Below are 57,671 nucleotides of genomic sequence, written 5' to 3' on the forward strand. Positions count from 1 at the left end.
TCAGTCCTTTAACCAACGGGAATGAAGTGTCTCTTTTGATTAACGGAGAGGAAAAATTCCCAGAGTTGTTAAAAGCCTTACGTGGCGCTAAGCACCACATCCATTTAGAATATTATATTTTTTATAATGATGATATAGGTAGGGAGGTAGCCGGCGTCTTGCTTCAAAAAGCTAAAGAAGGAGTTGAGGTACGTTTTATATACGATGACTTTGGAAGCCGATCAATCAGAAAGGATCTAGTTCCTCGATTAAGAGAGGGGGGAGTAAAAACGTTTCCGTTTTATGAGATTAAATTGATAGCTTTTGCTAATAGATTAAATTATCGCAATCATCGAAAAATTGCCATTATCGATGGTACTGTAGCTTTCGTTGGTGGCATCAATGTGAGGAATCGTTATATAAACAACGGAAAGACTAATTTATATTGGCGAGATACACATTTAAAGATTCATGGTCCAGCAGTTTGGTATTTGCAGTATTTGTTTTTGGGAGATTGGAATTTTTGTGCCAGTGATAGTGTAAGACCAGATGATCGATTGTTCCGACCTGTTGATGCTTTTAAAGCTAACCAGAACAAGCTTGTTCAGATAGCAGGAAGTGGTCCAGATTCTAAAACGCCAAGTATTCTGTATGCGTTGTTTCAAGCCATAAACCTTGCAGAAGAAGAAATCTTGATAACAACGCCTTATTTTATTCCCAATCAAAGTGTTAAAGACGCTTTGATTGTAGCAGCTATGAGTGGTGTAAGTGTTAAATTCTTGGTTCCCCATGAATCTGATTCAAAGTTTGTAAATGCGGCATCCCGATCATATTACAGTGCACTAATGGAAGCCGGTGTTGAGATTTATCAATATACCAAAGGATTTGTTCACGCAAAAACTGTAGTTGTAGATAGCCATATTGCGATAGTAGGTACAGCCAATATGGATATAAGAAGTTTTGAACTGAATTTTGAGGTTAATGCAATTGTTTATGATGAAGCTTTAGCTGGTAAACTTCGGTATACTTTTTATAAAGATATTGAAGATGCACGATTGCTTGATTTAGAATTGTGGGAACAACGATCTACACATAAAAAGATTCTAGAGAATTTGGCTCGGTTAATGTCTCCCATGCTATAAATACTCTGGGATAATTAATAATTTTAACTTTATCAATCCATTAACATTATGTATACCAAGCGTAAATATGGTTTTTTTATGACATTTAATTGGTCTAAAAGACCTTTTTTTATAGGGCTTGTTTATGCTCTAATATTGTTTTATACTGTTTTTTTATTTAAGTTGAATTTTGAAATTCCTTGGCAGCCCATTGGGGTTATTGGGATTGCTGTAGCATTTTATCTTGGGTTTAAAAACAACAGTTCTTACGATCGTGCCTGGGAAGCTCGTAAAATATGGGGGAGTATTGTAAATAATAGCAGAACCTTTGGAGCGGCCACAGTTGCATTTGTGCAAGGCGATGATGCTCACAAAATTCAAAAAGAGCTTATTTACAGACATATTGCCTGGTTAACGGCATTGCGCCATCAGTTGCGGTTGAGTAGGGAATGGGAACATATTGAAAACCGACTTCAGGGATTATATGCACCCAAGGTTTGTGAGGACTATACCAATAGATTGGAAGATGAGCTTGAATCTTTCTTAAGTAACAAAGAGCTTAGGATTATGGAAGGAAGTAGTAATATGGCCACTCAAATTTTAAGGATACAGTCGGAGCGATTACAGGAGCTAAAGAACTTGAGATATTTTGAAGATTTTAGGCATATGGAATTTCATCATTTGGTTCAAAGTTTTTATGAAGATCAGGGAAAGAGTGAACGTATTAAAAACTTTCCTTTCCCTAGACAATATGCTTCAACGGCATACTGGCTTTGTTTTATCTTTTGTCTTTTTGTTCCGTTTGGACTTTTAGATATTTTTAAACTGGAAAACTATTGGGTTTATTGGTTAGGACCTGTTCTTTCAGCTGTAATTATTTGGGTGTTTTTTTTAATGGAAAAGATAGGTGATTATTCAGAAAACCCCTTTGAAGGCACCTATAATGATGTTCCCATTACCGCTATCGCTAGGGGAATTGAAATCGATATACGTGAAATGATTAACGATACAGATATACCTAAACCAGTTGAACCTGAAAATGGCTTTTTAATGTAATAACAGGTGAAATCTGTATAAGTATCATTAACTATTTAGCAATAACTTTTTTTTCTGCTCAGCCAAAACTCCTTTAAGGAGTTCAAAGAGATCCTTCTTTAAAGGTTTATAGTTGTCCCAATGGATTCTTATTGAATTTAAAAGCTCTTTATGTTCGTTAGTATACACTGTAGCACGATTGGTGTTATCAGATTTTTGGATAAGCCTATCCAAACTATTTTCGTGCTTTGAAATCTCATTTATCAGTTCTTTGTTTTTAGTTTGAATTTGGGATAACCGACCAATTAGAACTTTAGTTTTTTCAAAAATAGATTGGTCAATGAGGTTGATGGTATAAGTCTTTATCATGTCATCAAAGAAGAGACATTCATCGTCAATAAAATTTAATTCCGATAACCAACGTATGGAATCAGCATGTAAATCCTTAATGTTAGGCCATTCCAAAGACTCTGTGTTTGATGAAGGTGAATTCATGGTAATCCTATGATTAAATCCACGCCTGTATACTTTGATTAACAGACGTGGAGATTAGTAATTGAGTTAACGATTTTTTTCAATAAAGACTGGTTTTATGTTACTTGGAACATGAGTTATAAATTAATCAAAATAAAGTATTTGGGAAATGAGAACCGTCACTATTCTATGTGGGAAAAATATGCTGGTATTTACCAAATGAGTCTTACTGTTTCGTACAGTTTAGGGGTTTTAACTTTCCATTGAAATGTATTATTAAGCTTAACACAAAAAGCCTGTTGGGCATTTGGTTCACCATGCACAAGAAAAACTTCTTCTGGAACATTTTTGATATCATTTAGCCAATGTAAAAGTTCTTGTTGATCTGCATGGGCTGAAAGACTTTCTAAACTGTGAATTTTGGCTTTTACAGGATAATATTTTCCGAAAAATTTTATTTCATGGGTACCTTCCTTTAATGCACGCCCTCGAGTACCTTCTGCCTGAAACCCTACTAGTAAAACTCTTGTTGTAGGTTTGTCTATAAACTGTTGTAGATAAGTAAGAACACGTCCGCCAGTAACCATGCCGCTCCCCGCTATTACTATTTTACTGCCAGGATTATCTATTGTTTCCCAAGTTTCAGCATACGATTGTACCATGTTTAGATGATTGCACATGGCATAATATTCATGCATGTCCATTTTATGCCAATCGGGAAACTGTTGGAACACATCAAAAACATTGTTTCCCATTGGACTGTCAACATAAATGGGAATGTTTGGTATTTTTCTCTTTTTGTAGAGTTGCCACAGTAAAAAGCTTATATATTGAATCCGTTCAACTGCAAAACTGGGAATTATTAAAAGTCCATTATCTTTGATGGTTTGATTGATAAGGTCGATAAATTTTGCTTCCACATCTTCTTTATCATGTAGTCTATCACCATAGGTGCTTTCAATAAACAGGTAATCTGCCCATTCAGGATGTTTTGGATCTCTCAAAAGCAAATCGTTGGGTCGGCCAACATCACCAGAAAAAACAAACCGTTTGCCTGAAATATCTAATTCAATAAAAGTCGCACCAATAATATGTCCGTTGTATTGAAACCGAGCAGAAACAGTATCTGATAATGATATCCATTCGCCTTCATTTACAGACTTAAATCGCCTAATAGTAGATTCGGCTTCTGTAAGATTAAAAAATGGGAGTGCAGGTTGATGTAGAGTAAAACCTTCTTCGTTAGCTTTTTCGGCTTCCTCTTCATGTATTTTAGCACTGTCCTTAAGGATAATTTCAGCAACTGCTAGAGTAGGGAGAGTTCCTAAAACGTTACCTTTAAAACCTTGTTTCACCAAACGAGGTAAATAACCAACATGATCCAGATGTCCGTGCGTTAGCAGAACAAATTCAATGGAGCTTACATCGATAGGAAGCGGATTCCAGTTTAGCAACCTTAATTCTTTTAAGCCTTGAAAAACACCGCTGTCTATCATCAGGTTAACGTCTGGTGTTTTCAAAAAAAACTTTGATCCGGTGACTTCACCAGCGGCTCCCAAAAAAGTAATATTTACCGACGAAGTTTTCATGTTATTAATCATTACATAAAAATTCAACTTCATTAAGTACTTTTTCTTTTCTTATATCAGATAGTCCCATATGATCAAGGTAAAATGGTTCTTTTACTAGTTGTCTGCAAAGAACAATGCCGCGGTTTAATAAAAAAGATTTTTCCTTGGATGATAAAAGAGATGAAACGGTAATAGGATAAAGTTTTAAATCGTCTATTCTATCTTTTAATGCGTGATCTTTTGGGTAATCCCAACTTAATAGGAACATGCCTGAGCATTTTCCAAAATTTAAGGCGTCTTCTGTAAATCTTGTATTGGTAACTACCCATGGAGGGTTTAATGCATTATTAGTTCTTGAAGACCAATTTGCTTTTATATCATTATAACGGGAAAGTATGTATAGCGGAACTTTTATATTACAGGTTTGTCCTCGGTCGCTATGAAACTTACACTCAACAAGAGTGGTGTGTTTATTGCTTGTGGCGACTACATCTACTTCATGTTTTACACATTTTCCCTGTAAAGTTTTACTAACATATGTATCGTATCCACTATGTTTCAACAAAGCACTTATAAAGTGCTCAAAAGGAAACCCAGTTGGACCTAAGTCGTAAATAGCACGTTTAAGTTTATACCTAGAAGCACAGGGAGTTTCAAATTCCCTTAGAAGGGAATAAGCCCTGTTGTAAATGGCTTCGGTAGTGATGTCCGGGTATATTTCCTTTTCTATTACTTTTAAAATAGAATTGATAGTGTGTAAGGAGGCACCAGATTTCTTAAGTGAATTCTTAAGTTTGTTTCTGGAAAACTCAACTTTTTCCCCAGAAGCTTTAACGATATCAGGTTGAAACTTTGCCATGATATTAGCAGGCAGAAAGTACTATTAAACGTTTTGATTGTAATAATTCCTAACCCAAGCCTTAACTTGATTGGTTGTCATGCTATCGGCCTTTTTGACCTCTTTTACCTTTGAAGAAATAGCTTTATGGTGTTCCTGAAGGTCTTTATAGAGTTTAGAATTGGTTTCGGCAGGTCCAAAAATTACAATAGACTCACAGTCTTTAAGGTGTTCGGCAACAGTATTGAAATACGCTCTAAGCTGGTGTTTTTCACGTTCCAAATATTTACTGTCCTGAACAACATCTTGTGGGCCCCATTGACCGCGACCAGAGCCACCGGAAACGTGGAATGTGTCTACGTTAGATTCGATTGTTTCTAACTCTTCGTTTGTTTCATTAAGGGTTACTATATGTGCTTTTTCCTTGTCTATCCAAATGCCTGTTTTCATGTTTAATATGTTTTAGTTAATAATATCGTGCATTACCAAAATAGGGACTTTAGACTGGTAGGTTATTCCTTTAACCAAAGGTTTGCTTAAAATACTTCCAAAAAACATGTGCTTTTTGTTGATGAAGGCGATCATATCGCTGTTCCTGCTTTCAACAAAACAATTTATAGCAGTTTGAATGTTGATGTTTGATAGGGAATGGAATGAATGATCTATTGCCTCAAAATATTCCTGTAATAGTTTTTTGTTATTAAGTTGTTCGTTGTCTAAATGATCTTCTTTAGACACGTGCAATACCCTTATTGAAGCGTGGTTGATTTTGGCAATTTCAATAAGGTGTTGCAGTTCTTGTAACTTGATATTGATTTTATAATTGGTAGGGAAAACAATTTCTTTGGGAAGTTTTAGGGAAGCATCTTCTGGAATTACCAATATTGGACATTGCCGTACTTTTTCCATGACATAAACCGCATTGCTGCCAAAAAATGAACCTTTGGAGCCCGTTGCTCCTTTAGTTCCCATAATTACCAATTGAATGTCATGTTTTTCGGCTTCAGCTTTAATAGCTTCTACAGGACTATTAAATAAGGTTATGGTTTCAAAGTGATGTTTTGGATTTTTTTGGTCTCTAAAGTTTATCATATCCATCAATTTACCCATCTCGTTCTCAGCTTCCAATTTTGCAGCCTCAAAATTAGCTTCTCCGGGCTCAGGTACCATTAAGCTATTAAGATTATAACCTGAAGCTGTGAAGGCGTTTAGAACATAAAATGTACAAGGATCATTTTTGAACAATTCCATGGCATAGCACATGGCGTGCCATGCATTTTTTGAAAAATCTGTGGGTAAGAGAATTTTCTTCATGGATAAGATGTATTAAGTTATTAAGATACGTTTTTTTTGTGTTCACTAGAATGATAAAAATCACTTTAACAATCTGCTTGTTAGTATATTAAGTGTTTTTTAAGTAGTTTTTTTATTTGCTTTCGTGAAGTACTAAAAATGGGATAGTGGTATGATAGCTAATGCGTTCGACAACAGGTTGAAATAGCAGTTTTTGAAAGTAATTGAGATTCTTGGCAACCATTACAATTATATCGATGTTTCTGCTCTCTACAAAACATTCAACGGCTTCCTCTACATGAGGGTTGGTAAGAAAGTAGAAGTTATGCGGCAAATCGTCAAAAATGTCCCCAAGTAAAGCTTTACTTCTCAATTGCTCATTGTTTAACTCAGTTTTTGATTTGGAGATATGAAGTACACTTAACGAAGCATGATATGTCTTAACCATATTGCTAATAGTTTGAAGGATACTTAAGTTATATTGTACTGAAAAATCCGTAGGGAAAGCAATTTCATCTAAAGGCTTAAAAGAGGCTTGCTCGGGAACTATAAGCGTATCACAGGGTACTTTGGTAATAACATTCGCAGTATTACTGCCAACAATCAATTTTTTGAGTCCAGAAGCACCTTTGGTACCCATAACAATCATACTAATATTGTTCCTTTTTGTATAACTGCGCAATACATCGACCAAAGAGCCTTGTTCATTGGCTGTAACAAATTGGTGTTTGCTGCTCAAAGGGTTTGCCTTTATTTTAGGAAGCAATTCATGTAGTGTATGCTTGGTGCTTCCTGATATGCTTTTTTCAACTAAATTATGAGATGGATAGTAGGCCATATTGCCTCCTGAAAAGCCATATTGATGGTCTACATGCAACAAATGAAACGTACAAGAGGTAAATTGAAAATAACCCAATGCATATTCAAGAGCATTCCATGCGTTATCGGAAAAATCTGTAGGAAGCAGTATATTCATTACACATAATTACTAGTGTAACAAATTTAGAATGCGTTAATGTTTCAATAAATGATTATTATCAGTAAAAGGTTTAATAAACGTTTTGGAGTTTTTCCAAGTCTATAATTTTTATGTTTCTCCCTTCAATTTCGATAATCCCCTCTTTTTTAAGATTGGATAAGGATCTAATAAGGGTTTCGGTGGCAATACCGGCAACGCTAGCTAAATCGTTTCTTGAGATTTTAATAGGAGCGTTTGGAGAGACGTTGAGCTTTTCTGAAAATTTAAGTAATGTCTTAGCCGTTTTCTTTCCTACTGAACCATAGGCCATTTGAAGCAATTGCTCTTTTACCGATTTTAAATCTTCAGTAAGCAATTCAATAAGGTTTAGCGTTAAATTAGGATTGTCTTCCAGTATGGTGTTAAGTTCAGTTTTTGTAATGCCAGCTAATTCGGTTTGGCTTAGTGCTGTAGCATAATCTTGATAGGGGATATTTTCGGTAAAGGAAGTATAGCCAAACAACATATCGGCATTGTAAAGCGCCGTGATTAACTCTTTGCCATCTATGTCGAATGAATGTGTTTTTACTGCTCCTTTTATTATAAGGTAAATATAATTGGAATGGTCTCCTTTACTGTAAATAACATCTCTATTATTAAAAATGAATGTTTGCCCATTGTCGTAAAAATAATTTTTAAGATCATTAAGATCATTAATTAGATTATCTGCGTTTTTGGCTACATTGGTATTGTTTTGTTCTTTAAATATCTGTGACCTGGCAATACGACTTTCTATGGCACTAATAAGTTCCTCTTCACTAAATGGCTTAGTGATATAGTCATCTGCACCAAGGGACATACCTTTCCTAATATCTTGGCGTTCTGTTTTTGCCGATAAAAACAAAAAAGGAATAAATTTGGTTTGTTCACCTTCACCAAGAGCTTTCAATACACTGTAACCATCAAGCTCAGGCATCATAATATCACATACAATAATGTCTGGTAAAAGGTTTTTTGCATAGTCCAGCCCTAGTTTTCCATTGGGAGCTGTAATTACATTATAGTTTGCTAGCTCTAAAAGTTCAGCTGTATTTTCTCTAATGGCTATATCGTCCTCTATTAATAGAATGGTTTTCATGATTTGGCTTTATTTGGTATAGAAATATAAAAGGTAGATCCCTCATTTTCCTTGCTAACAAAGCTTATAGATCCCCCTAATTTTATAAGATGGGTTTTTACAATGTTTAGCCCAATTCCTGTCCCTTGAGTAATCAGAGCATTTTCAGCCCTAAAATACCGTTTAAATATATTCTTTTGATCTGCTCTTGGTATTCCAATGCCTTGATCCTTAACCTGAATATTTGTGTAGTTATTATCCTGGTTGACTATCACGTCTATGGTAGAGCGTTCAGACGAGTACTTTATAGCATTGTGTACTAGGTTGGACAATGCTAATTCCAGGATTTTTTCATCTTGGTAAACTGAAATCTCATCGATGTTTTGGGGATAATTAATGTTTTGTCCTTCCTTGAGAAGCAAATTGGAATTGTACACTACTTCGTTTATTACCTTACTCAATTTAAATTCACTATAGTTATAGCTAACCTTACCGCTCTCTAATCGTTCTATTGAAAGAAAGTCATTGAGAATATTGTTAAGGTAATGCACCTTATTGGTGATGGTGGTAATATGTTTATCCCGTTTTAATTGTTGTTCTGTTAACTTGTATTTGCCCAACAGCATGACCGAGGTTAAAATACCACTTAAAGGGGTTTTAAATTCATGTGACACCATTGATAGGAACTTTGTTTTGAGTTCTCCGAGCTCTTTTTCCTGTTTTAATGCCGTTTTTAATTTGTTTTCTGCACGTACCCTTTTTTGGTTTTCGGTTTTTAGTTTTACGTTTACTTCTTGAAGTTGGTTAATAGAATCGCGAAGCTCGTGAGTGCGATGAGCAACCTTCTCTTCTAATTCAGTATTTAACTTTTGTATTTCTAATTCTTGGGCTTTTCTTTTTGAAATATCTATAACCAATGCCATAACATAAGTTTCTCCTTTAAAGTGAATAGGGTTCAATCCTGTTTCAATAGGGAAAACTTGACCGTCTTTGTTTACGCCATAAATATCACGACCTTGACCCATTTGCCTTTTTTCGGATTGACCAACAAATGTCTCAAAATGCGAGTGGTGCTTATGATGGTATTTTGAAGGAATTAAAAGGTTTAAGTCTTGATTAATAAGTTCATCTTTGTCATAACCAAACATACGCTGGGTTGATTCATTTATAGCAACGATTTTTTGATTTCTATCTACTACCACAACGCCTTCTGATACTGCCTCAAATAGAAGGTTAAATAAATTTTCTTTTTGGTTGAACATTGAAAAGACTATTGATTTTAAGAATCGACTAAAAGTACAAAAATAACCTTACCCAATCAAAGAAGAAGATATCATTTACCATAGGTTAGATAATCAGTTTAATGAATATTGTTTAACTTTATAAAAACTTAAAAAGTGTCATGATGACATTAAGAAAAAACATAGCATTTTATCAAAATTTGGCCCGTTTGTTTTACGCAATTGCTTCTATAGATAACAATGTGCGGGACACTGAATACAATACCCTGAAGCAATTGGTAAGGGATAAATGGTTGGATTTGGAAAAAATATCAGATCCTTTTGGTAGTGATACAGCTTATCAAATAGAAATTGTTTTTGATTGGTTGGATGCTAACGATGATAAAGATGCTCAAGGTTGTTATAATACCTTTGTTGAGTTTAAGCAAAATAATAAAGAGCTTTTTACACCTGAAATAAATAAATTGATACTAAGTACAGCAGAATCGATTGCTGATTCTTTTTCAGGCAAAAATAAAGCAGAGCAACAGCTACTCGAAAAGTTAAAGAACGAGATGAGGTAGACGAGGCTTTGATATTTGTTCATATCTAAGAGCTGAATAGTTCTCGGTCAAAATATATAGCCCCAATTTATTTTTATGTGATTAAAACATTCAAATTATGGGAGAGATAGCAACATCAAACCGACAAATTACCTTGTATTACAATTCCAATTCCGGTCGAGCTAAACAAACTTTGGCTTATGCAAAGACTAAAGGATTAGCTGTTTACGAGGTTGATGTGTTAAAAACTACACTTACAGGAACGCAAATTGCAGAATTGGCAGATCGACTTAAGCTCGAAATTAAGGATTTGGTCAATCAGGAACACCCATCTTATACCCATCAATTTGAGCATCATGATTTTTCTGATGGAGACTGGATAACTTTTATTAGAAAACATCCCGATGTGTTGAAACAGCCCATTGCTATTAGGGGGGATAAAACAATTCTAGTAGAAACACCTACTGATATCATCAAAATTTAATGCCTCAATGGACCACTTTTGGAGATGTTACCTTTTATGACAATTGGTATTTGTGTGGTAATGATTAATGGTTTAAGCCACAACAACAACAATAACAACAACAAAAGATAACAGAATAGAAGTAGTTTGAAATAATAGAAATATGAAAAAAATAGTAGTGCCAACAGATTTTTCAGAGAATGCATTTAAGGCTGTAGTTTATGCAAAAAAACTGTTCGAAAACGAACCCTGTACGTTTTATTTGCTCCATGCTTATGAGGTAAGCCCCTCACATCTTAGTAGTACGGTGAATAAAGCTAAAGGAACTCGACTGTTTAGAGCAATAGAAGAACAGGCTACAAGTGAAATGGATAGGTTGTTCAAGAAGATGGTTAGTGAAAACAAAAATGAATTACATGTTTTCGAGAAGAAAATATTCGCTGAATCATTAGTAAATGCTATTGGTAGAACCGTTATTGATAAAAATGTGGATTACATTTTTATGGGAACCAAAGGAGCTTCCGGGATGAAAGAGATTTTTATAGGTAGTAATACTGTAAACATTGTTAAAAGCATCAACTTTTGCCCTGTTGTAGCAGTGCCTCAAGGGTACGACTTTAAAGTGCCCGAGGTAATCTTGTTCCCGACTGATTTTAGACGAGCTTTTGAAGATGTGGAAATTAAGCCTCTAAAAGGCATTGCAAAATTATGGAATTCAAAAGTGAAGGTTTTATATGTTACAAACGAACTCTCTTTGAGTGAGGAGCAACAGAAAAATAAGAATGTATTAGAGAAATTATTGGGAGACTTTGATTTGAGTGAAGAAAGAATAGACAAGCATGGCAGTATTGCAGCAGCGATAAACCATTTTTCACAAAATCAGGATATAGGTATGGTTACAATGATAAATACTCAACATAGTTTTACAGAGAACTTATTACGTGAAAAAGTGGTAAAGCACGTTGCTTTTAAAGTAGAAAAACCACTTTTGATCATACCTGAAATCAAATAAATAAAAATGTGCTTTGATTTTAATGTTTGATTAAGTTGTTGTGATTTGATAGATGTCATTTTATGATTTTTTTATTGTCCGTATCTTATTGGTCATTATTAGTGAAAATATTTACAGACATGAAAGATCAATTTAAAGACAAAGTGGCTCTGGTTACCGGAGGTAGTTTTGGAATTGGAAGAGCTACGGCTATTGCTTTTGCAAACAAGGGCGCAAAGGTGGCTATTGTGGACTGGATTGAGGATGATGAAACCCTCAGTATTATAAATGAAGCTGGTGGCGATACTATCTTTATCAAATGCGATGTGTCTAAAGAAGATGATGTGAGGAACATGGTGGAAACAGTATGGAAAACCTTTGGGCGTTTGGACTATGCTTTTAACAATGCAGGAGTAGAAGGTGAGCAAGCCATCACAGCCGATTGTACGGTTGAAAACTGGGATCGCACCATAAACATTAACCTAAGGGGAGTATGGCTTTGTATGAAATATGAAATCCCTTTGCTATTAAAACAGCATAAGGGTTCTATTGTAAACAACTCATCTGTAGCCGGATTAGTTGGATTTCAGGGCCTACCGGCTTATGTAGCATCAAAACACGCGATTGTGGGGTTGACTAAAACAACAGCTTTAGAATATGCTAAAGAAGGTATTCGGGTCAATGCAGTTTGCCCTGGAGTGATTAAAACCCCTATGATAGATCGCTTTACGGGTAAGGAAAAAACGGTAGAAAAACAGTTTGTAGATATGGAGCCCATAGGCCGTATGGGATTACCTGAAGAGGTAGCCGAAGCCGTTTGTTTTTTATGTTCGGATGCAGCTTCGTTTATTACGGGCAATGCCATGGCCGTAGATGGAGGTTGGATATCCCAATAAGTCGTATATTTATAGTAATGGAATAAGCTTGAAGGTCAAGTGAAATAATAGTCATAAAAATAGCTAGCCATGCATGATATGAATTGGGATAACTGGGTCATGAATTGGTTTTGGCTATTATTTTGGTGTGCTATTTTTATTTATGCCAGTTGGATAGTCTATAAATTAATAATGGGAAAGCATATCGATAAAATGAATAAATCACCATTGCATGACCTCAAGAAAAGATTGTCCAGAGGTGAAATTACTAAAGTTGAATACGAAGAAGCCAAAAAAGCACTTGACAAGGATGGCTAAGTTAGTAGCTATATACTATAGGACAGTGTATTTACAGCTTTTATTTTGATTTTGTTTTTTCTGATAGTAAAGTTTCCGCATTATTGATGTTTTCTATGCCTTTAATTAAAGCATCGGGATTGAATGAAATACTATCTATACTCGATTCTACCAAAAAAGAGGTAAATTCAGGGAAATCGCTGGGAGCCTGACCGCAGAGCCCAATTCTTGTATGCGAAGTATTGGCTTTTTCTATGGCAAGGGAAATCATTTTTTTGGCAGCGGCATCGTTTTCATTAAAAAGTCCCGACATCAATTCAGAATCCCTGTCCACACCTAGAGTAAGTTGTGTAAGGTCGTTCGATCCAATTGAAAAACCATCGAATATTTTCGCAAATTCTTCAGCAAGGATAACGTTACTGGGTATTTCTACCATAGAATAGATTTCAAGTTTATTGACTCCCTGAATTAATCCATTTTGCTTCATCATGTCGACTACCTTGCGTCCTTCATCAAGCGTTCTGCAAAATGGTACCATCACCTTTAAATTGATAAAGCCCATATCATTTCTAACCTTTTTAATGGCTTCACACTCTAGGGCAAACCCTTCTTTATAGGAGTTGTTGTAATATCGTGATGCTCCTCTAAATCCCAGCATCGGGTTATCTTCACTAGGCTCAAATTGATATCCTCCAATGAGGTTGGCATATTCATTAGTTTTAAAGTCACTCAGCCTAACAATAACATCTTTGGGGTAAAAAGCAGCGGCAATAGTGGCGATGCCTTGTGATAGTCTATCTATAAAATAATCTTCTTTACGCTCATAGAATCGGGTGAGCTTCTCTATATAAGCTTTTGTAGCTTCATCTTTTAGGGTGTTAAATGCTACAAGCGCCATAGGATGAATCTTAATAAGATGGGTGATAATGAATTCCATGCGCAATAATCCAACACCGTCATTTGGGAAAAACGAGAGTTCAAAGGCTTTGTCGGGATCGGCAAGAATGAGCATAGCTTTTGTTTTGGGCATTTTTATTTTGGCAAAATCAATTTGTTGAGTTTCAAACTTTAAACTCCCATCGTAAACATGACCGGTACTACCGTCAGCGCAGGATACAGTAATATTCTGAAAATCGGTAAGAACTTCTGTTGCATCACTACAGCCAACAATGGCAGGTACGCCCAATTCCCTTGCCACAATAGCGGCGTGGCTTGTTCTGCCTCCTTTATTGGTGATTATGGCATTTACTTTTTTCAGTAGTGGATCCCAATCTGGGGTAATGGAATCGGTGACGATAATATCGCCTGGATTTAGTTTGTCGCCCTCTTTAGGAGAATAGAGTCGTTTTGCTATCCCTGTAACTATTTTATGGCCAATGGCACTTCCTTGAGTGATTGGTTTGCCTTTTTCTGCTAATTTGTATGTGGTATGAAATGTTTTAGTTTGTTCTTTGTGAATGGTTTCAGGGCGTGCCTGAATGATGTAAAGTTGTTGGGTTAAGCCATCTTTTGCCCATTCTATGTCCATGGGTTTGCCATAATGGTTTTCAATTAAAATAGCCCATTTTGATAATTGATGAACTTCATTATCTGATAGTACAAACTCCTGTTGTTTGTCTTTTGGTGTATTGATATTTATTGTGGCAGCTTGTTCGTTCGATGTGGCATAGATCAAGGTTTTCTCCTTACTGCCCATTTTTTTCTGAATAATAGCATAAAACCCTTGCTCAAGTGTTGGTTTAAAAACATAAAATTCATCGGGGTTAACCGTGCCCTGAACCATGTTTTCCCCTAATCCCCAAACACCGGAAAGGAGCACGACATTGTTAAAACCAGACTCAGGGTCAATGGTAAATCCAACTCCCGAACAGGCTTTGTCGGCACGTACCATTTTTTGAATTCCTACAGAAAGGGCAACCAATTCATGCTTAAAACCTTTATCCTCTCGATATTTGATAGCCCTATCGGTATAAAGGGATGCAAAGCATTTTTTTACGGCTTGCAGCAGACTTTCATTTCCCTTAACATTTAAATACGTATCGTGAAGCCCAGCGAAACTGGCATCGGGCAAATCCTCTGCAGTGGCACTGCTGCGCACGGCAACCTCAATAGAATCCTTGCCTCTTACCTTAGCGTAGGTATCCACTAAAACCTTCGAAAAAGCATCCGAAAACTGTCCGCCCATAATAAGGTTTCTAGCCTTATTGCCTACGTCATTTAGGTTGGAGTAGGAGTTTTTATCAAGTTCTTTAAGTATGCTTTTCAGCTTTTTTGTTAGGTTATTTTCTTTTAGGAACATCCTAAAAGCATAAGCTGTGGTTGCAAAACCATCTGGAACGGTAATGCCTTCTTCGGTTAATTCGTTGTAGAGTTCGCCCAAGGATGCATTTTTTCCTCCTACAGTTTGAATATCTCTTATTCCAATCTCACTGAACGTCTTAATAAGTGCTTCCATAGTATTTTATCCGAAATTTTGCCTCATCCTAATGTAATAATGATTTGTTGGATGTAAAATGATGTATATCATTTATAAGATATTGTATTTCAGTTTGTCTTATAGGAGTTAATCAATGCAGTATTAAAATGTGTAAATTTTAAAGTGATAGAAATTTCGGGCAATTCCACCAAAAGTTGGGAGGATGCTGCTCAACAAGTCGTTGATGAGGTATTTAAAACTGTAAAGGACATATAATTTGTTTATGTTAAGGATCTACAGGCTAGAGTAGAGAACGATAAAATTGTTGAGTATAGGCTGAATACTAAGGTAAGCTTTGGTATTCATCAAAAATCATTACAATCGATTTAGGTAATGCTTTGGTACTTTAATATGTTTATGGCTTCGACATCTGTTACAGGGGAGAAATCTTCGTAATAGTTTCCCACAGCATGAAAATCTGAAGGAACTTCCAAACAGATAATTGAATGGATGGAAGGAGAATTGTTGAGTTTTTTTATTGCTTGGACAGAAGATACTGGAATGGCTATAATAATCTGTTTTGGCTCTTCTTTTGCTATTAGGGCTATGGTTGCCAAGATCGTGTTGCCTGTAGCGATACCGTCGTCTACAACAATTGCAATTTTGTCCTTTATTTTTATTGGCGTTCTAGCGCGATAGTATTCCTTCTGTCTTTTTTTTAGGGTTTCTCGAATGCGGTAGGCTTCCTTTTGTATATATCTTTCTGGAATATCTGTAGCACTTTCACCTAAAACGAGGCTATTTAGACTTACGGCACCAATAGCATATTCTCGGTTATAGGGATGTCCTATTTTTTTTGTGAGCACAACTTCCAAAGGAAGATTGAGTTGTTTAGCTATAATTGCCCCTATGGGGAGTCCTCCTCGCGGTATTGCCAAAACCACAGCGTTGGCATCTTTGAAAGCGCTTAATCGATCTGCCAGTAACATACCTGCTTCATCTCTATTTTTAAACATAATTCTCTATTTTGTTAAATACTCTCTGAACCAGGCTACAGACAAATTGGTAACCTGTTCTAATTTGCCCAGTTCAACAAACAAATGAGTAGCCATGGGTACTATTAATAGTTTTTTTATATTGTTCATCTTTTCTAACGCCTTTCGGTTTAGTGCAATTACCACCTCGTCCCATCCTCCAACGATTAGCAGTGTGGGAGCTGTAACTAGGGCTAATTCTTCATCTCCAGACAAATCTGGTCGACCACCACGGGAAATAACAGCTCTAATTTTACTACCCAGCCCTGCTGCAGCACGCAAGGCACATGCCGCTCCGGTACTAGCACCGAAATATCCAATGGGCAAGCTAGTCGAGAAGTCTTGGTTTTGTATCCATTGGGTTACCTTAATGAGTCTTTCGGTAAGGAGGTTAATGTTAAATCTATTCTCATAAACGGTATCCTCTTCTTCAGTTAAAAGATCGAAAAGCAATGTTGCAAAGTTGTTATTGTTTAACGCATTAGCCACAAAGGTATTTCTAGGGCTTAATCGGCTGCTTCCACTGCCATGAGAAAAAATAACCATGCCTCGGGCCATGTCTGGAAGCGATAGAATTCCTTTTAGAAATCGACCTTCTATTGGAATATTTATCTCGTTTGATAAGAACGTTTTCATTCTTTAGTTTGTTTGTCTTTTTGATAAATGTCTTCCAATTTTATTGGTTGTCCTTTGTCGCCCTTAATATTTAAGTCGTACCTAATCTGTATTTTAGTTCCAATAGGAGCGTAATAATATATTATCCATGCATCAGCTTCTTTAACACCAATGCAGCCATTAGAGTATGCCTTTTCAAGGGTGTTGGGGTTGGTTGTAGGGTGAATCATCTGTCCGTAGCGCTCGCCGTTCAGTTCGGTTTCAATCCATGGAATTTGTGGCATTAATGTGGTTTTTCCATCATCCCTTTTAGTGTAATAATAGCGTCTGTCATCAACAGGGTTATAGAAATCGGGGTTTCTCACATGGCGGACAATAGTTCCCGTGCCGGTTTTGGTCTGTAAGCTGGTTAACTTATCGTTCATAGCCAGATATTTCTCTGTGTTCTTGCCCACACGTATAGGGAATGTATAGATAAGACTATCACCTTCATAAATACGTAATTTGAATTCCGGTATGTTGATATCTATTAGTGTTTTTTCGAAAGTATCAACAATCTTTTTCGAGAGTAAGGCATTCGGAATTAAAATGGAATCGTTTGGTTTGAGAATAACCATTTTTCGTTGATTGTATACAAACGAATCTTTTGCCATCATTCTGTAGTAATCGGTATTGGCTAGAGTGGTGATGATAGATGGGTTAGCCCTTACAATAATGTGCTCAGAAAGCTGATAATTTATTAAAGGGGTGTATTGGTTTACCAATGAATCTATATAAGTAAAATAATTTTCTATTAGGACAGGTTTATCGACATGAACCCATTTTTCGGGAACAGAATCGATATAGGAAACCTTTTGAATTGTGATTTGTTCTGAAGTAGCTGTTTCAAAGGAGAAGCTGTAACAATGTAGAAGACTAATCAAGAGTAATACGAGCATTGGCAGACAAATGCTATGAGTGTTCATATCTCATCATTTTTTTAAAGTTAGTGTTTTATCTTATTGTTTAAAATGATGAAAATCAGTGATAACTATCTTATTATTCTCCCATCTTCCATATCGATAATTCTATCTGTTTGTTTGGCAAAATCCATATCGTGCGTTACGATTAATAAACTCAGTCCTTGTTCCTCTTTAAGCCGTTTGAAGATATTTAATACGTTTTCTGAATTGTAACTGTCCAAATTCCCAGTAGGTTCATCACCCATCAATATTACAGGATCATTTATTAGGGCACGGGCAATGGCAACACGTTGCTTTTCACCACCCGAAATGCGATTGGCTGTTTTTTGTGCCAAATGGTCTATGTGAAGCATTTTTAACTTTTCCATAGCGGTATGCTCTATTTCTGCATTTGTTTTTGCAGCTAGTTTTCTAGCGGGTAGCATAACATTTTGCAATACCGTAAACTCAGAAAGCAAATAATGAAACTGAAATACAAAGCCAATATTTTTGTTCCTGATTTTTGATAGTTCGTTTGGGTGCTTGCCTGTAATCAATTCTTCATTTAGGTAGAGTTGTCCTTCATAATCTGTATCCATGGTAGAAAGGATGTAAAGCAAGGTAGATTTTCCTGACCCGGATTTCCCCATAATCGAAGCAAATTCTCCTTTTTTTACCTTGAATGTAATATCACGGAGCACATGAAAAGGCACTGGCTTTTTAAAGTGTTTATTAATATGTTCTGTTCGCAGTACTAAATCCATAAGTATTTGTTAAGTGCCTCGAATAATTGTTACCGGATCTATACGTTTCGCCCTTTGGGAAGGGAAATAACCGGCAATAAAAGTGGATAATAGAGCAAATATGATGGCGATACCATAGTACCATGGATTGTAATTAATAGGGTAGGTAGTTATGGTAGGTAATGCTTCGGTTTTAAACGGAATCTGATCTATAATTCTGGATAGAAAAAAACCAATGGCTAGCCCTAAAATACCACCTATAACACCAATAATTACAGCCTGACTCATAAAGATAATTTGAACATCGGTTCCAGAAAACCCCGTGGCTTTTAATATGGCAATATCCTTCATCTTTTCATAAATAAGCATATTTAGGATGTTATAAATCCCAAATCCGGCAACGATTAAAAGGGTAATGGAAACGGCATATGTAATGAGATTACGAATGTTAGATCCCGTTTCAAACTGGGCATTGGCTTGATTGATGTCTATCGCCTTTACCTGGAATTGCCTTTCCAGCTCTTGAGCCATGGTTGTGGCGCGATTTATATCGAAAAGTTTGATGTTAATATCGGTAACATAGTTTTCGGCTTCCCCCATAATCCGCTGCACGGTCTTTAAATTGGCATAGCTTTGAATATTGTCTATATCTGCAATACCACTTTGATAAATGCCCACAATCTTTAGAGGAAAAAGCCCTCCTTTTACCGTATTGATCTGAACCCGATCGCCAAGGTTTAACGACATTTTTTTGGCAAGACCAGCTCCCAGAAGAATTCCGTTGTCTGTGTTATTAAGGGCTTCTGGAGATCCTTCAATGATGTAATTGGCCATATTGGAGAGGCGTGCTTCTTCCATAATATCCACACCAGTTAAGTTACCTCCAAGGTCGATGGATCCGGACAGGTAAAATACCTGTGCTCGAAGTTGGGGGGTTGCGCCATTAACGTTTTTGTGGTTTTTAAGGTAATTAAGGATAGGTAGAGCATTATGGATTTTCTTTTGGCTTTGTTTAGGCTTGACTGAATGCACCACGTTAAAAGCTTCGCTGAATTTCTTATAAAGTGATATTGGTTGTTTTTTCGAAGGTTCTATTTCATTGTAGAGGTGGATATGTGGCGTTTGGTTTAAAACGAGATCATCGAGCATTTTATTAAGCCCTGTCATAAAGCTCACAAGGGTGATATAGGCGCCAATACCAAAGGTAACCCCCAATGAAGCAGTAACAGTCGATTTCATTTTGGTGACCAGGTGCGTCTTTGCGATACCGAGTAATACCCTCCAATTAATCATGATTTTGGTTTTACAAGTGCTGTTGTCTCATCTATACCATCCAATATTTCGATACGCTCAAGGTTTTGCAGACCGGTAACTACTTCAACCCAACCAGAATCTGTAAGTACTTTATTGTTGGATATATATGTTTTGGGGATGGTTAGGGCTTGCTCTTTGGTGGCAATAATAATATTACCTTCGCCAGATAGACCAGGGTATAGTACTTTAGGCGAATCTACAAAAATAGCTTCTACCAAAAAGGTTTGTGATCGTTCGTCTTTTTTAGGGTATATTTTATCAACTGTGGCTTCAAAGACTTTACTTTTATAGGCATCTAAGGTGATGAGTGCTTTTTGGTTTAAAGCAACTTTTACAATATCCTCTTCGTCAATAAGCATTTCTATAATGAATATTTTGTCACTCCCAACGGTTCCTAAAGGTTCCTGTATTAAAACCGTTTCTCCCGGATTTTTGTATAAGGCGTAAACTTTACCATTAATTTTACTTTTTATGGTAAAATCTTTAGTGTTAATAAGCGAAGTCCTGTAATTATTCTGAGCCTGTTTTAATTGTGTTTCCAGTTCATTTTCCATCCGAAAACGTTTGTTTTTCAGTAGGGAAAGTTTGTTGGACGAAAGTTCGTAAGCGAGTTGCTTATTGTCCAATTCCATTTTAGAACCTATTTTTTGATTCCATAGGTTCTTTTGTCTGAAGTAGTTGATGGAATCATTTTTGTAACTAAGCTGCGCTGCGAGGATTTCATCTTCAATTTCATCTAAAATAGCCGCCCTCCCTTGGTAGTTCTCCTTGGCAAGCTGTAGGGAGAGTTTAGCATTTTCTGTATTGAGTTTTGGTGTGTTGTTTATTACCTGTATAATACTATCTCCCTTTTTAACATTGTCACCTTCCTCCAAATAATTAAAGTCTAGAATGCCGCTTACTGCCGAATAAATTTCATAAAGGCTGTCTGGTTGTATGGTGACAGAGGAATACACGGATTCCGTGAGAGGTACTTTTTGGGGATATATACGCTCTTCATCTTTGTTACATGAAAATAGAACGAGTAAAATAATCAAATAGCATTTGGACATACCTCCATGTGTTTATGGGGTTAAAATTCTGATATATTTCCAGCTATAAAAATGATAATTATCATAACAACCAGTTTGTAATCAGTACTATCTCTTAGTTAATAAACAGATTAAATTTATATAAAAAAAAACGATTGCTTTAGTAAGATGCTTAATAGTAGAGTAAAACCTATTTTGAGTTTATTTTCGCCCATTCCCATTTTAATAAAGAATAACAATCGGAATCCTCATGTTTGCCATCAACAACATAATCTTCACGCATAGTGCCTTCCTTGGTGAAACCATAGCGTTGAAGAAGTTTAATAGAAGGGGTGTTCCAGTTGGCAACCAACGCTTCGATTCTGTGGAGTTTCATTTTACTAAACCCAAAGTCCAGTACTTCAACCAAATTTTCTGTCATGAGTCCTTTTTGTTTATAGGAATCCTTCTTGAGACTGTAAAACAGTTCTGCTCTGCAATGCGATTTATTCCAAGTATGGTACCCGCATTCACCAATAGGTTGATTGGTTTCTTTATCGTGAATCAAAAAGAAAAACTGCGAAATACGAAAGGTTTCCATAGTGCCCTCGTGCATGCTTTTATAGTGCAGGTAACTGGTTTCGTCAAGCCCAAAAAAAATCATGATTTCTGCCTTGGTTTTTGTGTTGAACTGTTCATGGATCAAGGCTGGTGTAACACTCTTTAACAATAATCGTTTGGTCCTAATGGTCGTGTCGGTCATCGGTTTTAAATTTAAATTATTGATGGTAGACTAGGGTATTCTAAGTCTAATATTTACGGCAAGGGAATTTTTTCCTCAACCAGTAAATTACCTGGTTTGTCATAATAACAAACCGACATGTCGATCATATGGGTTACCCATTTATCCACACCAGCTGCAGCTGCCTCTTTGCAAAAGGTTAAATAATCGGTTTTTCCGTCTTGGTGTATTTTTAAGGCTTGCTTTAATGCCTCTGAAGAACTTAAGTCGTTCACCGTTATTATGGGGTATTTGCTTTTATCTTGTAAAGAAAAGTTATTCGTTCCAAAATAGGTAGTTTGCCCATCGGTTACAACGTTTTCATAATAGATAACACCTATATTTTTTAAATCCTGAACCAATTTTGGGAAATCCGCCCCACCTTTTACCTTTCCAAAAGCTTGGTGTATTTGGTCTAACGTGAACATTTTAATTGTTTATAAGTATCTTAAAGATAAATAAAACAGGTTATTTATTTTAAAGAGATATGTCCGTTCGAGTGTTTTTTTGTGAAGTAAAAATGGAACAAAATGTTTAGAGAACAATGTTTTTGCTTTATTCGCCATCGGTGATTTTGAGAGCTTATATTGCTATTTAAGGATTTATATGTTTGGTAGAAGTTTTCGTTCAATACTTTCTGCAACCTTTTTCAAACCTTCATTTTTGTTGATCAGGAATTTGGTCATGTAGTTTTTAAGAAACAACCAATCTGCAAATTGTCCTAAAAAATCCAACGGGAGATGCATATTCAAATCTGTCGGTCATTAATGTAAACTCACCAATTTTTTCAAAACTATGCAAATGCGTCATAGACTTAAAAGTTCCTTTAATCATGGTATCCCTAAAATGATTGGGTTTTTCCATTTCAACCATTTTTACGGTTAACTGTTGGGTAATTCCCAAGTGTGTGGCACGCCAAGTTACGGTTTCATGGAGCTCCATCAAGCCTTTTGTTCTGCCAGCTATCGCTTCCTCCTTGGTTTCGGTAGTCGTTGCCTTGTGGAGGTCAATGTCTCTGGCGAGATCGAATACCCGTTCTATTGGTGCATTAATTTTGGTAGTGAGGACGATGGTTGGCATTTATATAGCAATATCAGAACAATTACTCCTCAGCATTTTCATAGGTGTTAAAAATTAATGAATAACCATATTCCATAATGTCTTCATAATGCTCTCTGTGTTCCAAATTCATATCCTCTATGGTTTCTATTGGATAGTATTCTTCCTCAAGCTCGAGCACTTCCCAACCATTATCCTGAATGTAATATCGGGCTAGGGCATAGGCCCCATCAATGTCTTTGTAGTTTATAAATAATACGGCATAGGCGCCTTCTACCTGTCTGTAGTGTTCCGATTGTTCTGTGGGCCTCACGTGGGCGATGATTTGGTACATATGGTTGTGATGTTTGTTTTTGTGATAACGGTTCAGTGCATATTTTCGGTTTACCGTTCTTGAATATAGCACTTTAAAAAGGCAAGCTAAAGTATGCATATTGTTAGATGCATTACAATAATCTAATTTTTTTTTCAGTTAGTGTGTCATATGCCTTTAAGAACTCTGGAAGTCTTTCTTGCCATGGGAAATTATTCTTTTTATGGTGTTTCACTTTATTCAGGTATTTTCTTCCATTGTGGATGTCCATTATAGATGTCTCTGAAAAATCTAGTTTTTCACATAATTTATTAATGATTGACTCTAATTTATCGTCCTCAGTTATTAAACCATGATTACTTGCATGTACTCTTATCCGTATTTCAAAGATTGCCAGTTTCTTGTAGGCTGTGTTTGGGATATGATCATCTTGAATACTTCCAAATTTTATGAAACACTCCTTTGAGAATATTTTCAGAGCGTTTGCAGATGATAGCATTTGAACAAAGTTGCATTCATTTTTTAGATGCTTAATTTCCTCCAACCTGTTCCCTTCTCCATAAACCTTTGTTTCTTTGCCTAATCCTCCAACGACAAAAATTGGTAAATCTGAATCTATCAATTGAATGAACTCATTGAAATTACCATGTTTTATTGAGTTAAATTCAAATCGGACATCTGAAATGTTTTTTTTGTTTTTCAGAACTTTCAACATATAACCAACAGTATCGGCAATGATTAACTCTAAATCTTTATCCTTTTTGTTCACTGTTGATCTCTGTTTTATTGCACCTAACATATGTAGGTATTGTCTGTTTATCACACCAAATTATTAAAAAATCCTTACTGTAGGAAATAACATTATAGGAGTTTTTTGGAAGATATCAACAGCTTAAAGTTTTACAAGGGAATAATTGAATATGTTAGTTTTTATAGTTTGGTAGCCTATTGGTTTGTAATGCAAATGTGGGCGACTAGGGGGAAACTCACCAAACCGAAAAACTTAAAACCAGCTACAATTTTTGAAAATAGTACGGCCTAGAGTATTTTACATAAATAGTGTTCCCAAGTTTTTTTGCTAAGTTATTTTGCCACAATGGCATCTACTTCTATTTCTATTAACCAATCTGGATTAATAAAACCTGATACCTGAATAATGGTGTCTACAGGTTTAATGGTCTTAAAATAGGACGCTCTTATATTGGCTGCAACATTCCAGTCCTCAATGTTGGTCAATAGCATTCTTGTTCTAACCACATCTTCTAAACTTGACCCAGCTTTTTCTAGAGCTATTTTAATTGTTTCCAAACATTGTTTAGTTTGCGAAGCTATATCACCAATGCCTACGGTGTTTCCGTTGGCATCTAATGGAGCGGTTCCACCAATGGTAATATAGGGTCCAACACGTACGGCACGACTAAACCCTACTATATCTTCATATGGACTTCCACTTGCTATTAATACTCTTTTCATATTTATGCTTTAAACTATTCATTTCTTATTTTGAGCATTTGTTCATTGGCTTTCTTGAAAATAGCACGTATTACATCGCCATTGGAAGGCTCTTCTACTAAAGTTTCTGGATCCCATTGGCTTCGTTCTGTTGCAAAAAAATCACCTCCATAAATATGGAGACCACCAGTAAACCGCTGAAGTGGATTTGTGACAGAGTGAATTGCATTTGTGTTAAGTGAAGCAACATCTCCAGCAAATAAACACCTGACGTCATTGGCTTCTAATCCTTTCTTTTGGCGTTCCCATAAAATGTTGTCTTCTCGACCAGTGTAGATACCTATATTTGCCCACATTTTATGATTATGTGGCATAAGGTTCATTTGTGGAGACCATGATGCAGCAAAAATGGTGAGATCTTTTGATCTTAGAAAAACTTTTAAACCCGCTTCGGTTGGTCTGCCAATAGCTTTTAACATGGCAGTTGGGTTCGATACTGCTTTTTTCAAAACGTCCTTAACTGCTTCTTGAGAGTTTGACTCTTTATTTGCTTCAATACAGTCTTCAATAAACTTTTGCATATCTATAAACTCCTTTTCCTTGACAGGAATTATCCGCTCACCAGGATCTAAAGCACTCAAAGGTACTTCTGTCATTGACAAAGACATAAAAGCAGGAAGAACAGAAAAACTTAAACCTAACCCTAAGGTTTTTATCATTCTTCGTCTTGAGATTTCAAAAACATTCTGTTTTGGGGTGACGTTTTTATTTTTTTTGATAATAATCATAATTGTGCTTTTTTAAGTTTTGTTGTACTCATTGTAAAAGCGCTCATATAAAGGCATTGTCTTTAATGAAGCTTCAATGTTATCGAGATGATTTATAATTGAAAGATCTTCATTTAGCATTAGATAAATAGCATGCTCACAACTGTTCCATATTCGTTCAAGCTCAGGAATGAGGTCGAGGGATTTTTGTGTTAGTTTTATATTTTGTTTTCTCTTATCGTTAGTATCTTTTTCAGAAACTATATAGCCTTTGGAGGTCATCTTTTTAAGCATAGCTACTGTGGATGGATGTGTATATCCTAACTCCTCAGCTATCTCGACCATAGTAAGTATTTCATTCTTTTTTAAAAGTTTGAATACTAAATGCCAACTAGGTTCAACATCAATATCTATTTGTTTAAAGAATTTTCTAGTATCGTGAATCATTTTGTCACTAATGCGTTTTAACCTATTATCTAGGGCTTTGTAACCAAGCTCTTTAATAAAATCTCTAGCCATAATTTTATCGTGTGTTATAAAGATACAAAATATTACTAAGTCAACTACGTAGTTGACTTAGTATATGGTTTGTTGATTTGAAATTAGGGTTGCATGTAATTAATATATAACTAAGAACATTGCTTTTAGTTCCATTAATGTTTTATACGTTTATACCATCAAAAGATTAAAAAACACCTTACTGTAGGAAATAACATTTGAGGAGTTCATACCAAAATATCAACAACTTAAAGTTTAATTTAGAAGGCTAGTTTCTTATTGGATTAATAACCTGTTATCAACCCAAATGGTGTTATTGGTGATAAATAGATTTTTCTATATGTTGTTTTGCAAGGTTAGTTAGTGAGGGAGCGTAGTATTTACAGGATTAAAAAGGCATGGTTTCGGTAACGGTTTTTATTGTTTTTTTGTTCTCTACTGTTATTTCAGAACCTTCTGCAAGCATTACAGAAGTAGGTGTTAGTGAATTCATAAATTCAAATTCATTGCCATAAACAAGACCGAAATCCACCTTGATTTCATGATTTTCTACTTGGTAGACCATCCATTTAGGATGCGTTACTTCATATTCATTTGATTTGTGTTCGTTAACTTTTGCATATCCCCAATAATGTTCTGTGATAAATTCTGTTTCGCTGTTGGGATTTATTTCGAACATGTCTGTGCTAGACTGGATTTTAATAAAATTTTCAATTCCTGACTTTTCCCATTTGTATTCAACTGTTCTTTTACTTTCTGTTTTACTCCAATTATGAGACATAGGCATGGTTTCATAATTTTCGTTATAAACCGTGTTAGCAACAAAAGTTAAAGCTCGTTTTGGAACAATTTCCTTCACAAAAACAACGCCTCTTTTCCACTCTCCTTTATCATATCGTTTTACATAAAACCTTAAATTCACTTCTTCAAAGTTTATATGGTAAGGTACTTTTACTCCTAGTAATTTGGTGTTTTTAAACATAAATCCTACTAAACTCACAAAACAATGTCCTTCCCACAAGTCTAATTCAGTACCGGCAGGAACGTATTTGTTAAGAACGGTTTTGTCAACAATGTAATTAGCAATGGCAAGTTTTCTCCATTCTGCTATTAGAAAGCTCATATTTTTTAGGGGTATAAACTATAAAAAAGGGTAATGCGTAAATATATTTTTGTTTCTGTGTGTCAATCTGCTCAATTTATTAAATAAATTTAATTGTGAGAAATGTAATGAATTGAGTTGTCCTTGAAGGTTTCAACAGTCTCACTTTAGTAGCGATTAAATCCTCAACACCCCACGAAATCCCCTGGCAGCGTAATAGCTTTCGGCACCGTTGTGGTATACAAAAACGTGATTATATCTAAAATCGGAAAAAAGGGCACCACCAAGTTTTCGGATATCTGCAGGTGTTTTTATCCAGCTGGAGGTTTTGGTGTCAAAATTCCCAAATGTCTGTAATTTGCGATATTGCTCTTCATTTAAAATTTCAATACCTATTGCTTTGGCCAAATCAAGAGCGTTGTGGTCGGGTTTGTGTTTTTTTCTTGATTCTAGGGCTTCTATGTCGTAGCAGCAGCTTCGTCTCCCTTTAGGACTTTCTTGTGAGCAATCATAAAAAATATATTCACCGGTTTCTTTATCGAAATCAACAACGTCAGGTTCTCCACCCGTTTTTTCCATTTCGTTAAGTGACCATAATTTGTTAGGGTTTGCTTTAAGTTTTTCTTCAACTCCATGCCAATCCAAGCCTTTATGACGATTCATGTTCTCTGTAAATCGGTTTTTTAATATTTTGAGTATATCGGTTTGTTCTTGTGGGGATAAATTCATGTAAATAGTAAATGTGTTTGGTTATAGATCCAATTAATGCATCGAAAAAATACAGTATTTGTTTATGGTTTTCCTTCCCAAGGTCCGTTTTTGGTGATCGGGAAAAAGGGCTTTTCATCGTTCTCTTTGGCTTGAGGAGCGTAACGAAATAGACCTTTCCACCCTCCAAGCCAAAATCGTCCCTGATTGTCCTCAAGTATGCTTATAATTCCATTAGACCCAAGACCATCTTTTTCGCTAAAAAGGTTAAAGTCACTGCCATTGTATCTGTATACACCAACGTTTTCAGCAGCAAACCAAATGTTATCATTTTTATCTCTATACAGGCCGGTCGTTTCAATGCCATCAACTTTACCTTTTTCAGTAAAATTGGTAAATGTTCTACCGTTGTAAAAGCTAATGCCACCAGACATGGTCGCTATCCAGATGTTTCCTTCTTTATCCTCTAAAATTCCGTTAATGTTATTATCGGGCAAGCCATTTTGTTTTGAAAAATGGGTAAAGCTGTTTTCTTGAGAGGAAGGATGGTATTTGTACAAACCCACACCATCTGTACCAAACCAAAGATTCCCTTTTTTGTCTTCGTAAATACATTTTACACGTTTAGGCGAGAGTCCAGAAGTGGTGTCTTTAACCGATATTTTGGGAAGAGGAAATGGTGTGAAGTTTTTACCGTCAAATTGAAATACACCTTCCATAGTTCCCAACCAAAACAAGCCGTTTTTGTCTATTTCAATACTCCAGACTTCATTGTTGATCAAACCTTCTTTTTCGAAATAGTTTACAAATGGCTTGGAATTTAAAGCAGTGTTCTCTGGAACAGAATATTTGCACAGGCCTTTATATGTTGCAATCCATATATTACCAGCTTTATCTGTCGCAATATCATTTACACGACCATCTCCCAAACCGTCCCTTTCACTAAAATACTCTAGTGTATCACCATCAAAGCGTATCGCGCCATAATGATTTGTGCCAAACCAGAGGTTACCTTTTTTATCCTGAAATATTTTCCTGATCCAATAACAGAGTTGTCCATTGTAGTGAAATTCTCCTATTGAGGGTATTGGAGCAGGGAGCTCTGTTATAAAGTTAAAAGTTTGTTCTTGGGGTTTAGAACCCTTTAGGGGTATTGTATCCAGTTTTAAAGCTTCTTTTTTAAGTACACTTCTTTTATCTTGGTTGTTGCAGGATATGGTTAATAATGATGTTATTGATAAAAAGACAACATAGTGTAAGGGAATTCTAGGTGATTTTTTATTGAATGTTTTTATATAAGATTTCATATCAATTATTTCAGATTTTTTGGAGTTATGAGCCACAATCTTTTTTGTAGTGTTAAATTTATAGAACTAAAAGATATTTGCAACCATTAATATAAATAACTCTATCTCATGTTAAACGCTATTTTTTTGTTTTATTAACAGCGTGAATATCTAAGAAAAATGCCAATTGATAAATGAGTTTTTATGATGATAAATATCATTTTTTAATGATTATTTAAGAGGTATTTTTAGGCTACTAAAAAATAAAAAAATGGAGGCTCATTTAATAACCCATTCAGATTTGCATTTTGAACATATACTTTGGAGAAAGGAAATTGATTTTTGGAAAGATGAGATTAAATCATTTCAAAAGCGGCTGGATGAGTTGGTAAGCCGCTGGACGGATGAAATGGTATTGGCAGAATTAGGACAATATCAAAATAACTTTACCATTCATAACAACAAAATAGAAGAGTTTAAGGAAGCTATAGATGCTCATGAGCACAACATCTCCAAGCAATATGAAAGCCAGCACGAGGCTATGGATAGAGTGTATGTAGAAAGACATAAACAATTAAGAACGGATTTGGAGACACAACGCCATATATACAACGATCTCAAAAAGCGATTTTTTGATTTTCTTTCAAAATATATGTGAATTATTATCAGTTGATTAAGCGGCTATCTAAGACTATTGCTTGATTGTGTAGTACATCTATTGCTTTACCTTTAACTGTAAATTTAAGGAAGTATTAGTCGTGCAAACCAACCATGCACAACAAGAAGTTCTAGATAGCCGTGTTTTATTATCACTGTTTTCTAGGTAGTTAACGATTATACTATTTAAAAGATTTACAGCTTTACAAGAATTCCAACAATCCCGTTTAAAAACAATATATTTGTCACTAACAACTTTCCGTTTTTGCATCACTACCATGATAGAAGAATTACAACAGCAGTTTGGTTTTTTATTCGAGGCACCCCTTATTCAGGAAATTAACGCTTCAGGAACTTACAAAGAAGTTAAGGCAGGCCAAACTCTTATTGATATTGGAGAGCCTATTAAGTCTATTCCATTGTTGCTTTCTGGAGCCATAAAAATACTCAGGGAAGACGAAAAGGGAGATGAGTTGGTGTTGTATTTTATTGAACGTGGAGATACTTGTGCGATGACTTTGTCATGCTGTATGGGAAACAAAAAAAGTGAAATTCGTGCCGCGGCCGAAACAGATGCAAAATTGATTATGGTTCCTGTTGAGAAAATGGGGGAGTGGATGGGGAAGTATCAAAGTTGGCAGTCGTTTATTTTACAGAGTTATCACGATAGAATGAGTGAGATGCTGGAATCCATAGACACTATTGCTTTTCTTAAAATGGACGAACGTATTTTAAAATATCTTCGAGACAAAGCGATGGTAAACCATAATGATATTATACAGGTAACTCATCAAGAGATTGCCTTCGACTTGCATACTTCCAGAGTAGTCGTTTCAAGAATTCTTAAATCCCTTGAAAAGGATGGTAAAATAGAATTGTACAGAAACAGTATAAAAGTATTGTCACTTTAGTTTTGTTACAAAAGTTACCTAGCAAGTGCAAAATGAACACTAGTTTTGTCGTCTAAAATCTAATTATGGATATTTTTCAAATACTAGGTTATGTAGGCGCATTGTGTATAGGTGTTGTTTTGGGATTAAGTGGAGGAGGAGGTTCTATTCTTACTGTACCAATTTTAGTATACTTATTTTTTATAAACCCTGTTACAGCAACTGCATACTCTCTGTTTGTAGTGGGGACAACTGCTTTGGTTGGGGCTTTACGTAATATTCAAAAAGGGATGGTAGATTTGAGAACGGCCTTGATTTTTGCCCTTCCAGCTTTTATTTCTGTTTACGCTACACGAAGGTTTATAGTACCTGCCATTCCTGAAAGTCTGGGAACTATAGCTGGTTTTGATATATCCAAAGACATTGCTATCATGATCTTTTTCGCATTCATCATGTTTGTGGCGTCACTATCAATGATTCGTAATAAATCCAACCAAGAGGAAGAAAACCATAAAGTGGAGTACAATTATCCACTTATTATTGCCGAAGGGTTAATAGTGGGTGTCCTTACTGGCGTTGTTGGTGCTGGAGGCGGTTTTTTAATTATCCCAGCTTTGGTTTTGTTGGCTAAATTACCAATGAAAAAAGCTGTTGCAACCTCATTGCTAATTATTGCTATTAATTCATTAATAGGGTTTACCGGAGACCTGGAGACCCTTAAGGTAGATTGGATTTTTCTCTTAGGATTTACAGCACTATCTGTAGTGGGGATTTTCTTTGGAATTTATCTCTCTAAATTTATTGATGGTAAAAAACTAAAAAAGGCCTTTGGGTGGTTTGTACTACTTATGGCCGTTTATATCCTTTATAAGGAGTTAACTATGTAGTTACCGTTGTTTAACTGTAACCCAGGTTACCTAAGGACATTGAATAAAGTCTTATTTTTGTAATGAATTTTAAATGAACAATACGATGAAACATCCCTCTAAATGTTTAGGCTTAAAAAATAATTATTAAGAGGATGTTACATGTGACTAATAGAAACACTAAATATATACACATGAAAGTAGATCAAATATATACCGGATGTTTAGCGCAAGGCGCTTATTATATTGAAAGTAAAGGAGAAGTAGCAATTATAGATCCTTTACGTGAAGTACAACCTTATATTGACCGTGCTGAAAAGGAAGGAGGGAAGATTAAATATATTTTCGAAACTCATTTTCATGCCGATTTCGTTAGTGGTCATGTTACCCTATCAAAATTAACTGGAGCCCCTATTGTTTATGGTCCAACAGCCAATCCTTCTTTCGATGCAATTATCGCTACAGATGGACAGGAGTTTAAACTTGGTGATGTTACAATTATAGCATTGCATACCCCAGGGCATACTATGGAAAGTACCACTTATTTGTTACGTGATGAAAATGGGAAAGACCATGCCATTTTCAGTGGGGATACTTTGTTCTTAGGTGATGTAGGTCGTCCAGATTTGGCTCAAAAGGCTGCCCATATGACCCAAGAACAATTGGCAGGTACACTTTACGATAGCTTACGTACCAAGATTATGCCTTTAGCAGACGATGTGACTGTTTATCCAGCACATGGCGCTGGATCAGCTTGTGGTAAGAACATGATGAAGGAAACCGTTGATACTCTGGGCAATCAAAAGAAAATGAACTATGCTCTTAGAGCAGATATGACTAAGGAAGAATTTATTGCCGAAGTAACCGATGGGCTTGCACCACCACCACAATACTTCCCATTGAACGTAAAAATGAACAAGGAAGGATACGAAGATATCGATGCTATTTTAGAGCGTGGTACCCGTGCGTTATCGCCAAACGAGTTTGAGGCTGCTGCTAATGAAACCGGAGCTATAATATTGGATGTTCGTCATCAAAACGAGTTTGTTAAAGGACATATTCCAAGATCTATTTTTATTGGTCTTGACGGAGGTTTTGCACCTTGGGTAGGTGCCTTAATAGCCGATGTAGAACAACCTATTCTTTTGGTAACTGGTGAAGGTCGTGAGGAAGAAGCAGTGACCCGTTTATCTCGTGTTGGATTCGATAAAACTTTAGGATATTTAAAAGGAGGTTTCGAAGCTTGGAAGAACGATGGTAAAGAATACGATACCTTGTCTTCTATCGATGCAACCGAATTCAAAGCACGTTTAGAAGCCGAAAATGTTCCTGTATTCGATGTTAGAAAAGATGGAGAGTTCAAGGCTGAGCATATTGCAGATGCGCACCACACACCTCTTGATTTCTTAAATGACCATTTGGCAGAATTCCCAGAAGATAAAACATTCTATGTACACTGTGCTGGAGGATATCGCTCTGTGATTGCTGCTTCAATACTTAAGAGCCGTGGTATCCATAATTTAGTCGATGTTGCAGGAGGAATGAAAGCCATTCGTGAATCAGGTATCCCGTTAACAGATTACGTTTGTCCTTCAACTTTAAAATAAAAAGAATAGAATCTCATATTATTAAAAGCGACCATTAGGGTCGCTTTTTTTTTGTAACAAGAGTTACGGTACAAATTATAAAAACAGTGTAATTTTGTGTAAGACATAAACGAAATGAGTAGTTTTTCAGATATAATAAATCAAAACAAACCCGTGTTAATAGACTTTTTCGCAGAATGGTGTGGTCCTTGTAAAATGATGTCTCCTATTCTTAAAGAAGTTAAAGAAAGCTTGGGAGATAAAGTGGCTATCATTAAGATTGATGTTGATAAAAATCAATCGCTTGCAGCAAAGTACCAGGTTAGGGGAGTTCCAACCTTAATGCTTTTTAAAAATGGGCAGCAGCTTTGGAGACAATCTGGTGTATTGCAAAAAAATGAATTGATACAACTGGTAAATAATCATAGTTAAGTTTTAATTTAGATTTGGTTGAGCCTCCTACGGGAGGCTTTTTTTGATATTAACAGGAACAAGAATAATAAGAGTATTCCTATATTTAACCAAGAATAAATCTATGTTTGAGAAAGAATAAAAATTAACGAACAATTGTTCCCAAAATATGAGCAAAATATTATTTAAGGAAACACAAGGGTTTAGACAATGGTGGATTTGGATTATACATTTTGTTTTAGGCCTTGTTTTCGTATACATTATTTACAAGCAACTTATTTTACATGAAGTTGTCGGTGATAATCCTGCATCTGATTTTGTTGTTATTATAAATACTTTTCTGGTGTTAGGCTCTGCAGTTTTGTTTAAGGTAATGAAATTATCGACCGAGATATATCAAGAAAGAATTGTTTGGAGCTTTTATCCTTTTGTTAGGAAGAAGGAACTTTATTGGGAACAAATACAAACGGCAGAGGTAATTGATTATGGTTTTGTAGGAGGTTGGGGGATTCGCTTATTGACTAAATATGGCACAGTTTATAACACCTCCGGTAAAACAGGATTAGCGCTACAAACTAAGTCAGGTAAAAAGTTTTTGATTGGTACCCAAAAATGTGAGGAGTTAAAGCGAGTTATACGAAAATGTCTAAGTAATATAACTGAGGAAATTCAAAATAAATGAGGAAATTATTGTTTCTAGCAATTATATTATTGACAATTAAAAGTTATGGTCAAGATTTTGAGTTAAGGAAAACACCTTATGTTTGCAGTATTATTGTTTATAAAAACGGAGAGACCAAATTAGGTTTTTTGAAAATGAACGATTCAGCTTTCGATCCTAGGTTTAAAATTAGTGAAAGTGAGAAGGCTCAAAAAATAGATATAGATGAAATAGATATAATTATTACTGATCCATTCGAAGAAACACCCAGGATTTTCCAGTACCTAGATAATGACCAAAACAGATTTAAAATGTTTGTTGAATTGGTTTATAAAGATGAAATAAGTATTTATTTAAGACTTTCAAATGATCTTAATTTATTTTACTCGGAATTTGATAGAACCACAGGAATGGAAATGATGAATGCAATGAGAAGATGGGGAAATCCTGCTAGAATAAGTCTGTCTAATGGGCGTGTTGAAATGAGTCCTAGCTCAATCTCATCTCCAATTGTTAACCCTAGTTTAACTCAAACTAATGTGTTGCCCGATGGAAGAGAAATTGAAATTCCAGGAGGATTTAGTGGATTTTATGGGTTTAATAATTCTTTTGTCCCAAAATTATCTGGAGTTGGATATTACCTATTCAAGGCACCGGAAAACAAATTAATAACAATTAGATCACATAAAAAGTTCATCAAAAAATCAATGTCTTATTTTGAAGATTGTCCTGAGTTTGTTGAAGCTTTTAAGCATGAGGAGATTACCTTGAATGATCTGATAGCTTTTATTGAAGTATATAAAAGTACATGCTTTAACAATGAGAAGTAAAAAAAATCCCCATCAAATTCGATGGGGATTTTGTTTTATCAAGTTATCCGTGAGATTAGTTTTCTGTAGATAGATTTTTCATTTCATCTTCTATCATACCATAGAATTGATCAATTTTAGGTAGGATTACAATACGGGTACGTCTGTTTTTGGCTTTTCCTTCACGGGTGTCGTTGCTGTCTACTGGGATGTATTCACTACGTCCAGCAGCAGTCATACGCTTAGGGTCTACGTTAAACTCGTCTTGAAGTATTCTAACAACTGAAGTTGCTCTTAGTACACTTAAATCCCAGTTGTCTTTAATTGCTGCAGTTTTAATAGGATCTGTATCTGTATGGCCCTCTACCAAAAATTCAAAATCAGGTTTGTTGTTTACTACAGTAGCTACTTTTCCAAGTACTTCGTGAGCACGGCTAGTTACTCTTGTACTTCCACTAGCGAATAATAATTTATCAGAAATGTTTACATATACTACACCTTTTTCAACACTAATGTTAATGTCTTCGTCGTCAAGATTACCTAATACGCCTTTTAAGCTAGATACCAAAGCAAGGTTAACAGAGTCACGACGTGTTACAGCATCTTGAAGTTTACGGATAGTTAAGTCCTTTTCACGAAGGCTTTCCAATGATTTTTCTAAGTTCTCAGCTCCTTTGGTTGTAAGAGTTGTCAAATTTCCCATATTATTGATAAGCTCCTGGTTGTTGGCTTTCAATAAATCATTCTGGTCTTTTAAGGCTTTTGATGTAGCCGTTAGTGAAGCCTTTTCTTCTAAACAGCTGTTCAGCTTAACGGTGGCAGAATTTAAAAGATCTTGGGTTTCTTTTTGTTTAGCCTCAAGATCTGCGAATTGTTTTTTAGATACACATGAACTTAAAACTAAAGCACTTCCTATACTAAGTAAAATAAGTTTTTTCATAATAGATGCTTTTCTTGTATTATTTTGTTAGCATCCCAAAAGTATAGAAAAAATAAGAGTTTTAAATGCTGTTAACAAAACTTTTATACGCCATTTCCTAATTGTCTGTATGTGTGATTTCTGCTAATAAAGTAGGCCCACACCACAGATGAAATTTTGTAATGTTTTACCTTCTGTTGTAAATGTTTTCTTTGTTTGACGAGAGAGGGTAGGTGTCCATAAAAACTAAAATGAGCCTTAAGTATGGCAAATATATGCGAGAACTTTAGTTGCGTTAAGAATTGTATTGCCGCCAAACCATCTAGTATTAGTCTAACTAGAATAATACCAAAAACAGGGCTCTTGCTGTTTTTTATTAGAGTAAATAAACTATTCCTAAAATTTAGGAATGTCTTTTTGGGGTTTGAGGCTTTTAAAGTAGCCCCTCCAACATGGTATACGGTGGATGCCCCCTGATACATCACTTTAAAACCTAAATTCTGTACCCGCCAGCATAAATCAATTTCTTCCATATGGGCAAAGAACGATTCGTCAAAACCGTTGGCTTTAAAGAATACTTCTTTCCTGATAAATAAGCAGGCACCACTAGCCCAAAATACTTCTGAACAATCGTTATATTGCCCTTGGTCTTTTTCCAGAGTTGTGAAAATACGGCCCCTGCAAAAAGGGTATCCATATTTGTCAATAAATCCTCCAGCGGCTCCAGCGTATTCAAAACGATCTTTCTGTTTATAATCTAATATTTTAGGTTGAACTATTGCTGTTTTAGGGGCATCTTGAAATGTTTGTTTAATAGGTTCAAGCCAATTTGGGGTTACTTCTACATCACTGTTAAGTAAGCATAAAATATCGGCATTTACATGTTTTAGAGCATCGTTGTAGCCTTTGGCAAAACCACCGTTTTCCTTGTTCTGTATAATATGAACGTTAGGATAATGTTTTTGAACAAACTGAACCGAATCGTCAGTAGAAGCATTATCTGCAACATAGATATCGGCATCTTGTGAATTTGCTACTACCGAAGGTAAAAACTGCTCTAAAAGCGTTTTTCCGTTCCAATTCAATACAATAATAGCTATCTTCATTAGGCTTCAGTATTTTCGTAGTTAGGAATATCCCTTAAAAAAACATATTGTTCCCCTTCGGTATCCATTTGGCAATAATAATGGCTTAAACCGTTAGTTATCATTAGATAGTCTGCATCGAGCGTCATGTTATAACGTGCAATCTGATCAAAAGTATCTTGACTAATATTCACTTTAGGCGCTTTACATTCTACAATCAGATTAATGCTGCCATCAGGATGGTATACCACAATATCATAACGTTTTTTAAGATTGTTCACTTTTAGCTCTTTTTCTACATTAATAAGTGAAACAGGGTAATTTTTGTGGTGGATAAGATATTCAACACAGTGCTGACGCACCCATTCTTCGGGTTGAAGTACCACGAACTTTTTGCGGATACGATCGAAAATAAGAACTTTATTTTCGCTATTTTTGAATCGGAACTCGAACTTTGGAAAGTGAAGTGCTTGCATGCATATTTTGTATGTCCCAAAGTTAAGCCTACGGAAGTAAATTCCAAATTCCGGTTCTATTTTTTAATACCCTGTAACACGACAAACGCATAACGATTTGGACGAGGTAAAACAACTTGTATCAGACATTAAAAGAGGTAACCTTAAACCCATTTATTTTTTGATGGGAGAGGAGCCTTATTATATTGACAGGATTTCTGAATTTATCGAAGACAATGTCCTTGATGAATCGGAAAAAGGGTTCAATCAAATGGTTATGTATGGCAGGGATGTTTCCATAGAGGATATTGTTGGACAAGCCAAACGCTTTCCTATGATGGCCGAGCGTCAGGTGGTTATTGTCAAGGAAGCACAGGATTTGTCACGTACCATTGAGAGGCTTTCGGATTATGCTGCTAATCCACAACCTTCAACGGTATTAGTACTGAACTATAAGTACAAGAAAATTGACAAACGAAAGGCTTTGTATAAAACAATTAAAAAGTCAGGTGTTGTTTTCGAGAGTAAAAAGCTTTATGAAAACCAAATAGGCGATTGGATTGGTAGAGTGCTAAAAGGTAAAAATTATGGTATTTCTCCCAAGGCAGCACAAATGTTAGTGGAGTTTTTGGGAACAGATTTAAGCAAGATAAATAACGAATTGGAAAAACTCCAGATTATTTTACCTCAAGGGACTACAATTACACCAGAACATATTGAGGAAAACATTGGTATTAGTAAGGACTTTAATAATTTTGAGCTTCGCAAGGCCATTGGTGCTCGTGATGAGGTTAAAGCTTATAAGATTGTAAATTATTTTGCTGAAAACCCAAAGGATAATCCTATGGTGATGACCGTTTCACTCCTGTTTAGTTTTTTCTCCCAATTATTGCAGTTGCATGGTTTAAAAGATCACAATCCTAAAAATGTAGCATCAGCTTTAAAGATCAACCCTTTTTTTGTAAGTGAATATACTACAGCAGCTAGAAACTTTCCCATGAAGAAAGTGAGTGCAGCAGTTGCTACCTTACGGGAATTTGATGTGAAGAGTAAAGGTGTTGGAGCGCAAAATATCCCCCAAGGGGATTTACTTAAGGAAATGTTGGTTAAAATTTTCTCGTAACCTCATAATGGCTACGGATTAATCGCCGTACATAGATTAATCTAACGACACCAATACCTAAAAGGAACGGTGAAATGCAGATTAGTATAATACCAAAGGCTTTAACTTCTGAAAACATCTCCAATTTTATAATGGTAATCCCAGTACCAAGGAATACAATTGCTGTTCTAAAATATGAGAGAAACGTACGTTCGTTAGATAACCTTGTACGTTCTATGGCTAGCCAATCGCGCGTAATAAGATGTTGTTTGGTGATTTTCTTTTTTCTTCTTTTTCTAATCATTATTCCCTCTTAAAAGATTTATACTTATGGTGGCCAGTTCATTATTTGGGAAAGTAGTGAAGTACTCTTCTACTTGATATAATCCAGCTTCTTTTGCTATGGTATTGAATACTTCAACTTCTACAATGTATTGATCAGAATATCCATGAGTAGCATCGTAGGCTGTTACAGCTGTACGACCTAAATTGTCAGCGCAAATGGTTGGAGGAATGGTATGCAGCTCAATAATTAATAAACCGAATTGAGACACATAGGGTTTCCACTTTTGTAAGTGCTCTAAAAGGGAATCCTCTACCAAGTTATTACTCAATCTTTCACCTCTACTAGTATATGCCCCTGTAGAATTACTTACTCTGTCGCTTGGATTTTTAGGTTGTTCCCAAATTCTATTGTGATCTAAAAAGGTTCTAACATTTAAAAGGTCGTTCAGTTCTATGTTGTAATCTTCTTTAAGATCATTGGCTAAAGCCTCAGGATTACCAATATCCCCCCATATAACTTTGGCCCAAATATCGGCGTTAATCAAGTTGGCACGAGTTACTCGAAGAGCAGCTTCATTAAAATCGGCTCCAACTAAAAATAAAGGGTGTTCTTCTAAATGTTTTCCACGATGAGTTTGGTGTTCAATAACTTCAAAAATATGTTGTAGAAAAGCCCCGTTGCCGCAACCCATATCCAGAATACCTTTAGGCTGGTCTTCGATTGGTTTGTTAAAGATTTCTATGATGATACTATCTACTACCTTAAAATAAGTGGAATGAGCCCCACCGCTTCCCCAAACATTCATTTCACGGTGTACATGTTTTTCAGTTTCGTAGGGAGAACTTGTTTTTAAAATAGTGGCATCGCCAAAAATGAGCTCATCAAGTTTTACAAAAGTAGGTAAGTAAGATACTGTTACACCGTAAGCTGTTGCACGTTTGGCAAAATAAAGACCTTTATCTGTGAATTGATAGGTTTCCCGCTTTTTGATGAACCATCCCAAATGGGTCAGGAAATCCAGTATTTTTTTGAAACTTTCAGGGTCTCTATGATATTCTTGTGCTCTAAAAGAGGCTTCCATAAAGTATTTATGAAAGAGTCCGTTAACTCCCAAAAGTACAATTATTGGAGCGGCAATTACACCTTCAATATGTTTTAATATTTGAAATGATATAGGATTGGAGTCGATATCATTTAACCCGAATTGTAATTCAAACTGTTTAAAGACTTTTTCTAAAGCATTAAAGGCATCTGGGCCAATGCTTCGCGTTTCTGGATACTTAACAGCATGATTTAAAAGATTAACAGCTGCTTCGTATTTGGGTACCAATTCAAATGCAGTTTGACTCTTTTCATTGGTTTCATAGATGACTGTATTTTTCTTATTGTCTATATGTTGAACGAGCCATCCTTGAGAGCATAAAATTCTTAAGGCAATATTTAAATACCCTTCATTGGCATTAAACTGCTTGGACAAGTCGGTAATAGATACCTTTTTGTGCTCCAATAAGTAATCAAAAACGCTGTGATTGTATAGTGTGAAAGCTGTAGTAGCTGTCGCTATTCCGTCGAGATGACGGAAAATGGTAGAGCGAAATTCTCCTTTCTGTTTTTTTGATAGCATAGTCTCTAACTGTTTGTATATAAATATAAAAAAAACCTTTCAAGGTTGCCCTGAAAGGTTTTTATATCTCAGTTAGATTTTGGTTATGTTACATCAATGCAGGAAAACTAGTTGGGTTAGTTTCGTGCATTATGGCGTAAACTGCTTCAAAAACATCTTCAGCAGATGGTTTAGAGAAGTAGTCTCCATCAGTACCATAAGCTGGTCTGTGCGCTTTAGCAGCCATAGTAACTGGCTGGCTATCCAAGTGTTTGTATGCTTGTTGTGTATTTACAATTTCGTTAAGGATATATGCTGAAGCTCCTCCAGGAACATCTTCGTCAATAATCATCAAGCGATTGGTTATTGCTACACTCTTAACGATATCATGGTTGATGTCGAATGGTAATAATGATTGAATATCGATTATTTCAGCATTAATACCCACTTCCTGTAGTTCCTTAGCGGCTTGTTCTACAATACGAAGTGTAGAACCATAAGATACCAAAGTAATATCAGTTCCTTCCTTAATAGTTTCAACAACCCCAATTGGTGTTTTGAATTCACCCATATTATTAGGTAGTTTTTCCTTAAGACGATAACCGTTCAAGCACTCAACAATAAGAGCTGGTTCATCACCTTCTAAAAGCGTGTTGTAGAATCCTGCAGCTTTAGTCATGTTTCTAGGGACTAACACATGCATACCACGAACAAGGTTGATTACACCTCCCATAGGGGATCCAGAGTGCCAGATTCCTTCTAGTCTGTGACCACGTGTACGAACAATTAAAGGAGCTTTTTGACGTCCTTTTGTTCTGTAATGAAGTGTAGCCAAATCGTCGCTCATTATCTGAAGGGCATACAGAATGTAGTCTAAATATTGAATCTCTGCAATTGGCCTAAGGCCTCTCATGGCCATTCCAATACCCTGTCCTAAGATTGTTGCTTCACGGATACCGGCATCGGCAACACGAAGTTCACCATACTTTTCCTGAAGTCCTTCAAGCCCTTGGTTAACGTCTCCAATGTTACCTGAATCTTCACCAAATATTAAAGCTTCCGGATGCTTAGAGAAAATAGCGTCGAAGTTGTCACGCATGATAATACGTCCATCCACGTCTTCAGCATTGTCATCATAAGTAGGAGCAGTGGCTTTAACATTTTGAGTGGCCTTGGCAGACTCACTTAATAAATGTGAGCTATATTTTGGTTGAATGGCTTCAAAGTAGTTATTAATCCAGTCAACAAGTTGTTGTTTTTCTGAAGATCTTTCGTTCACTAAATAGCGCATCACTTTTCTAGCAGTAGACAAAATGTCTCTGCGTATCGGCTCAGCAATGCTTTCTAAGTCGTTTTTCAACTTAGTGATGAATGCTTTGTTTGCACTTGAATTAGCAACTGTTTCCAATAGTGAAACTAATTCACTTCTTTCAGCTAAAATAGGATTTATAAAAGCCGACCAAGCCGATTTTTTACCGTCGCGAACTGCTTTTTTGATATCCTTTTCCATTGCTTTCAATTCCTCATCTGTAGCAATGTTGTTGGAGATCATCCACTCACGCATTTTTACGTTACAGTCGTATTCAGCTTCCCAAGCCAATCGGTCTTTATCTTTATAACGTTCGTGAGAACCAGAGGTAGAGTGCCCTTGTGGTTGCGTACATTCTAAAACGTGAATTAATACAGGTATATGCTCTTCACGTGCAATTTTAGATGCTTTTTCGTAAGTCTCTACCAAAGCAGCGTAATCCCAAGCGTTAACACGTAGTATTTCGTAACCGTTTCCAGTTTCATCACGTTGGAACCCTTTTAATATTTCTGATATGTTTTCTTTAGTAGTTTGGTGCTTGGCATGAACGGAAATTCCGTATTCATCATCCCAAACGCTCATTACCATAGGCACTTGTAATACGCCTGCAGCATTAATAGTTTCGAAGAACAGGCCTTCACTGGTACTGGCATTTCCTATAGTACCCCAAGCCACTTCATTCCCTTTTTGGGAAAAGTTGGTTGTATCTATACCTTCAACGTTTCTATATATTTTCGAAGCTTGCGCCAATCCCAATAAACGAGGCATTTGCCCAGCAGTAGGAGAGATGTCAGAACTTGAGTTTTTCTGTTTGGTTAAGTCTTTCCAGTTTCCGTTTTCGTCTAAGCTATGAGTTGCAAAGTGACCACCCATTTGTCTTCCGGCAGACATTGGCTCGATGGCTAAATCGGTATTAGCGTATAAACCTGAGAAAAACTGTTCGATCGTAAACGCTCCAATGGCCATCATAAAGGTTTGGTCGCGGTAGTAACCCGATCGAAAATCTCCATTTTTAAAAGCTTTGGCCAAAGCTAATTGAGGAACTTCCTTTCCGTCACCAAATATTCCAAACTTGGCCTTACCTGTGAGTACCTCTCGGCGCCCCAGTAAACTGCATTCTCTACTGGTAACCGCTATTTTATAGTCGTTTAAAACCTCTGTTTTAAAGTCATCAAAAGACATTTCCTTTTTCAAGTTGGGTGTTGTTTGCATATGTAATTTTCTAACTAAGGTCACAAATTTAGTCAAACTTTATGGGTTTTACAATTCCAAGTAAGAATTAGGATTGTGACATTCGTAATTTAAGGGTGTTATTGGAGGGGTTTTCTGAGTTTTTTATATCAAAAAAGCTGAAACCTTGAAAATTATATAATTGTTGATAAGTTTAATACCAACGACGAGTAAACAGACCAAATAAGGTGCGTGGGGATAAAGTGATAACGAAGCGTATTTTTTGGCTATAATGAGCTTGGGAAACCTCCCATCCTAAGTTGGAATAAACTGGAAAATACAATTCAAAATAATCGGCTACCAGATTAACCCTAACTCCAGAATCGTATACAAATTTGGCATCGGCAAAATGGTTTTTTACAAAACCAGCGTCACCATATGCTTGAATGTATTTCCAAATAGTTGTGCTAAAGTTTGCGGTTGCGATCCACTGGTTAGCATATGCAGGGGTAAGTTTAGATTTAAAGCCTCCTTCTGCTATGATTAATTGTTGGCTAAAAATACCTGTGTCTTCAGATCGACCTAAATAATCGAAGTCGAAAAGGTAATCCGTCGGGCGATCAAGAGCATAACTAAAAAAGTCTGATGTTTTATATGTCTGGTTGTAAAGAAACATCCCTGCAAAAAGCCTAAAGTTGTACTGTCTGTTTCTTTGGGTAAGTTTTCGGTACTCAAAAGTATACGACAGTTTTCCGAAATCACTACTTAACTCTAAATCGTAATTGTACGATGAAAAGTTAATTAAATTAGGATCGCTTTTTCCATACCGGATATTGAATACATTATAATTGGGTTTGTTTTCTACATTGTAAATCCCGGTAGGGTCATCTTCTCTATATATGGATATAAATCTGAAGTTTAAATAACGCCTTTCGTTATCCCTTAAATTGGTATAGTCTTTAAACCTCAAAAAAAGGAAAGGAGAGAAAGAAGTATAGTTAAGATTTGGCGCATAATTGGAATACTGTCCACTAACACCAAAACTTGTACGGTATAGGTTGCGGGTTTGATCGTAGTGTACATAAGACAAAACACCACTACCAACAAGCTGTTTGCTTTTAAATCCGTAGGTTGGCCTAAAGGAGTATCCAAAAGGTTTATTGATTGCTGTTTTATTGTAAAGGTTTAGTCCTGGAGAAAACCCATCGTAATAGTTATATTGAAACAAGGGCATAAAAAACACCTGGTTATAATTAGGGTCTTCTACGTCTTTAAACAAGCGGAATTGAAGGGGTTTATTGTTAAAGAATACACCTTTAAGGGATTTCCAATTATCTCTTTGATTATACTCAGGTATAGAATTATTGTAGTTTAAAACCAATTTATCAACCAAAGTATCGGTAAGTATTATGGTGCGTTCGTTATTAACGTTTTCTATCCACGTTTTAGAAACGACTTCGTCATTATAGAGTGCAAACAAGGACACAGGCATATTATTGTCCCTTTTATTTTTTATGGTAACGTGAATACCTGTACTATCTTCCTGAACTTTTTTAATTTTAAAGTCTATTTTCTTAGAAGTGGCTAAATATTCATCAAAAAACCAATCGATGTTTTTTGTTGTGCTAGCTTTTAAGATAGTTTCAAAGTTATGAGCTGAAACAGGTTGTAAACTATAACGATGGACAAATGCCTTAATACTTTCTTCTATATGATCCTGATTGATAAAGTCGTCTAGATAGGCTAACCCAACCCCAGCCTTATATTTATTGGCAATGTTCTTATTGAATTTCAATAGGGAGTCTTTAGCCATGGTTAAGGGTTGGTCTATTCCATTTCTAGCCATGTGCATATATAGTAGACTGTATTTATCATTAAAATTAAGGTCTGAAGCATGAAAGGCTCTTACTCCCCAAATATTTGCCAAGGTTCCAACAATTTTCATATCTGGATAATAGGCTTCCATATATTTCATCATAAAATAGATCTGAAGTCCATCATTTACCCATTGGTCTTTTCTAGGGTTAATTAGAATGGTGTTCTCTAGATAATTGTGAAGTGCCGTTTTTAGTACTTTGAGCTCATACTGAAAATTATCTCGAAAAGGTCTTATAAAGTTAGGTAAAAGGTTTAAGCCATATACGGGGTCATTTTTGTATTCTACTTCGGAAAGTAAAAATTTGTCATGCGGATAAGGGCCTAAATTATTGGTTATGAAAGCTGCAATCTTATCCAGTATAATAAGATCTTCAATATTGCTTAAATCTTTTCCTTCAAGGTCTGAAACAATGGTTAGGTAATCTGTTTTTACGGTTTCAAATCTTGGTGTCCGGTTAAGGAAAAGTTTCGTGTTTACTCTTTCTTTTCCTTCCAGTTCAGATATTTGATTATGTTGGTTTTTATAATGATTTATTTCATCAAGATCGGTACTGAGGTAATAGTCGTTGGGGTACTCCACAGTAAGTTTGATATCGGCTTTTGGGTTGTATAAGTCATCAAGATCTTTATTGCTATAGTAGTGCCATTGCCCATCATAAACGGCAGGGGTGATATACCAGTACTTTAAATTGAAATCGCCATTAGAGGTTTTACCAAAGCGGGTAAATTTATCTTTAGGAATTTTAACCATGTAATGTAAGTTAAGGGTATATGATTGCCCTGGAGCCATTATCTGGTTGAGTTTAAGTTTTATTATGTCTGGATGGCCTTCCAGTCGTTCGTAGCTAACTTCTTGTCCTAAATTAGTTATAGATGATATTTCTGTATACCCACGGTCGTCTGGTTTTGCAAAGTGAAATTCGGTTTTGTACTCTTCAGCAAAGCGTTTGGCCAAAGGTGTTTTTTTACTGGAATAGGAGTTTGGCCAATCGTTTAAATAAATGTATCTAAGACTATCATTAGAGGTATTCTGATAGGTGATTTTTTGTGAGATTTCTACCTGACCAACAGCTGTATTAAAGGTGGCATAAATGTCAATAGCATTTTGTCCGTGAAGTATCACGGAGCAACCCAAGAACATTAATAAATTCAACAGCTTAGTTTTCAAAGGGCACAACGTCTTAAGGGATTTTACTGTCTCTTAGATGGTAAAAAGATAGTAAAAATCAAAGGGATAAAAGCAATAAAACTAGCAATATCCCTTGAAAATATTTGTAAGAATAAGTTTGCTAGAAATTTGGACTTAAATTATACTCCTTATAGAAATCATCTAATATTTCTATGACTTCCTGAGGTGTATCTACTAGATTAATTAAATTTAAATCTTCCGCACTAATATTATTAAAGGTATCTAATAATGTATTTTTTATCCAATCCAATAAACCACTCCAGTAATCTTTACCAACCAGTATTATGGGAAATGGTTCTATTTTATGAGTTTGAATAAGTGTCATGGCCTCAAAGAGTTCATCAAGTGTACCAAAACCACCAGGCATAACTACGAATCCTTGGGAATATTTAACGAACATGACTTTCCTTACAAAGAAATAATCGAAATCCAGAACTTTATCTGAATCTATATATGGATTGTCATGTTGTTCAAAAGGGAGGTCTATATTAAGCCCAACAGAGGTCCCCCCTCCAAGGTGGGCGCCTTTATTACCTGCTTCCATAATTCCAGGTCCACCGCCTGTAATAATACCATAACCATTTTCAACAATTTTTTTGGCTACTTCCTCGGTAAGTTTATAATATTTATCATTCGGTTTTGTCCTTGCAGACCCAAAAACGGATACACAGGGACCGATTTGACTCATTTTCTCAAAGCCATTTACAAACTCTCCCATGATTTTAAAAATCGCCCATGAGTCGTTTGTTTTTATTTCATTCCAACCTTTGTGATGTTGCGTTTTCATCATAATCTTAAAAAAGTCCGTTACATTAATATCGTATTACTAATGTAATTCTTTTTTTAAGAATTTGGCAGTATAACTCGTCTTGTGTTTGACTACTTCTTCAGGAGTTCCAGTAACAATTACCTCTCCGCCACCAGCACCTCCTTCATATCCAATATCAATAATATGGTCTACTGCTTTAATGACGTCTAAGTTATGTTCTATTATGAGTACAGTGTTACCTTTGTCAACCAATTTGTTCAGCACGACCATTAACACTCGTATATCTTCAAAGTGAAGTCCTGTTGTAGGTTCGTCCAATATATAGAAAGTGTTTCCTGTATCGCGTTTGCTTAGTTCTGTAGCCAGTTTTATGCGCTGTGCTTCACCACCTGAAAGTGTAGTACTTTGTTGCCCCAAAGTAATATATCCCAACCCAACATCCTTAATGGTTTTTAACTTATTATGAATTTTAGGAATGTGTTCAAAAAACTTAACAGCCTCATTGATGGTCATCTCCAAAACATCACTTATTGATTTTCCTTTATAGCGGATTTCCAAAGTTTCACGGTTGAATCGTTTCCCTTGGCAGGTTTCACATTCTACATATACATCTGGGAGAAAGTTCATTTCTATAACCCGCAAACCACCACCTTTACAGGTTTCACAACGTCCTCCAGTGACGTTGAAGCTAAAACGTCCTGGTTTGTAGCCACGTATCATAGCTTCGGGAACTTTAGCAAAGAGACTTCTTATTTCGCTAAATACTCCTGTATAGGTAGCAGGATTAGAGCGGGGTGTACGCCCAATAGGAGACTGGTTAATATCGATTACTTTATCAACATGTTCCAATCCTTTGATGCTTTTATAGGGCATTGGTTTTTTTACAGCATTATAAAAATGGGTATTTAGGATAGGGTATAGGGTTTCATTAATTAATGTAGATTTACCACTTCCAGATACACCAGTAACACCAATCATCTTTCCTAAAGGAAATTCTACGCTTACATTTTTTAAGTTATTACCGGTACAGCCTTTTAGGGTAATTGTATTTCCATTGCCTTCACGACGAGTTTCAGGAATTTCTATTTCCTTGGTTCCGTTTAAATAGTCTGCTGTAAGAGTATGGTGGGTTTTTAGTTCATCGGGAGTACCTTCGCTAATAATGGTGCCACCATGACGTCCCGCATGTGGGCCAATGTCTATAACATGGTCGGCACGTTCTATCATGTCCTTATCGTGCTCAACAACAATTACAGAATTCCCAACGTCTCTTAATGATACCAGAGAGTTGATGAGTTTCTCATTATCTCTTTGATGCAACCCGATACTTGGTTCGTCTAAGATATAGAGTACTCCAACCAATTGAGATCCGATTTGGGTAGCCAAACGAATACGCTGTGCTTCCCCACCAGAAAGGGATTTCGAGCTACGGTTTAGAGATAAATATCCTAAGCCAACATCCAAAAGGAATTGGATGCGTGTTGAAATTTCCTTAACGATTTCTTCAGCAATTTTCAGTTGCTTGTTAGATAGGTTTTTTGGTAAGTTACCAAACCATTCTGCCAAATCCACAATATCGGAATGAGCTAGTTCGGCAATATTCTTTTCGTTAATCTTAAAGTATAGCGATTCTTTTTTCAAGCGACTACCTTCACATTCATCGCAGTTCACTTTGTCCATATACTCTTTGGCCCAGCGCTTAATGGATGATGAGTCGGCATTGTTGTATTGACTTTCAATAAAATTAGCGACACCCTCAAAATCGATCTTATAATCGCGGGTTATTCCTAAGGTTTTACTAGCTATGGAAAAACGCTCATTTCCTCCGAAAAGAATCATCTGTTTAGCCTCTTCGGGAATATCTTTATATGGATCGGATAATTTAAAATCGAAACGTTGTGCAATTAATTCTAACTGTTTAAATATCCAACTTTTCTTTTCTGGACCTTGGGGAGCTAAGGCTCCACTTTTAATGGAAAGACTGTCGTCTGGGATAATCTTATCGATATTCACAACATGTAGCTTCCCTAGTCCGTTACATTTCGGACATGCTCCTTTTGGTGAGTTGAACGAAAAATTGTTTGGTTCAGGGTTAGGATAGGAGATTCCTGTAGAAGGACACATGAGGTTTCTACTGAAATAACGAGCTTCACCAGTATCTTGATCAAGAACCATGAGCACATCGTCACCATGGTACATAGCTGTATTTATGGTTTCAGTAAGGCGATTGTCGTTATCGGCCAATTCGTCAATTTTCAGGCGGTCAATAACAATTTCTATATCGTGAGTTTTATAACGATCTAGTTTCATACCCTTAACCAAATCGCGTATTTCCCCATCGGTACGTACTTTTACAAAGCCCTGTTTGGCAATATTTTCGAAAAGTTCACGGTAATGTCCTTTTCTGGAACGAATTACAGGTGCCAATATATTTATACGTTTTCCGTTAAAGTTTTCTATGATAAGCTGTTTAATCTGATCGTCACTATAGCTTACCATTTTCTCACCAGTGTTATAGCTGTATGCTTCGCCAGCACGCGCAAACAAAAGGCGCAGGAAATCGTAAATTTCAGTAATGGTACCTACAGTAGATCTTGGAGATTTACTGGTGGTTTTTTGTTCTATGGCGATAACAGGCGATAAACCGTCAATTTTATCAACATCAGGACGTTCCAGTCCGCCTAAAAACTGACGAGCGTAAGCAGAGAAGGTCTCGATATAACGACGTTGTCCTTCGGCATAAATAGTATCGAATGCAAGAGATGATTTACCACTACCCGAAAGTCCGGTAATAACAACCAGTTTTTCGCGTGGAATAGTCACGTCTATATTCTTTAAATTGTGCACACGAGCACCTTTTACCTCAATATTTTCTTCAAAATTGGACATAGAGTTGCAAAACCGCAAAGTTAGTTGATTTCAATGTAATTATGAAGCTACCTATAGGCTATCTGTATAAAGTTACAATATGGTTAGATTCTAAAATGCCAACTTAAGTAACCATAAAAATGCTAGTAGTAATCATTATATCCAATTTTGAATATTTTACATTGTTACATTCTACTTTTTACATTTAGATGAAGAAATACTTATGAGGTTACTTAAAATTGAAACCCAAAAAAATGGTTAGTTTTGGTTGTGGCAATATAGTCATGCCATGAAGCACTAATTGAATTTACATATTGGTATGTTAAATTAAGAGGTACTGAGGAGTAATTAGAAGAAGTTTGAAATTGGAGAATAAATAAACAGGCTACCTTTTGAGGTAGCCTGTTTATTATACTTAATAAATATTAAAAAGATATTTTATCCCTTTCTTAGGTAAGCAGAAACTTCAATGGCAACTTCGCTCCAGGTTTTGCTAACTCCATCTTCTCCTTTATGAAGATCAAAACAAGCCTTATTGATTGATTCTACTGCTTCAAGGGCGTTCCAGTCCTCAAGGTTCATTACACCTTTAAGCGTAAGACGACGCTCATCTTCTATTTTAAAATCTAATGGGAGATTTTGTGTTACGCCATTCATTGTTATTGTTGCAATACACTTATCGTTGTCCCAATTAAGTTTCCCTTCTAAAAGGTTGGTGTTTTCCATGGCTCCAAAGAAAAATTCCTTTAGTTTGCTATCACGAGATTCATCTTTCGAAAAAATACTGCTAACAGGAATGGAAAAGTTTAGGTTGTTGATTGCTTCCATAGGTGAAGTTCCAGATTTTTCTTCAAAATTTAATACTGTAAATTCACCTTTAACAGGTGTTTTGGCTGTTGTTTTATACCCTGTCCAACTTACGGTAGTCGCTTCGGGTTTAATTACGAACATTTCAGAAGCTACCTCAGTTGTAGCTGGTTCTGTTTGCTGTTCGGTTTTCTTTTCCTGTTTACAAGCTGATGTAATCATAGCTGCAAATAGTGCCAAATACAATATGTTCTTTTTCATTGTGGTATTGTAGTTAAAAATTTTACCGAAGGTACTTATTTTATTATTGAACATCAAATTAACCTTACTGACTAATGTCATATTATATCCTTTGTAGGTCTTCTATTTTTACCGAAAAATAAAATCATGAGTGTAGCAATTATTTCAAAATACAATGTCCCTGGTCCACGATATACAAGTTATCCAACTGTACCTTATTGGGATAGAAGTAGTTTTAGTTTGAGGGAATGGAAAGTTTCTGTGAAAAACCAATTTAGTAGAAGTGAAAATGAAGGCATAAGCCTTTATGTTCATTTACCGTTTTGTGAAAGTTTATGCACATTTTGTGGGTGCCATAAACGTATAACAAAGCGTCATGATGTAGAGAAGCCTTATATTAAAGCTGTTCTTAAGGAATGGAGCTTGTATTGTGATTTGTTGGGAACTCGCCCTAAGATTAAAGCATTGCACTTAGGTGGAGGAACACCAACCTTTTTCACTCCAGAAAACTTAGCACTTTTGGTAAATGGTCTTTTCTATAGAGGTGAAAGAGCTGGCAATATTTCTTGTAGTTTTGAAGGTCACCCCAATAATACTACAAAAGAACACTTAGAAGTTTTATATAATTTGGGCTTCAAGCGAGTGAGTTTTGGCGTTCAGGATTACAACCCTACGGTACAATGTGCCATAAATAGAAAGCAGTCCTTTGAAAAGGTTAATGAAGTCACCAAAGTAGCAAGGCAAATAGGATTCGAATCTGTTGGACATGATATTATTTTCGGACTGCCTTTTCAAACCCTAGAGCATGTCATGGAAACCATTAATAAAACGTCAGAGATAAAACCAGACACCTTGGCTTTCTATAGTTATGCTCATGTCCCATGGATGAAAGGAAATGGACAAAGGGGGTTTAAGGACCAAGACCTGCCTACCGCCGAAACAAAACGTATGCAATATGAGCTGGGTAAACAGCTTTTACAGGAAGTAGGATATACAGAGATTGGAATGGATCATTTTGCATTGAAAAGTGATGTTCTATATAAATCATCACAACAAGGTGAACTCCATAGAAACTTTATGGGATATGTTCCGGTAAAGACCAAAATGCTTATTGGTTTGGGGGTGTCTGCAATAAGTGATTCAGGGCAAGGATTTGCACAAAATGAAAAGGGAATCGAGTCCTATTACCATTTGTTGGATGAAGGAATTATTCCTGCTTATCGTGGTCATATGCTCAATAATGAAGATCAAATTATCCGTTACCATATTCAAAATTTGATGTGTGGTTTTAAAACATCTTGGGAAGATGAAGCATATTATTTTGATGGGGTACAAGATGTTTTGGAACGGCTAAATGAAATGGAAAATGATGGACTTATAGTAAAGGGAGATAATGGGGTTTCAGTAACCGACAAAGGACGTCCTTTTGTACGAAATGTGTGCATGGCTTTCGATTTGCGATTGCACAAAAATAAACCGGAAACAAGGCTGTTTTCAATGACGATTTAAGTCTAATTATGTCAGAATATTCAATAGAATCTGATCAAAATTTCGTAAATTACACCTATCAACCAAACAAAGAAAACAATCAATAAATCATTAAAATAATCATCATGAAAAAGATTATAGTACCGGTAGATTTTTCTCAACATTCAGAATATGCTCTAGAGGCTGCAGCAATCTTAGCAAAACAAAATAATGCCGAGATTTTAGCGCTGCATATGTTGGAAATTTCGGAAGCCGTATTAACTAAATCTGAGTCAGCCTCACAAGCAAAAGCTATATATTTTCTAAAAGTAGCCGAACAGCGTTTTGATCAGTTTTTAGATAAGCCATATCTGGCAGGGGTAACCGTAACTCCAATAGTTAAACATTTTAAGGTTTTTAGCGAGGTCAGTGAAGTGGCTGATGAAACTAATGCAGATTTAATTGTTATGGGATCTCATGGTGCTAGTGGTCTTACAGAACTCTTTATAGGTTCTAATACAGAAAGAGTGGTAAGGTACTCAGATATACCTGTTTTAGTACTTAAAAGCAAACCAAACGGGTTCAAGATGGAGCATGTTGTGTTGGCAAGTGATTTTACCGACGAAAGTGTAGGTGCATACCAGAAAGCTTCAAAAATGTTAGATAGCATAGGTGCCAAGCTTAGTTTATTGTATGTAAACCTACCTAACGATAAGTTTAGAAGTACTAATGAAGTAGACTCACGTATTACTAGCTTCCTTAAAAAAGCTGATGGGAATACAGACAGGTTAAAAGATGTTCATATGGTAAACGATTATACTGTAGAGAAAGGAGTGTTGAATTTTGCCAATAAGCATGGTGTAGATCTAATAGTTGTTCCAACTCACGGTAGAACTGGTATAGCCCATTTCTTTGGAGGTAGTATTTCTGAGGATATTGCTAACCATGCTGTTTTACCTGTAATGACATTTAAGATTTAATTTTAAAAGTTCCTATACTTTAAAGCCATCCTTTTGAAGGATGGCTTTTTTATTTATGGTGTACAATTAAGAGTATTACTTACTTGCTGTAATATAGGGGAGGAAGGGGAGAGATAGGGAATACCTAATCCCAGTCCTCTTACTATAAAAAGAATTCCAATAATGATAACAACAACTGGTATAATTTTTTGAACCCGTTTCCTATTTATTTTATTGACCAAATCCCATAAGTAAACCGCCGATGTCATTAGTGGAATCGTTCCTAACCCAAATAAGGCCATATAAAGCCCACCTCGAAAAGGGCTTCCAGTTGCAATAGCTCCAAAAACAGCCATGTAAACCAGACCACATGGTAAAAATCCGTTCAGGAATCCAAGAGTTAAAAAGGTGTCCGGTTGTTCTTTTTTTAGAGCTTTGGCTAATTCAGATTTAACTTTAGCTGTTAATCGGTAAACAGTTTGTGATACTTTAAGTTTATTGGAATAATTTACTGGTAGAATCACAATAATTATCATAATTGCACCAATTATTATGGATAGTTTTTGCTGAAAACCAAATAAACTTAATCCCTTTCCTGCCATGCCAAAAATTAACCCAATACAGCTATAGGTAAATATCCGACCTAAATGGTAAGTAATGATTTGAAACCCTTTTTTTGTTTTGTTGGTTTTGCTAAACGGTAGTAAAAAGGCTATGGGGCCACACATACCAACACAGTGAAAACTTCCCAACAAGCCTAATAAAAATGCCGATAACCACATTAGTAAGTAATTGAAGCCTTGTAAATGTATTCTATATTTTTATATTGCCAATCTACCGTAATGTTCCAACGACCATCCAATAAATTTTCGCCAGGTATGAGCAGTAGATGGCTTGATTTAGATAATGAAATGGTAGTTTCAAAATCCAGGACTTTATTAGATGGTCTGTAAAGGAACACTTTGCCTGAAATGAATTCAGGGTTTAGTTCTTTTGGAAATGTAATGGTCAAACCCTGTTTGGTTTTTTTCCAACTGATATTCTCTTTAAGTTGTTTTGAGTTACGTTCCTTATCGATTTGGTTTTGGAAAGCTAGTTCTTCTTTGTAATATTCTTCGGTAACCAAATCGTGATCGTATTTTTTGTTCGTACTCATGGCTACAACTAAATACATGATAAACCCAATAAAGGCTACAAACGCTAAAACAATGCCGGTTCCCCAATTCATTTTCATAACAAAATATTTTTATCGATAACTTCTAGGTCCTAGAAAGTTTACAGTTGTTGTTTCTATTAATTTATCTCCGCTGTACAGCTGAATAGTAAGTTTGGTTTTATCTCCTTGTAGGTGTTTTTGGTCTAGTTCAATAAATAAAGATCCTTCAGAAATACCTTGTTTAGGAATAGTGAATAGATTTTGACGTGATACCAATTCAACGTTCCCTGGTAGGTTTTTTAGTTTTAACGAGACATTATCAATATCGTGGGTGGTTTTATTTATAAACTTGTAAGTAAATACATTGCTTATTATGTTCCCTTCCTTATGTTCGTATAGTTGACCAGGCAATCTAAGCACTCGTGCTTCAACTTCGCTTCTTAAGAATAGCATACCGGTTAGGACACCTATAAGGATAATAAGTACAGCTCCATAACCTTTCATTCTAGGAGTTATCTCAAATTTCTTCTTATCCTGAATTTCCGTTTCACTGGCATAGCGAATCAATCCTTTCGGAAGGTTTACGCTTTCCATAATATGATCGCAAGCATCAATACAGGCTGTACAATTTACACACTCTAATTGCGTTCCATTACGAATATCGATGCCTGTAGGGCAAACATGAACACATTGAAAGCAATCTATACAGTCACCATAGCCTAATTCCTCTCGATCTTGATTTTTACGCCATTTTTTTCGCCCGTTTGTGCTTTCACCACGTTTGTGATCATATGCAACCACAATTGACTTTTCATCTAACAATACACCTTGTAGTCTGCCATAAGGACAAGCAATGATGCAGACCTGTTCTCGAAACCAAGCAAAGACAAAATAAAATACCGCGGTAAAAATTATTAAGGATATTAATGTGCTTACATGCTGTAGTGGCCCGTCAATAATGTACTCTAATAGCGTATCACTACCAATTAGATAAGCTAAAAAAACATTTGCAATTAAAAATGAAATAACAGCAAAAATTAACCATTTTAAACCCTTTTTTTGAATCTTTTCCTTGTTCCAAGGTTGTTTGTTCAATCGTATTTGTTTTCCACGATCACCTTCAATCCAATATTCTATTCTTCGGAAAACCATTTCCATAAAAATAGTTTGTGGGCATATCCAGCCACAAAATAGACGGCCAAAAGCCACTGTAAACAAGGCTACGAAAATAACACCTGTAATCATGGAAATGACAAACAGGTGGAAATCCTGAGGCCAAAATGGCTGCCCAAAAATGTTGAAACGACGTTCCATTACATTGAATAATAGGAACTGGTTTCCGTTTATTTTGATAAACGGAGCAGAGAATAGAAATGCCAATAGAAAGTAACTAACGATTTTACGATACTCGTAAAGCTTTCCATCAGGCTTTTTAGGATAAATCCAGGCACGTTTACCTTCTTCAGTTACGGTACCAATAGAATCTCTAAATCGTTCATTATCTTGCTGGGCAGCCATTGGTTGAAATTAATTTTCAGTTTGTAAAGTATCTATCGGCTTTGTGTTTGATTCTTCTTCCGCAGGTTTTTTAGTTTCCCCAACTGTTTCATCTTCCCAAAGTTCTCCCTGAGGTTCTTTAGGGTTAGCGGGTATGGTACCCTCAAGCGAGATGACATAACTTGCTACTTGGGCAATTTCCGATGGTTTTAAACTTTGTTTCCAGGCTACCATTCCCTTACCACTTCGACCACCTTCTGAAATGGTTTTAAACACATTTTTAATGCCTCCACCTAAAATCCAATAGTTGTCAGTTAGGTTAGGGCCAATTCCCCCACCACCATCTTGCATATGGCAGGCAACACAATTGGTGTTGAATATCCCTCGACCATTTGTTAAATCATTAGGGTCGGTTAGTAATTCTACAGTATTGAAGTCTATCAAATCTTTAGCATGTTTTTTGTATTCTTCTATGGCAAGCTTTGCATCGGCCATTTCTTGGTTAAATTCTTCCTCTTGCAATGCACCATCAAATACATGGTATCTTAAAAGATAAATGGCAGCGAAGATTATTGATATATAAAATCCGTAAAGCCACCATGGTGGGAGTGAGTTGTCTAATTCCCTAATACCATCATAATTGTGATCAAGAATAATCTCTCCTTCATCTTCAACCGGTACAGAGTCTGTAAGTCGGTAATAAAGTTTTCTCGCCCATTTTAACTTTGGAACTTTAGTTTTATTTTCGTTAAAACGTTCTTTACCCTCTTCATCCAAACTCTGATACAAAACATTTTCCAGAGCAGCCACACTACCTTCTATTGCAATAAGAACTAAAAGGATCAGAATTAAAAAGAGAAGTACAATTGGGTATTCAACAAAGGCCGGCTTATCTCCAGAGTCAACGAGATATTCAATTAAACCAAATATGAGGAAAAATGTAACCGGAATTCTAATATATGATGGAATTAAGTTTCTCATAATTCAGTAGTGTTTGTGTTATCTAATGGAAGGTTGCTCACCTTGTTTATATACTCCTTTTTAGCGGTTAATACCCACCAAAACAACAGCACAAAAAAGATGAAAAATATTAGCAGGGAAACGATGGGATATATCTCAATTCCTGAGATGCTATCCATATGATTTTTTACAAATTTTAGCATGTCTATTCATTTTGAGAGGTTAATGGTTCAATATCCTGCACCTTAATGTCTGTTCCTAGGCGTTGTAAATATGCTATTAGGGCAACGATTTCCCTGTTTCGCATTTCAATAAAGGCTTCTCCAGAGGCATTGGCTTGCTTCTTGTCGTTTTCGTAAGTTTCAGCAAAATCGGGATCGGTGTATAGGTTTTTCTCGATTGTTGTACCTTGTTCCGTCATTTGCTGCTGTGCATTGGCGATGTCTTCCTCTGAATAAGGTACACCTAGCTTTGCTAATGTTTTCATCTTACTTTCGGTTTGCGATTTATCAAGTTCATTATGCATCAGCCATTGGTAAGAAGGCATTATAGAGCCACTAGATGTACTTTGAGGATCGTACATATGGTTTAAGTGCCAATTGTCTGAATATTTTCCCCCAATGCGGTGTAGATCAGGTCCAGTACGTTTACTTCCCCATAAGAATGGCCTATCGTACACAAATTCACCTGCTTTTGAATATTCTCCATAGCGTTCAACCTCACTTCTAAAAGGTCGTATCATTTGAGAATGACAGCTTACACAACCTTCCCTGATGTAAATATCCCGACCTTCAAGTTCCAATGGAGTATACGGCTTCACACTACTAATTGTTGGAATATTCGACTCGACCATAATAGTCGGTACAATTTGAATAATCCCACCAATTAATATGGCTATAGTTGCAAGAATGGTTAATTGAACAGGTTTGCGCTCTAACCAAGTATGGAACCCTTCGCCTGCCAATCTACGTTTGCTTACTGGTTTTAAAGCAGCAGCTTCTGCCAACTCATCGCTAACTTTGCTTCCAGATCTAATGGTTTTAGAAATGTTATAAGCCATTAAAAGTACACCTACTATGTAAAGAGAACCTCCAATGGCTCGCATCCAGTACATTGGGATAATTTCGAATACGGTTTCTAAAAAGTTCCCATAAAGTAATGTTCCATCAGGGTTGAATTGCTTCCACATACTGGCTTGGGTAAATCCAGCCATATACATAGGTAGGGCATACATAATA

General features: G+C 36.0%; 59 protein-coding genes and 1 pseudogene (2 of these 60 running past the window's edge). 18 read left to right on the forward strand and 42 right to left on the reverse strand.

Annotated features, from left to right (window positions below):
- A protein-coding gene (gene cls, locus PWU04_RS03805; protein WP_274474486.1) for a cardiolipin synthase crosses the window boundary here: on the forward strand, window positions 1-1,121 show its 3' portion. It extends 325 nt beyond the left edge of the window; 1,121 of the gene's 1,446 nt are visible here — the last part of the coding sequence; its start codon lies beyond the left edge, outside the window; it ends in the stop codon at window positions 1,119-1,121.
- A 78-nt stretch (window positions 1,122-1,199) separates the two neighbouring features.
- A complete protein-coding gene (locus PWU04_RS03810) occupies window positions 1,200-2,156 on the forward strand; it encodes a bestrophin family protein (RefSeq protein ID WP_274474487.1) in 957 nt (318 codons plus the stop codon).
- Window positions 2,157-2,183: 27 nt separating this feature from the next.
- On the opposite strand, the gene PWU04_RS03815 is transcribed toward PWU04_RS03810, so the two are convergent.
- From PWU04_RS03815 to PWU04_RS03850, 8 genes are all read right to left on the reverse strand, one after another.
- Window positions 2,184-2,630, reverse strand: a complete 447-nt coding sequence (locus PWU04_RS03815; protein WP_274474488.1) for an MCP four helix bundle domain-containing protein — start codon at window positions 2,628-2,630, stop codon at window positions 2,184-2,186.
- Between the two features lie 191 nt (window positions 2,631-2,821).
- Entirely contained in the window at window positions 2,822-4,231 is a 1,410-nt protein-coding gene (locus PWU04_RS03820; RefSeq protein ID WP_274474489.1) for an MBL fold metallo-hydrolase RNA specificity domain-containing protein, read from the reverse strand.
- Window positions 4,203-5,039 (reverse strand): restriction endonuclease, encoded by an 837-nt coding sequence (locus PWU04_RS03825; protein WP_274474490.1) that lies wholly within the window; start codon window positions 5,037-5,039, stop codon window positions 4,203-4,205. Before PWU04_RS03825 ends, PWU04_RS03820 begins: the two co-directional genes overlap by 29 nt.
- Before the next feature lie 24 nt (window positions 5,040-5,063).
- Entirely contained in the window at window positions 5,064-5,468 is a 405-nt protein-coding gene (locus PWU04_RS03830; protein ID WP_274474491.1) for a pelota family protein, read from the reverse strand.
- 12 nt (window positions 5,469-5,480) lie between these two features.
- On the reverse strand, window positions 5,481-6,332 hold the full coding sequence (locus tag PWU04_RS03835) for a universal stress protein (protein ID WP_274474492.1): 852 nt from the start codon (window positions 6,330-6,332) through the stop codon (window positions 5,481-5,483).
- A gap of 112 nt (window positions 6,333-6,444) precedes the next feature.
- Window positions 6,445-7,287 carry a universal stress protein gene (locus PWU04_RS03840; protein WP_274474493.1) on the reverse strand — a complete coding sequence of 281 codons (843 nt, stop codon included), beginning with the start codon at window positions 7,285-7,287 and terminating at the stop codon, window positions 6,445-6,447.
- Window positions 7,288-7,360: 73 nt separating this feature from the next.
- Window positions 7,361-8,407, reverse strand: coding sequence for a response regulator (locus tag PWU04_RS03845; protein ID WP_274474494.1), 1,047 nt, complete (start codon window positions 8,405-8,407; stop codon window positions 7,361-7,363).
- On the reverse strand, window positions 8,404-9,648 hold the full coding sequence (locus PWU04_RS03850; RefSeq protein ID WP_274474495.1) for a PAS domain-containing sensor histidine kinase: 1,245 nt from the start codon (window positions 9,646-9,648) through the stop codon (window positions 8,404-8,406). Before PWU04_RS03850 ends, PWU04_RS03845 begins: the two co-directional genes overlap by 4 nt.
- Window positions 9,649-9,788: 140 nt before the next feature.
- Between PWU04_RS03850 and PWU04_RS03855 the strand changes: the two genes are divergently transcribed.
- The 5 genes from PWU04_RS03855 to PWU04_RS03875 all read left to right on the forward strand — a co-directional run bounded on the left by PWU04_RS03855 (window position 9,789) and on the right by PWU04_RS03875 (window position 12,816).
- A complete protein-coding gene (locus PWU04_RS03855; protein ID WP_274474496.1) occupies window positions 9,789-10,190 on the forward strand; it encodes a hypothetical protein in 402 nt (133 codons plus the stop codon).
- A gap of 97 nt (window positions 10,191-10,287) precedes the next feature.
- Window positions 10,288-10,653, forward strand: a complete 366-nt coding sequence (locus PWU04_RS03860) for an arsenate reductase family protein (protein WP_274474497.1) — start codon at window positions 10,288-10,290, stop codon at window positions 10,651-10,653.
- A gap of 142 nt (window positions 10,654-10,795) precedes the next feature.
- On the forward strand, window positions 10,796-11,644 hold the full coding sequence (locus PWU04_RS03865) for a universal stress protein (RefSeq protein WP_274474498.1): 849 nt from the start codon (window positions 10,796-10,798) through the stop codon (window positions 11,642-11,644).
- Between the two features lie 119 nt (window positions 11,645-11,763).
- The gene (locus PWU04_RS03870) at window positions 11,764-12,519 is read left to right on the forward strand and encodes an SDR family oxidoreductase (protein WP_274474499.1); all 756 of its coding nucleotides are present in this window, start codon (window positions 11,764-11,766) and stop codon (window positions 12,517-12,519) included.
- 69 nt (window positions 12,520-12,588) lie between these two features.
- Window positions 12,589-12,816: an SHOCT domain-containing protein gene (locus PWU04_RS03875; protein WP_274474500.1), complete on the forward strand. Its 228-nt coding sequence runs from the start codon at window positions 12,589-12,591 to the stop codon at window positions 12,814-12,816.
- A gap of 40 nt (window positions 12,817-12,856) precedes the next feature.
- Here PWU04_RS03875 and ppsA read toward each other — a convergent pair whose 3' ends face one another.
- A complete protein-coding gene (ppsA, locus tag PWU04_RS03880; protein WP_274474501.1) occupies window positions 12,857-15,250 on the reverse strand; it encodes a phosphoenolpyruvate synthase in 2,394 nt (797 codons plus the stop codon).
- 144 nt (window positions 15,251-15,394) lie between these two features.
- Between ppsA and PWU04_RS03885 the strand changes: the two are divergent.
- A pseudogene (locus tag PWU04_RS03885) lies at window positions 15,395-15,601 on the forward strand (dodecin family protein).
- Here the strand turns inward: PWU04_RS03885 and PWU04_RS03890 are convergent.
- From PWU04_RS03890 to PWU04_RS03970, 17 genes are all read right to left on the reverse strand, one after another.
- On the reverse strand, window positions 15,598-16,227 hold the full coding sequence (locus tag PWU04_RS03890; protein ID WP_274474502.1) for a phosphoribosyltransferase: 630 nt from the start codon (window positions 16,225-16,227) through the stop codon (window positions 15,598-15,600). The pseudogene PWU04_RS03885 and the gene PWU04_RS03890 sit on opposite strands and share 4 nt — an antisense overlap.
- Window positions 16,228-16,233: 6 nt before the next feature.
- Entirely contained in the window at window positions 16,234-16,881 is a 648-nt protein-coding gene (locus tag PWU04_RS03895) for a dienelactone hydrolase family protein (protein ID WP_274474503.1), read from the reverse strand.
- A complete protein-coding gene (locus tag PWU04_RS03900) occupies window positions 16,878-17,825 on the reverse strand; it encodes a L,D-transpeptidase (RefSeq protein WP_274474504.1) in 948 nt (315 codons plus the stop codon). Before PWU04_RS03900 ends, PWU04_RS03895 begins: the two co-directional genes overlap by 4 nt.
- A gap of 65 nt (window positions 17,826-17,890) precedes the next feature.
- Entirely contained in the window at window positions 17,891-18,565 is a 675-nt protein-coding gene (locus tag PWU04_RS03905) for an ABC transporter ATP-binding protein (protein WP_274474505.1), read from the reverse strand.
- 9 nt (window positions 18,566-18,574) lie between these two features.
- Window positions 18,575-19,837, reverse strand: coding sequence for an ABC transporter permease (locus tag PWU04_RS03910; protein WP_274474506.1), 1,263 nt, complete (start codon window positions 19,835-19,837; stop codon window positions 18,575-18,577).
- Window positions 19,834-20,910, reverse strand: a complete 1,077-nt coding sequence (locus PWU04_RS03915) for an efflux RND transporter periplasmic adaptor subunit (RefSeq protein ID WP_274474507.1) — start codon at window positions 20,908-20,910, stop codon at window positions 19,834-19,836. The genes PWU04_RS03910 and PWU04_RS03915 overlap by 4 nt, the downstream gene beginning before the upstream one ends.
- 169 nt (window positions 20,911-21,079) lie before the next feature.
- Window positions 21,080-21,631: a GNAT family N-acetyltransferase gene (locus PWU04_RS03920; protein WP_274474508.1), complete on the reverse strand. Its 552-nt coding sequence runs from the start codon at window positions 21,629-21,631 to the stop codon at window positions 21,080-21,082.
- A 53-nt stretch (window positions 21,632-21,684) separates the two neighbouring features.
- Complete coding sequence (locus PWU04_RS03925) at window positions 21,685-22,077, reverse strand: DUF1398 domain-containing protein (protein ID WP_274474509.1); 393 nt, start codon at window positions 22,075-22,077, stop codon at window positions 21,685-21,687.
- Between the two features lie 265 nt (window positions 22,078-22,342).
- Window positions 22,343-22,729, reverse strand: coding sequence for an SRPBCC family protein (locus PWU04_RS03930; RefSeq protein ID WP_319946475.1), 387 nt, complete (start codon window positions 22,727-22,729; stop codon window positions 22,343-22,345).
- A 22-nt stretch (window positions 22,730-22,751) separates the two neighbouring features.
- Window positions 22,752-23,042 (reverse strand): hypothetical protein, encoded by a 291-nt coding sequence (locus PWU04_RS03935; RefSeq protein WP_274474510.1) that lies wholly within the window; start codon window positions 23,040-23,042, stop codon window positions 22,752-22,754.
- A gap of 112 nt (window positions 23,043-23,154) precedes the next feature.
- On the reverse strand, window positions 23,155-23,820 hold the full coding sequence (locus PWU04_RS03940; RefSeq protein ID WP_274474511.1) for a hypothetical protein: 666 nt from the start codon (window positions 23,818-23,820) through the stop codon (window positions 23,155-23,157).
- 284 nt (window positions 23,821-24,104) lie between these two features.
- Window positions 24,105-24,494 (reverse strand): RidA family protein, encoded by a 390-nt coding sequence (locus PWU04_RS03945; protein WP_274474512.1) that lies wholly within the window; start codon window positions 24,492-24,494, stop codon window positions 24,105-24,107.
- A gap of 14 nt (window positions 24,495-24,508) precedes the next feature.
- Complete coding sequence (locus PWU04_RS03950; RefSeq protein WP_274474513.1) at window positions 24,509-25,261, reverse strand: hypothetical protein; 753 nt, start codon at window positions 25,259-25,261, stop codon at window positions 24,509-24,511.
- 12 nt (window positions 25,262-25,273) lie between these two features.
- Window positions 25,274-25,759, reverse strand: a complete 486-nt coding sequence (locus PWU04_RS03955; RefSeq protein ID WP_274474514.1) for a MarR family winged helix-turn-helix transcriptional regulator — start codon at window positions 25,757-25,759, stop codon at window positions 25,274-25,276.
- A gap of 367 nt (window positions 25,760-26,126) precedes the next feature.
- A complete protein-coding gene (locus PWU04_RS03960; protein ID WP_274474515.1) occupies window positions 26,127-26,861 on the reverse strand; it encodes a YqjF family protein in 735 nt (244 codons plus the stop codon).
- Between the two features lie 156 nt (window positions 26,862-27,017).
- On the reverse strand, window positions 27,018-27,569 hold the full coding sequence (locus tag PWU04_RS03965) for a DUF4256 domain-containing protein (RefSeq protein WP_274474516.1): 552 nt from the start codon (window positions 27,567-27,569) through the stop codon (window positions 27,018-27,020).
- Between the two features lie 62 nt (window positions 27,570-27,631).
- A complete protein-coding gene (locus PWU04_RS03970) occupies window positions 27,632-28,855 on the reverse strand; it encodes a ligand-binding sensor domain-containing protein (protein WP_274474517.1) in 1,224 nt (407 codons plus the stop codon).
- A 250-nt stretch (window positions 28,856-29,105) separates the two neighbouring features.
- Here PWU04_RS03970 and PWU04_RS03975 point away from each other — a divergent pair, with 250 nt between their 5' ends.
- From PWU04_RS03975 to PWU04_RS04005, 7 genes are all read left to right on the forward strand, one after another.
- Entirely contained in the window at window positions 29,106-29,492 is a 387-nt protein-coding gene (locus PWU04_RS03975) for a hypothetical protein (RefSeq protein WP_274474518.1), read from the forward strand.
- A gap of 277 nt (window positions 29,493-29,769) precedes the next feature.
- Window positions 29,770-30,402 (forward strand): Crp/Fnr family transcriptional regulator, encoded by a 633-nt coding sequence (locus tag PWU04_RS03980; protein WP_274474673.1) that lies wholly within the window; start codon window positions 29,770-29,772, stop codon window positions 30,400-30,402.
- A gap of 65 nt (window positions 30,403-30,467) precedes the next feature.
- Complete coding sequence (locus tag PWU04_RS03985; protein ID WP_274474519.1) at window positions 30,468-31,268, forward strand: sulfite exporter TauE/SafE family protein; 801 nt, start codon at window positions 30,468-30,470, stop codon at window positions 31,266-31,268.
- Window positions 31,269-31,441: 173 nt separating this feature from the next.
- The gene (locus PWU04_RS03990; RefSeq protein ID WP_274474520.1) at window positions 31,442-32,854 is read left to right on the forward strand and encodes an MBL fold metallo-hydrolase; all 1,413 of its coding nucleotides are present in this window, start codon (window positions 31,442-31,444) and stop codon (window positions 32,852-32,854) included.
- Window positions 32,855-32,968: 114 nt separating this feature from the next.
- The gene (gene trxA / locus PWU04_RS03995) at window positions 32,969-33,265 is read left to right on the forward strand and encodes a thioredoxin (protein ID WP_274474521.1); all 297 of its coding nucleotides are present in this window, start codon (window positions 32,969-32,971) and stop codon (window positions 33,263-33,265) included.
- A gap of 148 nt (window positions 33,266-33,413) precedes the next feature.
- On the forward strand, window positions 33,414-33,926 hold the full coding sequence (locus tag PWU04_RS04000; protein ID WP_274474522.1) for a hypothetical protein: 513 nt from the start codon (window positions 33,414-33,416) through the stop codon (window positions 33,924-33,926).
- Window positions 33,923-34,735, forward strand: coding sequence for a hypothetical protein (locus PWU04_RS04005; protein WP_274474523.1), 813 nt, complete (start codon window positions 33,923-33,925; stop codon window positions 34,733-34,735). The genes PWU04_RS04000 and PWU04_RS04005 overlap by 4 nt, the downstream gene beginning before the upstream one ends.
- A 55-nt stretch (window positions 34,736-34,790) precedes the next feature.
- Here the strand turns inward: PWU04_RS04005 and PWU04_RS04010 are convergent, their stop codons facing one another.
- The 3 genes from PWU04_RS04010 to PWU04_RS04020 form a co-directional block, all read right to left on the reverse strand.
- Complete coding sequence (locus tag PWU04_RS04010; protein WP_274474524.1) at window positions 34,791-35,654, reverse strand: OmpA/MotB family protein; 864 nt, start codon at window positions 35,652-35,654, stop codon at window positions 34,791-34,793.
- A gap of 83 nt (window positions 35,655-35,737) precedes the next feature.
- On the reverse strand, window positions 35,738-36,739 hold the full coding sequence (locus PWU04_RS04015; RefSeq protein ID WP_274474525.1) for a glycosyltransferase family 2 protein: 1,002 nt from the start codon (window positions 36,737-36,739) through the stop codon (window positions 35,738-35,740).
- The gene (locus PWU04_RS04020) at window positions 36,739-37,194 is read right to left on the reverse strand and encodes a type I restriction enzyme HsdR N-terminal domain-containing protein (protein WP_274474526.1); all 456 of its coding nucleotides are present in this window, start codon (window positions 37,192-37,194) and stop codon (window positions 36,739-36,741) included. The genes PWU04_RS04015 and PWU04_RS04020 overlap by 1 nt, the downstream gene beginning before the upstream one ends.
- A gap of 97 nt (window positions 37,195-37,291) precedes the next feature.
- On the opposite strand from PWU04_RS04020, the gene holA reads away from it, so the two are divergent.
- Window positions 37,292-38,296, forward strand: coding sequence for a DNA polymerase III subunit delta (holA, locus tag PWU04_RS04025; protein ID WP_274474527.1), 1,005 nt, complete (start codon window positions 37,292-37,294; stop codon window positions 38,294-38,296).
- Here holA and PWU04_RS04030 read toward each other — a convergent pair.
- The 7 genes from PWU04_RS04030 to PWU04_RS04060 all read right to left on the reverse strand — a co-directional run bounded on the left by PWU04_RS04030 (window position 38,280) and on the right by PWU04_RS04060 (window position 50,415).
- Entirely contained in the window at window positions 38,280-38,579 is a 300-nt protein-coding gene (locus PWU04_RS04030) for a DUF202 domain-containing protein (RefSeq protein WP_274474528.1), read from the reverse strand. The two genes, holA and PWU04_RS04030, sit on opposite strands and share 17 nt — an antisense overlap.
- A complete protein-coding gene (locus tag PWU04_RS04035; RefSeq protein ID WP_274474529.1) occupies window positions 38,572-40,185 on the reverse strand; it encodes a class I SAM-dependent methyltransferase in 1,614 nt (537 codons plus the stop codon). Before PWU04_RS04035 ends, PWU04_RS04030 begins: the two co-directional genes overlap by 8 nt.
- Window positions 40,186-40,273: 88 nt before the next feature.
- Entirely contained in the window at window positions 40,274-42,685 is a 2,412-nt protein-coding gene (locus tag PWU04_RS04040) for an alpha-ketoacid dehydrogenase subunit alpha/beta (RefSeq protein WP_274474530.1), read from the reverse strand.
- 172 nt (window positions 42,686-42,857) lie between these two features.
- Window positions 42,858-45,689 (reverse strand): gluzincin family metallopeptidase, encoded by a 2,832-nt coding sequence (locus tag PWU04_RS04045; RefSeq protein WP_274474531.1) that lies wholly within the window; start codon window positions 45,687-45,689, stop codon window positions 42,858-42,860.
- 121 nt (window positions 45,690-45,810) lie between these two features.
- Window positions 45,811-46,500, reverse strand: coding sequence for an LOG family protein (locus tag PWU04_RS04050; RefSeq protein WP_274474532.1), 690 nt, complete (start codon window positions 46,498-46,500; stop codon window positions 45,811-45,813).
- Between the two features lie 36 nt (window positions 46,501-46,536).
- Entirely contained in the window at window positions 46,537-49,368 is a 2,832-nt protein-coding gene (gene uvrA, locus PWU04_RS04055) for an excinuclease ABC subunit UvrA (protein ID WP_274474533.1), read from the reverse strand.
- Between the two features lie 417 nt (window positions 49,369-49,785).
- Window positions 49,786-50,415, reverse strand: a complete 630-nt coding sequence (locus PWU04_RS04060) for a YceI family protein (RefSeq protein WP_274474534.1) — start codon at window positions 50,413-50,415, stop codon at window positions 49,786-49,788.
- 126 nt (window positions 50,416-50,541) lie between these two features.
- On the opposite strand from PWU04_RS04060, the gene hemN reads away from it, so the two are divergent.
- Entirely contained in the window at window positions 50,542-51,903 is a 1,362-nt protein-coding gene (hemN, locus tag PWU04_RS04065) for an oxygen-independent coproporphyrinogen III oxidase (RefSeq protein ID WP_274474535.1), read from the forward strand.
- Between the two features lie 104 nt (window positions 51,904-52,007).
- A complete protein-coding gene (locus PWU04_RS04070) occupies window positions 52,008-52,841 on the forward strand; it encodes a universal stress protein (RefSeq protein ID WP_274474536.1) in 834 nt (277 codons plus the stop codon).
- Window positions 52,842-52,894: 53 nt separating this feature from the next.
- Here the strand turns inward: PWU04_RS04070 and PWU04_RS04075 are convergent, their stop codons facing one another.
- The 6 genes in view from PWU04_RS04075 to ccoN are tightly spaced (at most 12 nt apart) and all read right to left on the reverse strand, a layout consistent with a single transcriptional unit that may run on beyond the window.
- A complete protein-coding gene (locus tag PWU04_RS04075) occupies window positions 52,895-53,602 on the reverse strand; it encodes a sulfite exporter TauE/SafE family protein (RefSeq protein WP_274474537.1) in 708 nt (235 codons plus the stop codon).
- Window positions 53,602-54,054: a FixH family protein gene (locus tag PWU04_RS04080; RefSeq protein ID WP_274474538.1), complete on the reverse strand. Its 453-nt coding sequence runs from the start codon at window positions 54,052-54,054 to the stop codon at window positions 53,602-53,604. Before PWU04_RS04080 ends, PWU04_RS04075 begins: the two co-directional genes overlap by 1 nt.
- Before the next feature lie 12 nt (window positions 54,055-54,066).
- Window positions 54,067-55,494 (reverse strand): cytochrome c oxidase accessory protein CcoG, encoded by a 1,428-nt coding sequence (gene ccoG / locus PWU04_RS04085; protein WP_274474539.1) that lies wholly within the window; start codon window positions 55,492-55,494, stop codon window positions 54,067-54,069.
- Window positions 55,495-55,503: 9 nt separating this feature from the next.
- Complete coding sequence (locus PWU04_RS04090) at window positions 55,504-56,454, reverse strand: cbb3-type cytochrome c oxidase N-terminal domain-containing protein (RefSeq protein WP_274474540.1); 951 nt, start codon at window positions 56,452-56,454, stop codon at window positions 55,504-55,506.
- The gene (locus PWU04_RS04095; RefSeq protein WP_274474541.1) at window positions 56,451-56,636 is read right to left on the reverse strand and encodes a CcoQ/FixQ family Cbb3-type cytochrome c oxidase assembly chaperone; all 186 of its coding nucleotides are present in this window, start codon (window positions 56,634-56,636) and stop codon (window positions 56,451-56,453) included. The genes PWU04_RS04090 and PWU04_RS04095 overlap by 4 nt, the downstream gene beginning before the upstream one ends.
- Window positions 56,637-56,638: 2 nt before the next feature.
- Window positions 56,639-57,671, reverse strand: partial view of a cytochrome-c oxidase, cbb3-type subunit I gene (ccoN, locus tag PWU04_RS04100; RefSeq protein WP_274474542.1) — the 3' portion only. Its footprint extends 1,169 nt past the window's final position; only the last 1,033 of its 2,202 coding nucleotides appear in the window; its start codon lies beyond the right edge, outside the window — the gene reads right to left on this strand; the stop codon is at window positions 56,639-56,641.

Source organism: Mangrovimonas aestuarii (assembly GCF_028767185.1).
Lineage (GTDB): Bacteria > Bacteroidota > Bacteroidia > Flavobacteriales > Flavobacteriaceae > Mangrovimonas_B > Mangrovimonas_B aestuarii.

Excerpts from the sequence above, each read along its gene's own strand:
- PWU04_RS03810 (WP_274474487.1), top strand. The coding sequence starts at position 1,200 with ATGACATTTAATTGGTCTAAAAGACCTTTTTTTATAGGGCTTGTTTAT.
- PWU04_RS03815 (WP_274474488.1), bottom strand. The coding sequence starts at position 2,630 with ATGAATTCACCTTCATCAAACACAGAGTCTTTGGAATGGCCTAACATT.
- PWU04_RS03820 (WP_274474489.1), bottom strand. The coding sequence starts at position 4,231 with ATGAAGTTGAATTTTTATGTAATGATTAATAACATGAAAACTTCGTCG.
- PWU04_RS03825 (WP_274474490.1), bottom strand. The coding sequence starts at position 5,039 with ATGGCAAAGTTTCAACCTGATATCGTTAAAGCTTCTGGGGAAAAAGTT.
- PWU04_RS03830 (WP_274474491.1), bottom strand. The coding sequence starts at position 5,468 with ATGAAAACAGGCATTTGGATAGACAAGGAAAAAGCACATATAGTAACC.
- PWU04_RS03835 (WP_274474492.1), bottom strand. The coding sequence starts at position 6,332 with ATGAAGAAAATTCTCTTACCCACAGATTTTTCAAAAAATGCATGGCAC.
- PWU04_RS03840 (WP_274474493.1), bottom strand. The coding sequence starts at position 7,287 with ATGAATATACTGCTTCCTACAGATTTTTCCGATAACGCATGGAATGCT.
- PWU04_RS03845 (WP_274474494.1), bottom strand. The coding sequence starts at position 8,407 with ATGAAAACCATTCTATTAATAGAGGACGATATAGCCATTAGAGAAAAT.
- PWU04_RS03850 (WP_274474495.1), bottom strand. The coding sequence starts at position 9,648 with ATGTTCAACCAAAAAGAAAATTTATTTAACCTTCTATTTGAGGCAGTA.
- PWU04_RS03855 (WP_274474496.1), top strand. The coding sequence starts at position 9,789 with ATGATGACATTAAGAAAAAACATAGCATTTTATCAAAATTTGGCCCGT.
- PWU04_RS03860 (WP_274474497.1), top strand. The coding sequence starts at position 10,288 with ATGGGAGAGATAGCAACATCAAACCGACAAATTACCTTGTATTACAAT.
- PWU04_RS03865 (WP_274474498.1), top strand. The coding sequence starts at position 10,796 with ATGAAAAAAATAGTAGTGCCAACAGATTTTTCAGAGAATGCATTTAAG.
- PWU04_RS03870 (WP_274474499.1), top strand. The coding sequence starts at position 11,764 with ATGAAAGATCAATTTAAAGACAAAGTGGCTCTGGTTACCGGAGGTAGT.
- PWU04_RS03875 (WP_274474500.1), top strand. The coding sequence starts at position 12,589 with ATGCATGATATGAATTGGGATAACTGGGTCATGAATTGGTTTTGGCTA.
- ppsA (WP_274474501.1), bottom strand. The coding sequence starts at position 15,250 with ATGGAAGCACTTATTAAGACGTTCAGTGAGATTGGAATAAGAGATATT.
- PWU04_RS03890 (WP_274474502.1), bottom strand. The coding sequence starts at position 16,227 with ATGTTTAAAAATAGAGATGAAGCAGGTATGTTACTGGCAGATCGATTA.
- PWU04_RS03895 (WP_274474503.1), bottom strand. The coding sequence starts at position 16,881 with ATGAAAACGTTCTTATCAAACGAGATAAATATTCCAATAGAAGGTCGA.
- PWU04_RS03900 (WP_274474504.1), bottom strand. The coding sequence starts at position 17,825 with ATGAACACTCATAGCATTTGTCTGCCAATGCTCGTATTACTCTTGATT.
- PWU04_RS03905 (WP_274474505.1), bottom strand. The coding sequence starts at position 18,565 with ATGGATTTAGTACTGCGAACAGAACATATTAATAAACACTTTAAAAAG.
- PWU04_RS03910 (WP_274474506.1), bottom strand. The coding sequence starts at position 19,837 with ATGATTAATTGGAGGGTATTACTCGGTATCGCAAAGACGCACCTGGTC.
- PWU04_RS03915 (WP_274474507.1), bottom strand. The coding sequence starts at position 20,910 with ATGTCCAAATGCTATTTGATTATTTTACTCGTTCTATTTTCATGTAAC.
- PWU04_RS03920 (WP_274474508.1), bottom strand. The coding sequence starts at position 21,631 with ATGACCGACACGACCATTAGGACCAAACGATTATTGTTAAAGAGTGTT.
- PWU04_RS03925 (WP_274474509.1), bottom strand. The coding sequence starts at position 22,077 with ATGTTCACGTTAGACCAAATACACCAAGCTTTTGGAAAGGTAAAAGGT.
- PWU04_RS03930 (WP_319946475.1), bottom strand. The coding sequence starts at position 22,729 with ATGCCAACCATCGTCCTCACTACCAAAATTAATGCACCAATAGAACGG.
- PWU04_RS03935 (WP_274474510.1), bottom strand. The coding sequence starts at position 23,042 with ATGTACCAAATCATCGCCCACGTGAGGCCCACAGAACAATCGGAACAC.
- PWU04_RS03940 (WP_274474511.1), bottom strand. The coding sequence starts at position 23,820 with ATGTTAGGTGCAATAAAACAGAGATCAACAGTGAACAAAAAGGATAAA.
- PWU04_RS03945 (WP_274474512.1), bottom strand. The coding sequence starts at position 24,494 with ATGAAAAGAGTATTAATAGCAAGTGGAAGTCCATATGAAGATATAGTA.
- PWU04_RS03950 (WP_274474513.1), bottom strand. The coding sequence starts at position 25,261 with ATGATTATTATCAAAAAAAATAAAAACGTCACCCCAAAACAGAATGTT.
- PWU04_RS03955 (WP_274474514.1), bottom strand. The coding sequence starts at position 25,759 with ATGGCTAGAGATTTTATTAAAGAGCTTGGTTACAAAGCCCTAGATAAT.
- PWU04_RS03960 (WP_274474515.1), bottom strand. The coding sequence starts at position 26,861 with ATGAGCTTTCTAATAGCAGAATGGAGAAAACTTGCCATTGCTAATTAC.
- PWU04_RS03965 (WP_274474516.1), bottom strand. The coding sequence starts at position 27,569 with ATGAATTTATCCCCACAAGAACAAACCGATATACTCAAAATATTAAAA.
- PWU04_RS03970 (WP_274474517.1), bottom strand. The coding sequence starts at position 28,855 with ATGAAATCTTATATAAAAACATTCAATAAAAAATCACCTAGAATTCCC.
- PWU04_RS03975 (WP_274474518.1), top strand. The coding sequence starts at position 29,106 with ATGGAGGCTCATTTAATAACCCATTCAGATTTGCATTTTGAACATATA.
- PWU04_RS03980 (WP_274474673.1), top strand. The coding sequence starts at position 29,770 with ATGATAGAAGAATTACAACAGCAGTTTGGTTTTTTATTCGAGGCACCC.
- PWU04_RS03985 (WP_274474519.1), top strand. The coding sequence starts at position 30,468 with ATGGATATTTTTCAAATACTAGGTTATGTAGGCGCATTGTGTATAGGT.
- PWU04_RS03990 (WP_274474520.1), top strand. The coding sequence starts at position 31,442 with ATGAAAGTAGATCAAATATATACCGGATGTTTAGCGCAAGGCGCTTAT.
- trxA (WP_274474521.1), top strand. The coding sequence starts at position 32,969 with ATGAGTAGTTTTTCAGATATAATAAATCAAAACAAACCCGTGTTAATA.
- PWU04_RS04000 (WP_274474522.1), top strand. The coding sequence starts at position 33,414 with ATGAGCAAAATATTATTTAAGGAAACACAAGGGTTTAGACAATGGTGG.
- PWU04_RS04005 (WP_274474523.1), top strand. The coding sequence starts at position 33,923 with ATGAGGAAATTATTGTTTCTAGCAATTATATTATTGACAATTAAAAGT.
- PWU04_RS04010 (WP_274474524.1), bottom strand. The coding sequence starts at position 35,654 with ATGAAAAAACTTATTTTACTTAGTATAGGAAGTGCTTTAGTTTTAAGT.
- PWU04_RS04015 (WP_274474525.1), bottom strand. The coding sequence starts at position 36,739 with ATGAAGATAGCTATTATTGTATTGAATTGGAACGGAAAAACGCTTTTA.
- PWU04_RS04020 (WP_274474526.1), bottom strand. The coding sequence starts at position 37,194 with ATGCAAGCACTTCACTTTCCAAAGTTCGAGTTCCGATTCAAAAATAGC.
- PWU04_RS04030 (WP_274474528.1), bottom strand. The coding sequence starts at position 38,579 with ATGATTAGAAAAAGAAGAAAAAAGAAAATCACCAAACAACATCTTATT.
- PWU04_RS04035 (WP_274474529.1), bottom strand. The coding sequence starts at position 40,185 with ATGCTATCAAAAAAACAGAAAGGAGAATTTCGCTCTACCATTTTCCGT.
- PWU04_RS04040 (WP_274474530.1), bottom strand. The coding sequence starts at position 42,685 with ATGCAAACAACACCCAACTTGAAAAAGGAAATGTCTTTTGATGACTTT.
- PWU04_RS04050 (WP_274474532.1), bottom strand. The coding sequence starts at position 46,500 with ATGATGAAAACGCAACATCACAAAGGTTGGAATGAAATAAAAACAAAC.
- uvrA (WP_274474533.1), bottom strand. The coding sequence starts at position 49,368 with ATGTCCAATTTTGAAGAAAATATTGAGGTAAAAGGTGCTCGTGTGCAC.
- PWU04_RS04060 (WP_274474534.1), bottom strand. The coding sequence starts at position 50,415 with ATGAAAAAGAACATATTGTATTTGGCACTATTTGCAGCTATGATTACA.
- hemN (WP_274474535.1), top strand. The coding sequence starts at position 50,542 with ATGAGTGTAGCAATTATTTCAAAATACAATGTCCCTGGTCCACGATAT.
- PWU04_RS04070 (WP_274474536.1), top strand. The coding sequence starts at position 52,008 with ATGAAAAAGATTATAGTACCGGTAGATTTTTCTCAACATTCAGAATAT.
- PWU04_RS04075 (WP_274474537.1), bottom strand. The coding sequence starts at position 53,602 with ATGTGGTTATCGGCATTTTTATTAGGCTTGTTGGGAAGTTTTCACTGT.
- PWU04_RS04080 (WP_274474538.1), bottom strand. The coding sequence starts at position 54,054 with ATGAAAATGAATTGGGGAACCGGCATTGTTTTAGCGTTTGTAGCCTTT.
- ccoG (WP_274474539.1), bottom strand. The coding sequence starts at position 55,494 with ATGGCTGCCCAGCAAGATAATGAACGATTTAGAGATTCTATTGGTACC.
- PWU04_RS04090 (WP_274474540.1), bottom strand. The coding sequence starts at position 56,454 with ATGAGAAACTTAATTCCATCATATATTAGAATTCCGGTTACATTTTTC.
- PWU04_RS04095 (WP_274474541.1), bottom strand. The coding sequence starts at position 56,636 with ATGCTAAAATTTGTAAAAAATCATATGGATAGCATCTCAGGAATTGAG.